Genomic DNA, 57,671 nt, shown 5'->3' on the forward strand with positions numbered 1-57,671 from the left:
CCTCACGGAGGAACTCCGGGTTCCAGGCCAGCTCGACCTGGTCACCGGCCGGTGCGAGATCGCGCAGCACGCCGGCGAGGCGGGCGGCGGTGCCGACCGGGACGGTGGATTTACCCACCACCAGGGCGCGGCGGCGCAGGTGGGCGGCGAGGGCGGTGACGGCGGCGTCGACGTAGGTCAGGTCGGCGGCCTCGGAGCCCGCCTTCTGCGGTGTGCCCACGCAGATGAAGTGGACGTCGCCGAACTCACCGGCCTCCTCGAAGCTGGTGGTGAAGCGCAGCCGGCCGGACTCGAGGGCCTTGGTGAGCAGCTCGGGAAGGCCGGGCTCGAAGAACGGGACCTCGCCGGAGTTCAGCCGGTCGACCTTGACCGGGTCGACGTCGAGGCCGATCACGTCGTAGCCCATCACGGCCATGCAGATGGCGTGGGTGGCACCCAGGTAGCCGGTGCCTATGACGGTGAGTCGTGGCTGAGCGTTCAGGGCGTTCATCAGTAGGCTCCCGAGCTGCGGACAACCGCGCTGACGGTACGGGCGAGGATGGCGACGTCCATGGCGAGCGACCAGTTCTCCACGTAGGTCAGGTCGAGCCGGATCGACTCCTCCCAGGACAGGTCGGAGCGGCCGGACACCTGCCACAGGCCGGTGAGCCCGGGCTTGACCACGAGCCGGCGCAGCATGTCGGCCGGGTATCCGGCGACCTCACGGGCCAGCGGCGGGCGCGGCCCGACCAGCGACATGTCGCCCTTCAGAACGTTGACCAGCTGGGGCAGCTCGTCCAGGGAGAAGCGGCGCAGCCACTGCCCGACCGGGGTGACCCGGGGGTCGTTGCGCATCTTGAACAGTTCGCCGTCGGTGTCGTTGAGGTTGCGCAGCTCCTGGAGCCGGGCCTCGGCGTTGACGACCATGGTGCGGAACTTGTAGAGCATGAACGGCCGGCCGTCCTTGCCGACCCGCTCCTGCTTGAAGATCGCCGGGCCGCGGCCGCCGGGCGCGAACATCACCAGGCCGGCGACGACGGCGAGCAGCGGGGACAGCATGATCAGCAGAAAGAGGGCGCCGAGCCGGTCGAAGATGGTCTTGATGATGCGGGCGCTGCCCTTGAGCCGGGGGTGCTCGACGTGCAGCATCGGCAGGCCGTCGACCGGGCGGATCGTGGTGCGGTCGCCGGCCACGTCGACGAGGGTGCTTGCCACGATGAGGTCGATCTCGTCGCGCTCCAGCTGCCAGGCGAGCCGGCGCAGCGTGGCGCCGTCGATCTCCGGGCAGGCCAGGACGACAACGGTGTCCGCGTCGGAGCGGGTGACGGCCGAGGCGATGCCGTCGAAGGTGCCGTAGACCGGCGGCAGGCCGGCGGTCAGCCGGGTGCGGGACACGCCGGGCGGCAGGCAGGCGCCGATCACACCGAGGCCGTGGAAGCGCTCGCGGCGAAGACGGCGGGTCATGTCGATGACGGCGTGCTCGTGGCCGACCAGGATCACCCGGTGCAGCCGGTCGCCGCGCGCCCAGGAACGGTGCAGCGTCTGGCGGAACACGTAGCGTGCGCCGAGGGTGACGGCGATGGTCAACGGCATCGCTATAAGGACATATCCGCGGGCCAACCGCAAATCGAACACAAAGGAAACAATGGCGACGCCGGCGGTCAGCGCCAATCCTGATCGGAATACCCGGGCGTACTCGTCGGTGCCGACGAACAGGTGACGTGCCTCATAAGCCCGGTTCACCGCCAGGCAGGCGATCCACGCAACCGGAAACATTAACGTCAACAATACGTAGTTACGCATATACGGCTGGCCACTGGCCTGGCCGAAGCGCAGGATCAGGCCGGCCGAGGCCGCCGCGAGCCCGACCACGAAGTCGATGAGGTAGAGGTATCTCGCATATCGGCTCTGCCACCCGGCGCGGGCCTCACTGGCCCTCGTACGCGCCTTGAGCTGCAGTGTCGACACGCTGAGATCCAGGGTTGACACTTGTTCGGTTGTCTGCACGCCTCGCCCCCGTCATCGACCGCGGCCAACCCAGGTCCGTCCATTTCCCGGCATGCCGGACATCCCGGTCGGCCGGACCGAAGAATCTTCCCGGGGCGGTAACCCACGGGACACACAGGACAGACTTCTGCACCGTACCCCCGTCGCGCTACACCTTTCCGTTCGGTCCGAATGGCGATTCGGACGATGCCCAGAACTGAAGGTGCAGTGGATCCAGATCGGACGGCGGCGCAGTGCCGGGTTAACTGCGATCCGTGTTGGACCGCTTACTACATGGAATGGCATTCAGTCAATCGTCCATTGGGGACCATCGATTGTAATGAAGTTGACTCATTGTTGTTTCGCGGTTACGTGGGCCACGCAGGCGTCGTACTGCGGCAGCAAGCCGGAGGCCTTCGCCTCGGCGAGCGTGGGTGCCACCGCGTCCTTACCCGACAACTCCGGCGTTTCGACCGGCCAGCTGATGCCGAGGGCCGGGTCGAGCGGGTGGATGCCGTGCTCGTGGCCGGGCCGATAGGTCGAGGAGCAGAGGTACGCGACTGTCGCACCCTCCGTCAGCGCGCAGAAACCGTGCCCCAAGCCCTCGGCCAGGTAGACGGCGCGGCGGTCCTCGTCGTCGAGCCGGACCGCCTCCCACGCACCGAAGGTCGGCGAGCCCATCCGGATGTCCACGATCACGTCGAGAACCGCACCTTTGACGCAGGTCACGTATTTCGCCTGACCGGGCGGGACGTCGGCGAAATGGATGCCGCGGACCACGCCACGAGCCGACGTGGAGAGGTTGGCCTGAGCCAGGTCGAGCGGATGACCGACGGCCTCGGTGAGTGCGTCGAACCGGTACCACTCGAGGAACCGGCCGCGGGCGTCACCGTGCTGCACGGGGGTGATCTCGAACGCGCCCTCGATCGTCAGGGGCCTGATCTTCATCGGGCGCCCTCGTCCAGCAGCTGCTCGAGGTACTGCCCGTACCCGCTCTTCAGCAGCGGCTGGGCGACCTCGCGCAGCTGTTCGTCGGAGATGAAGCCGAGCCGCCAGGCGGCTTCCTCCACACATCCGATCTTCAAACCCTGACGCTCCTCGATCACCCGCACGTATTCCGACGCCTGCACCATCGACTGGAACGTCCCGGTGTCCAGCCACACCGTTCCCCGGTCCAGGACGGTCACGTCGAGTCGACCTTGACGCCGATACTCCTCGTTCACCGCGGTGATCTCCAGTTCGCCGCGCGCGCTGGGCTCCAGCTTGTCGGCGATCTGCACCACATCGGCGTCATAGAAGTACAGGCCAGGCACGACATAGCGGGATTTAGGGTGATCCGGCTTCTCCTCGATCGACAGGACTTTGCCGGACCTGTCGAACTCGACAACGCCGTAGCGCTCCGGGTCGGCCACCGGGTAGGCGAAGACCCGCCCGCCGTCCGGCGTACCGAACCGGGACAGCTGCCGGCCCAGGCCGACACCGTGGAAGATGTTGTCGCCGAGGATCAGCGCGACCGGCTCGTCACCGATGAAGTCGGCGCCGATGCGGAAGGCCTGGGCGATACCGTCGGGTTTGGGCTGGGCCGCGTACGACAACTCGAGCCCGAACCGGCTTCCGTCACCGAGCAGCCGGTGGAAGTGCGGCTGGTCCTCCGGCGTCGTGATCACCAGGACCTCACGGATCCCGGCGGACACCAGGGTGGTGAGGGGGTAGTAGATCATCGGCTTGTCGAAGATCGGCATGAGCTGTTTGGACATGGCCATGGTGATCGGCCAGAGCCGAGAGCCGGTACCACCGGCCAAAAGAATTCCGCGCACCGGGCGACCCTAATCAGGGGCCGCCAGCATCTACACTCGCCAGTCGTGCAGATTTTAGTGACCGGCGGTGCCGGTTTCATCGGATCCACCTACGTCAGGGCCCTGTTGCAGGACGAGTACGCAGGTGCGGTCGGTGCCTCGGTGACCGTTCTGGATCTGTTGTCCTATTCGGGGAATCGGGCCAATCTCCCGGTGTCAGATCCCCGACTGAATTTCGTTCAGGGCGACATTTCCGATTCCGACCTCTTGAACGAACTGTTGCCCGGACATGACGCCGTGGTGCATTTCGCGGCCGAATCCCACGTGGACCGGTCCATTTCCGGCGCGGTGCCGTTCGTCGCCACCAATGTGCTCGGGACCCAGGTGCTGCTGGACGCCGCCCGGGCCGCCGGTGTGGGCAGGTTCGTCCATGTTTCCACCGATGAGGTGTACGGCTCGATCGACGAGGGCTCGTGGACCGAGACGTGGCCGCTGGCACCGAACTCGCCGTACGCCGCCTCGAAAGCCGGCTCGGACCTGCTCGCGCTCGCCGCGCACCGTACGCACGGTATGGACGTGGTCGTCACCCGCTGTTCCAACAACTACGGTCCGTATCAGTTCCCGGAGAAGATGATTCCGCTCTTCGTGACCAACCTGCTGGACGGGGCGACGGTGCCGCTCTACGGGGACGGCGGGAACGTGCGGGACTGGCTGCACGTGTCCGACCACTGCCGCGGAATCCAGATGGTGCTGGAGAAGGGCAGGTCAGGAGAGGTCTACAACATCGGCGGGGGCACCGAGCTGACCAACAAGGAGCTGACCGGGCGGCTGCTCGACGCGTGCGGCGCCGACTGGGACCGGGTTCGGCAGGTGACCGACCGCAAGGGGCACGATCGACGGTATTCGCTGGACATCACCAAGATTGGGGCGGAGCTTGGTTACGCTCCGTTGATCAGCTTGGAGGAGGGGCTGGCGTCGACGGTCTCCTGGTATCAGGAGAACCGGCCGTGGTGGGAGCCGCTCAAGGCCCGGGCCGGGCTGTGAGCCGGCTCGCGGCTGAGGTCCGCCGGTGAGCCGGTCCTCTTTGCGCTGGTTGATCACCGGGGCCGGCGGGATGCTCGGTCAGGACCTGCGGACGGTCCTGGCCGGTTCGGACGTGGTTGCCGCCCGTCGTGCTGAGCTCGACATCACTGACCCGGCTGCTGTCGCATCGGCGGTGGCCGGGGTGGATATCGTGATCAATGCGGCGGCTTGGACAAATGTAGACGGAGCGGAGTCGGAGGAGGAAGCGGCTACCGCGGTCAATGGGCATGCTGTGGGTCTTCTGGCCGCTGCCGCTGGGAAGCGTCTTATCCACATCTCTACCGATTACGTCTTTGACGGGGGTGCGTCCACTCCGTACGCGGAGGACACGCCGCAGGCGCCGGTCAATGCCTACGGCCGGGGGAAGGCTGCCGGGGAGCAGGCAGTGCTGGCGGCCGGCGGGTATGTGGTGCGGACGGCCTGGCTGTACGGGGAGCACGGGCCCAACTTCGTTCGCACCATGCTGAAGTTGGCCTCCGAACGGGAGACGCTCGACGTGGTCGACGATCAGGAGGGGCCGCCTACCTGGTCGTTCGCCCTTGCGCAGCAGATTGTCGCGCTCGCTCACGCTGCTTCGTCGGGGCGGGCGGCGCCGGGGGCTTATCACGGTACAGCGGCGGGGTCGACCACGTGGTTCGGACTCGCCCGGGCGGTTTTCGCGGAGGCCGGCCTTGACCCCGAACGGGTTCGGCCCACGACGAGTGACCGGTTTCCCCGTCCGGCTCGGCGTCCGGCCTACAGCGTCCTCGGCCACGGGCGGTGGTCCGGTACGGGTGTGGAGCCGCTCCCCCACTGGCGTTCCATGCTGACCGAGGCTCTCCCCACCCTGCTCCCATGATCCGCAAGGAGGGTCAGCGCACACGTTGACGTTGCGTGTGCGCTGACCCACGCCAGGGGCCGTGTAAAAGCGCTCGGATCGCCAATGTGTGCGCCTAGAACCGCTGAATACCACCTCAGCGCCCACGAAGCGATCCCGCTGGGGCGACCGAGCCGACAGCCGCACCCGACGGCCCAGCCGCCGACCGAGCCCGACGGCTGGACGCGGCCCGGCGGCCATCGGAAGCGGGTGGGGTTGCCGTGGCGGATGAGGGGCGTTGACTCGGGAGGGGAGACTGGTGGGCGGTTTGTTCGGCGGGGAGGTCGGTGCGCGTACGAAAAGGAAGCGCAAGAGGCAGCACGGTGCGCGACCATGGTCGGGGTTCGGCGGTGATGGCACCGCCGAGCGACGATGATCATGTAGGCGACAGGGCGCGATGAGGGCACAAATCAGCAGCACAGCAGGGAAAGCCGCGGAAGAGAGCATCTTGACCACCGAAGAGCCGGAGCAGGCAGCCCGGGGCGAGATCGTCCGCCGGCATGGTGGCGCGGCGGCAAAAACCGGCCTCCCCGCGAACAAGAACCTCGCCGCGAACAAAGGCTTCCCGGCGAACAAAGACCTCACCGCGAACAAAAGCCTCACCGCCGCCAACAGCCTGGCGAACAAAGCGGACAACAGCCTGGCGAGCAAAGCGGACAACAGGCTGGCAAACAAGGCGGAGAACCGGCTGGCGGACAACTGGCTCCCCGACAACCGGCTCGCGGCCGCGCTCGGATCGACGCACCACAACCCCGAGATCATCCACGAGATCATGGCCGATCTGAACCAGTTCATGATGGTCTACAAGTTCGGCCTCGCGGAGATCAACACTAAGATCACCATCCTCGCCGAGGAACTGACCCATCGCGGCCGGGGCAACCCCATCGAGCACGTCAGCCCCCGCCTCAAGACACCGGCGAGCCTCACCGCCAAGGCCCGGCGCCTCGACATCCCGCTCACGTTCGACGACTTACGGGCCCGGATCCGGGACATCGCCGGCATCCGGATCGTGTGCAGTTTCGTCTCGGACGTCTACACCGTCGCCGAGATGCTGACCCGGCAGCCGGACGTCAACCTGGTGACGACCAAGGACTACATCGCCAAGCCGAAGCCGAACGGCTACCGCAGCCTGCACCTGATCGTGGAGATCCCGGTCTTCATGTCGGACCGGGTGGTGGCGGTGCCGGTCGAGGTGCAGCTACGGACGGTGGCGATGGATTTCTGGGCGAGCCTGGAACACAAGATCTACTACAAGCACGATCCGGAGGTGTCGGACGCGCTGCGCAACGAGCTGGCGGCAGCGGCGGAGGACGCGGCCCGGCTCGACCAGCGCATGGAACGCCTGCACCGGGAGATCCACGGACCGAGGTGAGAGCCGGCCCGCTGAAACGGACCGAGGTGAGAGCCGGCCCGCTGAAACGGACCGAGGTGAGAGCCGGCCCGCCGAAGCGGACCGGCCCTCACGGACTGAAAACTAGCCCTCGATGCCGTGCACCGGCGGAACGGTCAGCGTGCGCTCCTCCGGCGTACCCCCGAGGATGATCTGGCGCAGCGCCGAGTTGTTCTTGGTGTCCAGCTCGGCAAGCTTCTTGTCCGGGTTGGCGAGAACCTGGATGTAGTAGGTGCCGTTCGGCAGATCGGTGATCTCGAACGACTGACCCGGACGGCTCTGGCTGTAGGTGTCGCCGTTGCCGATGTCCAGCACCTCACGCACCGCGACGACGGTGTCCGCGCCGCACGAGGTGGACAGGTCGGTGTTCTCCGGGCGCCACTTCGCGCCGGGGATGGTGAAGTCGACAGCGTCGGTGTTGGCGAGGCAGAACGCCTCCTTGCCACTGCGCACGGCCAGCTTCTGGTCGGAGGAGAGCAGGTTGTACTGCGCGAAGTCGGTGAAGTGCCAGTGCATGTGGCCCTCCCGCGCGTCCCACTCCATGGTGCCGGCCTGCTTCGAGCCGACCTGGTTGCCCTTGGCGTCGAAGAAGTACTGGTAGGCGTCCATCAGCTCCGAGCCGGCGCCGGTGCGGCGGAAGCCGTCGACGAGCAGCGGGGAGGTTCCGGCGTTCCAGACCGTCGCGCCGAAGTTGACGTACCACTTGCCCTCCTCCTCGGAGAGCGACATGCCCCAGGCGGGCAGCGACTTCAGGTCCGGCTTCGGACCGCTGGCCGGCGCGGCCTTCAGCGTCGCCGGCCGCTTCGCCGGCGCGCGGAACTCGGGCAGGTAGGACGAGACCTGGCGGGTCGCGTCACCCTCGCCGGCGTGCAGCGAGTGCTCGTCGGCGGGCGGCGCGGCGGCCGGCTCCTCGACGGCTTCCGCCTTCATCGCCTTGGCCAGGCCGGCCTTGTTGTCCTCGGCCGCGTCGACAACGGTGACGGCGACGCTGGCCTTCGCCGAGTCCGCCGGGATGCCGAACATCTGCTGGTAGACCGGGTTCACCGTGGCGGTCGCGGTGTACTTGCCGACCGGCAGGTCGAACGACGGCCGGCCCTCACGATAGGCGGGCTGGTCCGGCACTGCCGAGTTCCAGCCGGCCTGGATGCCCCAGACCGCACCGAGCGTGAACGGGTTGTAGCCGCCGCAGTCCGTCGGGTAGGGGTTGGCCGCCGGAGCGTCCGGCCGGGTCCGCGCCGACCCCCACGTGTTTCCGCACAGTGCCGTCGTGTATTCGGTGACGGTCTCACCGGCCTCGTTGGTGATGGTGAACTTCGTGAAGTCCTTGAGACCGCTGAAATCGGTCACCGTCCCCGCGGGCAGCGCCACCTTCGTCTTCTTGCCGTTCTTCACGACGACCCGCTCGGCGGTGATCGGCTTGTCGTACCCGGTGCGCTTGGCCCAGATCTCGAACGGGTCCTTGCCGGCGATCACGTGCAGGCCGAGATCGAACGACAGCCACACCTCGCCGTCGTAGTCGTACCGTTCAGCGGTGACTGCGCTGGTCGCGGCCACGAAGGAGAGCGGCGGCGGCGCGGCGGCGGCCTGGGCGACACCCACTCCGGCCGCGGTGAGAGCCAGCGCGCCCGTCACGGCACCCGCTGTCAGCAGGCGGGAGCGGCGACGATGATTCGTCGGGTCAGTCATGGGTTCCTTCCCGTCGTGCGGCCGGCGATCGGCCGCTGCCGGGCCATCCAATTCGGACACCTATGAAGTTCCTGTGAGATCGACACTCGTTGGCACGAACAAGGGAGAACTTCCCAAGATCAGAATCAAGACCATGCATTCGTACGGTCGACCCCTCCCGCCTCGAGCGGCCCGCGACGACCTGCACCGTCCCAGCCGCAGCGCGCCCGCCGGGCGTGAGCGCGCCGCCGAGCTCACTTCCGGCGTGACAGACCGTCACCGCGCGCCGACCGTCACCGCGGCCCGGCCGGAGCGCGCCGACCGTCACCACGGCCCGGCCGGAGCGCGCCGACTGGGATCGGGGTGAAAGATCAAGGCCGGTGCCGGACATGGGTGAGGGTGGACCTTGTGAACGTTGACGACCGCCGGGCGCGGTTCGAGGCGGCCGCGCCCGCGGTGATCGACGCCGTGCGCCGGTTCCTCGCCCGCCGCACCGACCCGGCGACCGCCGACGACGTGCTCTCCGAAACGCTGCTGACCTGCTGGCGCCGCTTCGACGACATGCCGCGCCGCGACACAGCGCCCGGTCATGGCGAGACGCCCAGCCATGGCGAGACGCCCAGCCATGGCGAGACGCCCGGCCATGGCGAGACGCCCAGCCACGACAGAGCGCCTGGTCACGACGAAGCGACCGGTCGCGGCGCTGCGGCGGAGGATCACTTGCTTTGGGCGTACGGGATCGCTCGTTTCTGCCTGGCCAATGCCGAGCGTGGGCGCCGCCGCCGAGCCCGCCTGGTCGCCCGGATCTGGCAGCTCGACCCACCGCTCGCGGTGACCGACGGTCCCACCCTGCCCGACGACGATCTCGGCGCGGCGCTCGCCGCCCTCCGTCCCGAAGACGCCGAACTGCTGCGTCTCTGGGCCTGGGAGGACCTCGCGCCCGCCCAGATCGCGGTGGTCCTCGGCGTCTCGGCCAACGCCGCGCACATCCGCCTGCACCGGGCCAAGCAGAAGCTGCGCGATCAACTGCGAAAGACCGGCGCCCGGTCCGGACATGAAGAGCCGACAGAGGGGAGACGACCGTGACCGACGACGATCTGCGTGCCCGCCTGCGCCACGCCGACCCGGCGGCGTCACTGCCACCGGTCTCTCCCGACCGGGCGGCGCATCTGACGGAGTTGAGCATGACCACCACTGATCCCCGCACCACCAACCCCACCCGGCGGCTGGTGCCCGCCCTCGCCGCCGTCGCGCTCCTGCTGATCGTCGCCGGCCTCGGCTGGGTGCTGGCCCGGCCGGCGCCGCAGCCGGCCATGACACCCGCCATCGGGACCCTGTCCAGCACGCCGGCCGCCTCGGCCGCCCCGGCGATCGACCTGGCCGGACCCGGCAATACGCAGGGCAAGTGCCGGGAACCGCAGGCCGAACGTCTCGCCGCGGACACTGACTTCGTCTTCGCGGGCACCGTCACGGGTGTCGCCGGCGGCACGGTCTCCCTCGCCGTGACGCGGGTCTACCAGGGTGCTCCCGCCGGGATCGTCCGCGTCACGCAGGAGGGTGAGTCATCCGAGATGATGTTGGGGAGCGGCAGGTTCGAGACCGGAAAGGATTACCTGGTGGCTTCGGCCGGAGGGGCCGTGATGATCTGCGGGTACAGCGGTGAGGCGGACTCCCCCGGGCTTCGCGAGCTCTACGAGGCGGCTTTCTGAGCGCGGCCCGGTGTTGTTACCGTCGCGTACGTGACAAAGGCTCTGGTTCTGGGTGGCGGCGGCGTCACCGGTATCGCGTGGGAGTTGGGCGTGCTCTGCGGCCTGCAGCGGGCCGGTGTGCCGCTCGGCGACGCCGACTACGTCATCGGCACGTCGGCCGGCTCGGTGGTAGGTACGGTGCTGACCTCGGGCATCGATCTGGGGGCCGCGGTGGCTGTCCAGGCTCAGGAGGCACCGCCGCCCCGGCCGGGCGGGCGCAACGGTGGGAACAGCGTGAACGGGGCGATGGCCGCGTTCGCGGTGCTGGGCGACCCGTCTGTTCCGGCTGAGCAGTCGAGGATGAGGGTCGGTGCGTTCGCGCTGTCGGCTGAGGTGGGTGCCGAGGAGGCGTACGTCTCCCGGATCTCCTCGCTGCTCCCGGCCCGCGACTGGCCGGCCCGTGAGCTGCGGATCGTCGCGGTGGACACCGCCGACGGCCGGGAGGTCGTGTTCGACTCGACTTCCGGGGTGCCGGTGGACCTGGCCGTCGCCGCCAGTTGCGCCGTTCCCGGCCTGATGCCGCCGATCACCATCAACAACAAGCGTTACATGGACGGCGGCGTACGCCTGGGTGCGGGAGCCGACCTCGCCGCCGGCGCCGGCCACCTGGTGGTGATCGCGCCGATGGCGGCGCTCGACCGCGACCGGATCCGGCGCGAGATGGCCTCCACGGGCGCCGCCCACACGCTGCTGATCGAGCCGGACGAGGCGGCGGCGGAGGCCATCGGCCTCAACTTCATGGACCCGTCCCGGCGCGCACCGTCGGTGCACGCCGGGCTCCGCCAGGGCGAATCCCTCGCCGAAGCGGTGCGGGCCGTCTGGCGCGGCTGAACAACGCGCGCCGCGGCCTCGGGTGACGCGGGCCGCGACTGATCGACGCGGCCCGGGCCTGAGCGGGCTGGGCCTAAGCGGGCTGGGCCTAAGCGGGCTGGGCCTAGGCGGGCTCGGGGACGGCGTCCGGCGGGGTCGGGTCCTCGACGGGCTCGGCCGGGACCGGCTCGACCGGGATCGGCTCGGTCGGGGGCGGCGGCAGCGGATCCGGGCTGTCCGGCGACAGTTCACCTGGGTCGTCGGGAATCGGGGCGCCGGGGTCGAGTGGCGGGTACCGGTCGGGATCGTTCGGAATTCTCGGCTCCGGCATCAGATCTCCTCTCGCGGCGTTCCCGGCCTCCGCGGGAATCGGCAGAAACGTCACGTACCCCCACCCCGAAGTCCCAAAACGATCAGTGTTCGTCGCGGTTCCGCTCACTCCAGCGCGGCCCGCCGACCGGCCGTCCCGGCCGCGTGGGTGAGCGAGTTGCAGGTCCCGCGTACCCGATCCGTTTGATGTTTGGGCTCTTAGCCGAGGCCTCGGATGACGGCGTCGAAGGTGCGCACGTCGCTGCGGCCGGTCGGTGCGGCCGGCGGGCCGGCGGGCAGTCCCGTGGCCGGCAATTCCCAGATGACGTGCGCGGCGCCGGCGCGCTCCACGGCCCGGTACCACTCGCGCAGCGGTTCGATCAGCCGGATGTGGAGGTCGAAGTTGCGGCGGCTGCGGGCCTGGTCAGCCTCGCGGCGCCGCCGGAGCTCGTCCTCCGGCGGTACGGAAATCAGCACCACATCCGCGAAGCCGAGCCGGCCCGCGGCCACGGCCTGCCGGTGAGCGTCGACCTCGGCCTGCCAGTGGTCGCGGGAGAGCTCGCCGATACGGGCGAGTGACCAGCTGTAATGCAGCTTCATCGGGTCGTCGTCGCAGACGGCGAGTCCACTGTCGCGTTCGTGGCGGACGGCCTGCAGCCAGCGTTGTGAGTTGATCCCGGCCCAGAACGCCGCCTGCTCCGCCGGACCCGGCCCGGGTATCTGGTCGCCGGCCGGGATGTGCTCCGCTACGGTGTTGCGCGGAAAGTGCCGGCGGCACCAGGTCGTCTTTCCCGCTGCGCTCGGTCCGGTCACCACAACGATCACAGCAACTGTTCTACCGCCTATCTGCCTTTCGGCCGATGCGCTGGTCCGCCGGCATCTCACCGCAGGCTGATGCGCCGGTGCCGCGGATGCCGCCATGATCGCCACCATGACCGGTCTGCTCGTCGAAATCCCGCCTCCGGCCGCCGCGGCCGCCGTCGCCGTGCTGCTCATGGCCGGCTCGGTCCTGCTCCTGCGACGGCGGGGCGATTTCACCGTACGGCGGCTTCTGATCTTTTGGGTGACCAGCGTCTACCTGGCCGGCGTCGCCGCGGTGACCATGCCGCTGCAGATTCGCACCGGGGACTACAGCAACCTGGTCCCCTGGCATGACAAGGCGAACTTCATTCCGGTGGTCACCGCCGACGCGAGAACGTTCGTCCTGAACATCGTCATGACCTTCCCGCTCGGTCTCCTGCTGCCCCTGCTCGTCCGGGTGAGCGGCGCCCGGCAGGTCGCGCTGATCGGTCTCGTGCTGAGCGCCACCGTCGAGGTGACGCAGTTCGTGAGCAACGTACTGTTCAGCGGCGGACGGGTGGGCGACGTGAACGACCTGCCCGCGAACACGCTCGGCGCGGTGCTCGGCTATCTCACTTTCCGCCTGCTGACCCGTGTTCCTGTCATCGCCGCGCTCGCGGCTGCTTTGGGCCCGGACGCAAACTCAGGCTCGGTAGCCGTCGAACAGCGGGCCGCCGGCGGAGTCCAGGAGGGCCCTGGCGAACTCCGCCGGGTCGTCGCGGGCGGCCAGCCAGCCGTCGGCGAGGGCCGGGTCGAACTCGCGCAGCTCCCGGAGTAGCCATTTGCCACCGCTGATCCAGCGCCCGGCGAACGCCAGCGCCGCCCGGGCGGTGTCGGTCCACAGCGCCGCGGCGATGACGGCGCGTTCGCCGGGGTCGGCGACGTGCGTGTAGTCGTCGAGCAGGTCGGTGAGGAAATACCGAAAACGATCACGCTCGGCGGCGGTCAGCGGCGGCGGGCCCTGTGCCAGCACGCGTGCGCACCGCGCCGTCAGATCACCCGGGTCGCCGAGCAGAGGTACGCCCCGCGCGATCATGCGGTGCGTGCTGGGCTTGCGGGTGGTCAGCTCGTTCGCCAGGAACCCGGTGAGACGGTCCGGGGTGTGCACGAACAGTTCGACCGGCCAGCCGCGGAAGTGGAGGCTTTCACGGAAGCCGGGGCCGTCCTCCCGCAGCACCACGATGTCCAGGTCCGAGCCCGCGGTGCGGTGGGAGTTCAGGACGCTGCCGGTGAGGATCGCCCAGGTGGCTTCGGGGAAGCGCAGGGCGACGAGATCAGCGGCGGCGGCCGTAGGGTTTGCCTGCATGGAACTCCATTACTGGGATACGGCGGGCGCGGCGAAGACATTCACCCATCCGATCAATGTCGCATGGATGGCGGGGCTCGACCGCTCCGCCCGCATCCTGGACTACGGATGTGGTTACGGCCGGGTGATGGCCGAACTCAGCGACATGGGATTCGCCGACGTCACCGGCGTCGACGTCTCGGCCGCGCTGATCGAACGGGGTCGCCAGGCGCGGCCTGATCTGAGCCTCGCGGTACTCGAGTCACCGCCCGCAATGGCGTTCCCGGCGGGGAGCTTCGACGTTGTTGTGCTGTTTGCTGTGCTCACGTGCATACCGGCCGAGGAGGACCAGCGTGCGCTGGTGAGGGAGTTGGGCCGGGTGCTGGGTCCCGGCGGGATTTTGTACGTGAGCGACCTGCTGCTGCAGCCGGACATCCGTAATCGGGAGCGGTACGCGGCGCACCCCGGTCCGTACGGGGTGTTCACGACCGATGATGGTGCGGTTTGCCGGCATCACGACGTGGAGTATCTGCGGGAGCTGTTCGCGGAGTTCGAGGTGGTGGAGGAACGCCGCATCAGCGTGACGACGATGAATGGGCGCCAAGCCGAGGGCATTCAGATGCTGGCCCGCCGACGATGAGGTTCGGTTCAATCATCAGGCTTGGCATAGGTGCGAACATCAAGTTCGACAGTGCCATCCGAGCGTACGCCTGCAATGCGCACGAACGAATAACGGCCCTCATCCGTGATGGCGCAGAAAATGCGACCTTTCTTACGCGTGATGTGGGCCTGCCCGCTGTATCCACTCGCATCCTGGCAGACTGTCGAACTGTCGCCATCCACTTGAACCAGTGACGCTCCGCCGGTATAGACGTACAGATAATTGTACGCCGTCGCATTACTCAGCTCCGCGCCCACACCTCCCGGCTGGCCCCACTGGCGATCGTCCGGCGGGGCATCGAGATTGGCGAACTGACCCGGCGGCACGACGACTGATCCCTCATGGTAGACGGCCGATGGTGAAATTCCGCCGTTCGCGGCCTCGGTAGCCTGCGTCGTAGCGGCTGTGCCGGCCGTCGCGGGTGCCGCCTCGGTGGTCACGGTGGTGGCTGTCGGCTTCGAGTCGTTGTGAGCCTGTATGCCGAAGTAGACGGTTGCGCCGACTCCGACCATCCCTATCACGGCTCCCGCCCAGCTGGAGGGATCATTGTCGACCGACCGGCCAATGGCGGCGATCAGAAGACCCAGCAAGAATATGACGATTGCCGCTACCAGCAGTGCCGACGACATGATTACTCCGTCCCGTGGCTGGTGGAATCGAAGACAACGCCGAACACGGCGAGTTCATTGGCATGACAAAGCGCACGCTATTGCGTTCACCTGTTCAGGGACAGTGGATATTGTCACGTCGCATCTGAATATGTTTCGCCTTACGGCATGTATCGAAAGGGATTCGGGAGAGTTCAGGCGATAGCGCGTCCCGCACATTCTGACCGAATTGCCCTTTTCCGACATCTTTGTGCCGCTAGCGGTGCACCGTAGGGCAAACAAACCGGTGCGGGGTGCAACCTTTCGGCCCGCCGCGGAGTAGATGGGGTGGCCGATGGAGAGGAGGCGTGGTGGTCCGAGCCGACTGGGAAGACCAGTTCGTCGAGTATTTCCGCGTGAGAGCGCATCCGCTGCGCCGACTCGCCTATTCGCTGTGCGGTGACTGGCACACCGCTGAGGACCTGGTGCAGCTCACCTTCGTGCGGTTGTACCGGCGCTGGCCCAGCATCCGTGACGAATCGGTGGACGCCTATGCCCGGCAGATCGTGGTCAACGCGTTCCTGACGCATCGGCGGGCCCGGCGGCGTGAGTCGCTGATGGCCGATCCACCCGAGCGGCCCGCGGGCGGTGATGACCCGGCCGAAAGCCTGGCGGTGCGCCGTGCGCTCGCCGATCTGGCGCCGCGGCAACGGGCCGCGGTGGTGCTGCGATATCTGGAGGATCTGCCGGTCGCCGAGGTGGCCGCCCTACTCGGAATCAGCGAGGGCACGGTGAAGAGCCAAACCGCGCGAGCCATTCAATCCATGCGCGGGGCGTTCGGCGCCGCCGCGCTCACCGGGGAGTAGGCGATGCAGGAAACAGACGTGCAAAAGGCATTGCAGGCGTACGCGAGTGCCGGCGAACCGGTGATGGGATTGACGGCCGAAGGAATTCTGGCGGCCGGACGGCGCTCGCGACGGGCCCGGCGGCTGGCCGGCTTCGCGGGGGCGGGTCTCGCGGCGGCGCTGGTCGGAGCGGGCGTTGTCGTGGTGGCCGGCGGCGGTTCCCCCGGCACGGAGTTCGCAGCTGCCGGCCCGTGCCCGGTCCGGCCCGGGGCACGCCCGCCGGGGGTGATCGCGGCCGACCAGCCGCTGTCGCCGGAGCTGGTGGAGTGGGCCGCCACCAGCCTCACCTGCCATTTGAGCGAAGAGCTGCCACGAATGCTGCCGGCCGCACGTTATGCCCGGGTGCCGGGCGGGGAGGCCGGGCCGCTGATCGGATTCAGCCACGGTGGTGAACCGCCCTGGGGCAACCGGGTGGACGCGCTGGCCCTGATCCGTGACGCCGAGGGAACCGGTGACCTGATGGTCAGCGTCGGGGTGGTGGAGCGGGCGGAGGCGGCCCGGGCCGAGGAGAGCTGCCGGGAGGAGAAGATCGCGAAATGTACGGTGCAGGAGGGGCCGAACGGGGAGACCGTACTGCTGGGCACCGAGGCCGACAACACGCCGGCCGATTCGCCGCTGAACTTCGTCGTCCGGGTCTACCGGGGGCAGAGCGAGATCTACGTACAGGCGTCGAACACTGATCGCCGGGCGGAGGGCGGCGGGCCGGAGGTGACTCGGCCGGAGCCTGTCCTGTCGGCGGAGCAGGCTGTGCAGTTGGCGCTGACGCGCGAGTTGTATCTCTTCCCGTAGCCCCTTTCAGGCGCACGCCATGCAGCTGCGGGCGAAGGGCCGCGCCGCGAGGCGTTCCGCGGGGATCGGCTTTCCGCAGCGTTCGCAGACGCCGTAGGTCCCCGTGTCCACCCGGCGCAGCGCGTCGTCGACCTCGGCGATCCGCTCCCGGGCGGTGGCCAGCAGCGCCGTCAGCTGGGCCCGCTCGAAGCCGATGGTGGCGCCCTCCGGGTCGTGCTCGTCGTCGGCGTTGGAGTCGCGCGACGCCGCGAACAGCGCCTCCAGATCCCGGGCCATCGTCGCCGCCTCGGCCTCCGTGCTCGCCCGCAGCCGCAGCAGCTCATCCCGAACCATCTCCGCAGCCTAACGGCGCCAGGCGGGGGACGTAGACAGTTGTCACTACTGTGCCGGAATGGTCTTCCCACGGCCCCGGACGTTCACCGGCTGGCTCATCTCGACAATCATCGTCGTCGGAACCACCACGGCGTCCGGCATCGCCCTGATCTGGACCGGCATCGACCCGGCGCGGGCCTACCTGTCCGGGACACCCGGCCAGGTGACGGTGTCGGACTGCCGCTGGGACGACGGCGATCCGAGCGGGTGGGACTGCCGGGGCATCTTCAACGGGCAGGGTGTCGCGATCCCGGGGGTGCGGATCCGCTTCCTGCTGAACACGGAGCCGGTGAACCCGGTGGACGTTGTCGTCAGCGGGCCGGAAGCGGACACGGCCTGGACTCCGGGGGTGACGCTGCTGATGCCGTTGGGCGCGGGAGTGTTCATGGTGGGGATTGCTCCGGCTTTCACCCTGTACTACTGGCTTCGTGAGCGGCGCGAGCGGGCGTCGAGGACTGCGTAGGACGGGCCGCTGTTCACACCTGCATTCGCTTCATCCGGTGGTTCGGCCTGGGCATGTCGCCGGGGCGTCAGGCGAGCCGGAATCGCCGACGGGCCCTGCGAACGCCGGGTGTTCGTGGTGCGGATTCAGGTCGCTGTCGTGACCGGAGGATCGGTGGCACAGTGACCTGGTGACGGGCGACGATGTTCTCGCCCTTTCAGGTACGGGCTGGGGTGGCTCGGTATGGATTCGGCACGCGACGCGTCGGTCCTCGTCGGCCGTGATGACGCCTGCCGGCGAATCGATGCGGTGCTCGCCACGGCACGTGAGGGCCGACGTGCCGCGCTGGTCGTCCGCGGTGAGGCCGGGATGGGTAAGACGTCGCTGCTGGATGCCGCTCGTGACCGGGCCCGCGGCCTGCGATTGCTAGAGGTTGAGCCCGTCGAGGCCGAATCGTCGATTGCCTTCGCCGGGTTGGTGCAACTGCTGCATCCGATCCGGAAGGAATTGCGGCTGGCAGATTCCCGGCACGGGACTTTTTTGTCATCTCTGCTGGACGGTTCGCTGACTGGCGACAGTGGGCGGTTCTCCGTCGGGACGGCGCTACTGCAGGTGCTCGCGATGATGGCGGGCAATCAGCCGGTTCTGCTGCTACTGGATGACGTGCACTGGATGGATGCCGACTCCCGTGATGCGTTGATGTTCGCGGTGCGCCGGATGCGCGAGGACGCCATCGCGGTGATCGCAGCGACCCGGTTGCCCTCGGAAGACGACGCGGGCACGGCGGGACTGCCGGACATGGAGCTTTCCGGCCTGTCCCGCCCGGATCTCGGTGCGGTTCTCAGCCGGCGCGTCGGGGGCGTGATCGATCCTGCGCTCGTCGCCCGGGTGTGGGAGGAGACCGGCGGAAATCCGCTGGCGGCGCTGGAGATCCTCAGAGGGTTGAACAGCGAGCAGCGGGCCGGCGTTGTCGCGCTGCCACCGGTGCTGGCCAGCCGAACCTCAGCGGAGCTCTTCGCTGCCCACGTGCAGTCGTTGTCGGCGCCGGCGGCTCGACTCCTGTGCCTGCTCAGTATGGCGGCCGCGGACACTGCGGAGGTGGCCCGGCGTGCGGCGCGGGACCTGGGGCTCGACCTGGGGGCGGGCGACGAACTGCATGCCGGTGGCCTGGTCCGCTTCAGCGGCGGCCGGGTCGTACTGGGTCATCCGCTGGTGCATGCCGCCGCAACGGCCGCGTTTCCGCCTTCGACACTGCGCGACTTTCACCAGGCCCTGGCCGACGCGATAGGGGCTGACCCCGATATGCGGGCCCGCCGGGTGTGGCACCTGGCCGCGGCTGCCGATGGGCCGTCGGACCCGGCAGCGCAAGCGATGGCCGCAGTCGGATACGAGCAGCGTTCATCCGGCGGGTTCGCCGCCGCCTCGGCCGCCTACGAGCAGGCCGCCGAGCTGGCTCGCAGCACCCAGCTGCGGGCCGATTACCTGGTGGCGGCCGCGGACTGCGCGAGGCTGTGCGCCGATCGGGAACGAGCCCGCGCCCTGGCCGTGCGATCGCGGCCATGGTGTACGTCGGCGTCGCAGCGCGCGTTCCTCGATGGGCTGGGCGGGCTCATGGAGCTTTTCGCCGGCCCGCCGGAACCTGCTGCTCACGCGCTGCTGAACAGCGCGCGGGAAGCCGAGAATGACGCGCCGGCAGAAGCCTGTTTACTGTACGCCTACGCGGCCATCGCGCAGTTCCTCGCCGGTCAGGGAATGAACGCACTCATGACGGCGACGCAGGCGGCATCGCTGGCGAAATCACGGGGAATCCCCGCGCCGCCGGCCGTGCAAATGATTCTCGGAACGGCGAATTTGCGGCTGGGCAACGTATCCGAAGGCCTCGCCCTCCTCACGATGGCGGCCGGCACGATCCAATCCGTGCACGACCAGCCCATCGAGCACCACATGATGGCCACTCTCGCCTTCATCTGGATCGGGGACCATCACACAGCCCGCCGCATTCTCGTACCGCATACGGCCGGGCTTCGCTCCGCGGACGCGCTCGGCAATCTCCCGTTCGCGCTGAGCCTGCTCGCCTACGCCCATTTGAGAGCCGGGAAGCTTGCCTCCGCCTATGCGGACGCCGCCGAGGCAGCCGAGCTCGCCAGGGACACCAGGGATGTCATCTGGCACCATTCGGCGCTGGGCACCCTGGCGCTGGTGGAGTCCTATCAGGGCCGCGAGGCCGCTTGCCGGCGACATGCCCTGGCAGCCCGGCGAGTGCACCGGGAAATGGACATCTCCTACCCCCGCGACGAGCTTGACGCTTTAGGCCTTCTCGAACTCGGTTCGGGCCGTCCAACCGAGGCGCTGCATTACCTTCGGCAGGCCAACCGCGCGAACAACGTCGACTCCGACCAGGTCGTCTTCGGCCGGCTGACCGGTCCTGACCTTGTGGAAGCGTGCATTCGATCCGGACAGCCCGTACCCCCCGATTTCCTTGCCGCGGTCAATGAGCAGGCCGACGAAACCGGCTTCCTCTACTCGACCGCCCAGGCCGCGAGGTGCCTCGGTTTACTCACGCACGTCGACAAGGGCGAAAAGCACTTCCACCGCGCCATTGAACTGTACGGCGAACTGGACCTACCGCTGGATGTGGCACGTACCGAACTCGCACTCGGTGAGCGGTTGCGCCGGGCCGGCCGGCGCGCGGACGCCCGGCAGCATCTTCGGCGTGCCGTTGATCTGTTCGACGAGACCGGGGCTGACCTGTGGGCGCACCGCGCACGCGCGGAGGCACAAGCCACGGGCCAGGACATTCCGGTACGGCCCGCGTCCTCGCTGGAATCGCTGACTCCCCAGGAACATCGAGTGGCCCTGACTGTCGGGCAGGGTGCGACGAATCGGGAAGCCGCCTCAGCTCTGTTCCTCAGCGAGAAGACGATCGAGACCCACCTCTCCCGGGTCTACCGCAAGTTGAGCATCCGCAGCCGGGCTGAGCTGGTCAGGGCACTCACCGGCGCGTCGGTCGCTGACGTGACCCCGCCCAATCCCTGACCCGGAATCAGGGATTCCACGGGCGCCTCCTACCTCCCTCCCAGCGCATTCTCCTCAGTGACCGGCGAACAACAGCGGTTTTGGGAGGCGACGCCGGAACTCACGTCAGGGAGGTGATTCCCGATCAATTCGATAGCCGGCGTTCCTCGATCTGCCCCGTAGATCTCGCCGCTATGAACCCCACCGCGCCATATCCAATGACCAAAAACTACCTGAAATGAGGCCTACCATGGCTTACCTCAACATCACGAAGCTGCGCTGCGTCAAGACCCGCGACGGCGTCGGCAAGGACGAAGTGGACATCTACCTCGCCATCGACGGCGAGCCCGAAGAGTTCGTGTCCGGCGCGCACCTCATGGACAAGTCCAAGAACGACGAGGTCGTCAACCCCAGCGTTCGCAAGCTGTTCCACGAGCGGGCCGAGGTCCGGCTCAAGGAGCGCAACGGCGGTCAGGGCGGCCCCAACGATCTCGACCTCGGGTCCGACACCTTCGGCCCGAGCCCTCAGGAGGCCCGTGACATCGTGTTCAGCGGTAACAACGGACGGGTGGTCTACACCGCGACGATCGGCGTCTCGGCCTGATATCTGGCTCGCCGCCCCGTCTGCCATCTGACGGACGGGGCGGCGAGCCGGCCACGCTGACCGTCAGCCGTTGCGGCTGGATACGTCGTCGACGAGGAAGTTCTCGTCGATCTCGGCGGTGCTGCTCGCCGCGAACTGGTGGCCGGTCAGCGAGGTGGTCGCGCCGTCGAAGCGGGTCGCCGTGCCGATGTTCTGGCCGTTCACGGTGACCGTGGCCGTTGTGGTGGTCGCCCGGACCTCGATGTCCGTCCAGACGCAGCCGCCGGTGCAGGACGCCGACGGGTTGAACGACTGGCCCGTGCCGAGGGTCCGCCAGACACTGCCGTCGTGGTACCGCACGGTTCCCTCTCTGGTGAGCGCGAAGTGGAAGGCCGCCTGGCGGGTGCCGGTGAGGATGTCGAACAGCAGCGCCGAGGAGCCGGCCGCGCCGGTCGTTCGCCACCGGTCGGGGTGGAAGCGGAAGCCGACCGTCTTGGTGGTGGCGGTGGAGTCGAGGCGGCGGGCCGCCGGGAGGTGTACGGAGCTGGAGTCGACGATCCGCAGTACCCGGCTGCTGCCGCTGCCCGCGGTCGTCTGGCTCACCCACACGCCGAGGTGACCGACGCCGGCGTCGTCCACCGTACGGTCGATCGAGTAGCCGCGCGGGATGCCGTTGACCGGGTCGTTCTCGAAGGAGTTCACGTCGTCGGCGTACAGCTCGATCTCGTTGAGCTGGCTGCACGGCGCCGTGACGCCCGGCGGGCAGATCGAGGACTCGCCGGCCAGCACCCGGACGTAGCGGGCCGGCCGGGACGCGGCGGGGGTGGTGTACTTCAGCGCGTACCCACTTTGATTCGTGACGCTGTACCAGTCGGTCCACGCCGCGTCGGTGGTGAGCCGGGTCTGCACGGTGGCGCTCGCGGTGCCGCCGATCGCGAGGCTCAGCCCCACCTTGGACAGGGTGTAGGTGCGGTCGAGAGAGATGTCGAAGACACCCGCGCCGCCGGAACGGATTGCGCTCGACCACATCTCGTTGCTGCCGTCGACCGCGCCGCGGCTGCCGGTCCGCGGGTGGCCCGCGATCGCGGTGTCGTAGTCCCCGCCGAGCTGAACCGTGCCTGCGGCCACCTTGCCACCCAGGTCGATCTTGCCGGCGCCGGGTGTCAGGATGTCGGCCAGGACCCGCTTCATCTGGTACGTGGTGGTGCCGTCGGACATGGTGGCGCCGTGCCAGGTGCACTTGTTCCTGGGCGCGCCCTCGTACGTGATCGCGTGGCACGAGTCGGCCATCAGCACGGCCCGGTTGGCCTCGGTCCACGCGAGGTCGGCGTTGCCGCTGGAGCCCTCGTTCATGTTCTGCGGGTCAGCCACCGAGTGGTTGTCGTAGAACGAGCGCTTCACGTCCCAGGTGCGGCCCGTGCCGTCGTACGACAGCGCCACGAAGTTGTCCGGGCGGCCCGCCACCAGCGCGAGGATGCCGTTGGGCAGCAGCGACAGCCGCGGGTTGATCCGCCCGAAGGGCCGGTTGCCGTTCGCGGCGGCGGCGAACTCGGCGATCGGCGCCGCCGCCCCGGTCCACGAGGTGCCGGCGGTGGTGGACCGGCGTACCCAAAGATTGTCGTAGCTGGATGTGCGCATCACCGCGACCAGATCGCCGTTCGAGGCGAGCACCAGCCCGGTCTCGGAGAATCCCCGGGCGGTGGTGCCCTGCGCGATGGTGGATCGCAGGGCCCAGGTGAGGCCCTGGTCGAAGCTGGACAGCAGCATCGCGGTGGCGGCTGTGCTGTCGGCGGTCACCGCGTAGCCGGCCATCAGCACCGGTCCTCCCGGGACCTGCACCAGGTTGTTGGGGTAGAAGTTCGCGGTGGCGCCGTTGAAGGCTTGCGGCGCGATGCTGATCTGCGCCGAGAGGGCCTCGCCGTACGAGCCGCCGTCGTCGGACGAGTAAGCGATCTTCAGGGTGCGCTGCTGGGGACGCGCCCCGGCGTTCGCCGGCGGCGCCTGCCCGACGAAACCGACGCTGAGCACCCGGCCGTCGTCGAGCCGGGCCGTCGCCTCGCGGCCGTCACCGGTGGGCGCGGTGAAGTTGTTCCCGCCGTTGACCGAGGTGAGCCGGCCCGGCTCCGTGTGACCGCCCGCGTCGTAGTGGCCGTAGTACCCGGCCTGGACCGGCCGGGTGGGGCTCTGCGCCGTGCCCGTGTCGTAGGCGTCCGCCATCGCGTACCAGGCGGGCGGGTCACCCGCCGGGTCGTAGGCCGTGCCGGGTGCGCCGAGCACCAGCGCGGGCGCGGTCGGTGACAGCCCGGCGACTTCGGACTTGGTCACCGCCGCGGCGCTCACCGGCGCTGCCGCCACCGGTGTCACGATCAGCGCCAGCATCCCGGCAGTCACGGAAAAACCCATCGAACGACGCACACTTTCCTCCCCCGTCGGCGTGATCATCCTGCCATGGGGAGGCGGCACGGGGAGCCCCTGGATCGGCCGCGGCCGCTCACAAGACGACGTGGTCCAGCCACTTCAGAATCGCCCGGTTGGTCTCCTCCGGCTTCTCCTGCGGGATCCAATGACCGCAGTCCAGGCTGATCACTTCCACATTGGGCACGAAGTCTGTCAGCTTCTCGGACCTCTGGACCGCGTCCCGGTCGCCGTAGATCATGAGTGCGGGCTGTTGGATGATCGGGTTCACGTCCGCCAGCAAGCGCCAGTTGCGGTCCAGGTTCCGGTACCAGTTGATGCTGCCCGTGAAGCCTGATTTTTCGAAGGCGGAGACGAAGACGGCCAGTTCGCTGTCGCTCATCAGGGGCTCGCCCAGTGGTGTTTCTGCGTTGGCGAGGTTGATCATCACCATTCCGGGCTCCGGCCGGCCGAGTGGGACATTTCTTCGGTACATGTTGCGAAGGAACCGGAGCGTATTCTCCTCCAGTACGGCGTCCGCGACGCCTGGCTGACGGTTGAAGTGGACGAAGTAGAAGTCGCCGCCGAGCACTTCTTCCATGAACTCGATCCAGGGCTTTTCGCCGCGCTCCTGGTAAGGCAGGCTCAGGTTGATCACTGCGTTCACCCGGTGTGGATGCAACAGGGTCAGTCCCCAGACGACCATGGCACCCCAGTCGTGACCGACGAAGGTGGCATCGTCGTATCCGTAGTGATCGAGAAGTGCGACTAAATCACCCGACAAATGGTCGATGTCATAGGCGGTCACTTCGGCCGGGCGGGATGAGTCGCCGTAACCCCGCTGGTTCGGGACGATGACGTGGAAGCCTGCTGCGACAAGGGCGGGCACCTGGTGGCGCCAGGAAAAGGCGTGCTCCGGCCAGCCGTGGCAGAGCACAATGGGTCTTCCCGCATTCTGCCGGCCTGCTTCGAAGACTTCGAGTTCCACGCCGTTGACCGGGATGAGGGTGGGCTCGGGGAAATCGGTGGGATCGAACGGTGAGGTCATGTCGCCATCTTGACGACCGAAACAGGTCACCTCATGACCGGTTTTGTGGGGAGAGTTGCCAGGGTGCGTGCCGACCGGCTGATGGCCATCCTCCTGTTGCTGCAACGGCGCGAGCAGGTGACAGCAGCAGAGGTCGCCCGGGAGTTGGAGGTCTCCGAGCGCACCGCCCGCCGCGACCTCGATGCCCTGGCCATGGCCGGGGTGCCCGTGTACTCCCTGCAGGGCCGGGGCGGCGGCTGGCGCCTCGTGGGCGGCGCCCGTACCGACCTGTCGGGGCTGACCGCGGGTGAGGCCCGCGCCCTGTTCCTGGTTGCCGGCCAGGCCTCGGCTGCGACGCCGGCCGTGAAAGCCGCTCTGCGCAAGCTTGTCCGCGCCCTGCCGGAGCCGTTCCGGGTGCAGGCTGAGGCAGCAGCGTCGTCGCTGGTGATGGACCCGCAACGATGGGGGTCGAGTCGAATCGAGCTCCGACAACCTCGCTTCCTCGACGAGCTTCAGGACGCGGTGATCCGCGGCGTCCAGGTGCGGCTCGGTTACGTCGACGGCACGGGCGCCGAAACCGAGAGAACCGTCCACCCGCTGGGCATCGTCGCCAAAGGCCCGTCGTGGTACCTCGTCGCCGGCACCGAGGCCGGCCGGCGGACCTTCCGGATCGACCGCGTGACGTCCGCCGGCCCGACCAGCGATCCCGTGCACCGGCCCGCGGACTTCGACCTTGCCGAGAGCTGGCGCGAGATCGCCGACGAGGTCGACCGCAGGCGAACGCCCCTCGAGATCCAGGCGGTCTGCGCGCCCCACGGGATGGCCCGGCTCCGGATGATCCTCGGCGACCGGCTCGAGGTCGGAGGTGCTACGACCGACGGCCGCATCGAGGTCGTGATCCGTGGCTACAACGAGTACGCGCTCGCCGGCGAGCTTGCCGGGCTGGTCGAGTGGCTCGAGGTGACTGGCCCTCCGGGCGTCCTGAACTACCTGGTCTCCATCGGTGACGCGCTCGTCGAGCGATACGGCTGAGCCCGGCACTGGCGCAACCTCACTTCGGCTGCGAGCCGGCAGGCCCCGTCGCGGGCAACCGCCGGAACGTTGGTGATCGTGAAAGTCATCGGGCCGGGCGCGGGCGTGTGGCCGAATCAGCCGGTGTCGTTTCAACGAGCCTGGCGCGGGCATGTGGCCGAAAGGCTGGGACGAGGAAGAGGGCTGGGACGAGGGGGACGGCATGCCGTTCGAGCAGCGAGTCGCGGTACGCGGCGACGCGGGTTCCGTGCTGGAAGATTTGGACCAGATCGCCGAGCGTTACGCACGCGAACGAGAGGGCGCCGACAGCGAACGCACCCGCGTGCTGCGTGAGCGGATGATCCATGCGGCAATGCCGATGGCCGGGCGTCTGGCCCGCCGATACCGGGGCGGCGCGGAGCCGCTGGCCGATCTGGAACAGGTTGCCCGCCTGGGGCTGGTGAAGGTCGTCGACCGGTATGCGCCGGAGCGGGGATCGTCCACGGCGTACGCCGTGCACACCATCGTCGGCGAGCTGAAACGTCATCTGCGGGACCGGAGCTGGGCTGTCCATGTGCCCCGTCCCATGCAGGAACGGGCGCGGGCCGTCACCCGGCACGAGGCTGAGTTGACCCGCGATCTGGGTCGCCGGCCCACCGACGCCGAGACCGCGCAGCGGGCCGGGATCACGGTCGGTGACCTCGACCGGGCCCGCATGGCTGCGACCAGCTACCGCTCGATCTCTCTCGACATACCGCTGGGCGACGGTGACGCGCGGTTCGGTGACCTGTTCGGTGACGTGGACGCGTCGCTGGAGGAGGTGGCCGACCGGCTGACGGTCGACGACCTCTTGGAGTGTCTGCCCGACCGGGAACGGCGCGTGCTGATCTCGACCTTCTACGGCGGCCGGACCCAGGCGGACATCGCCGCCGAACTCGGCATCTCACAGATGCAGGTGTCCAGGATCCTGTCCCGCGTGCTGACCTGGATGCGTGAGGGCCTGCTCACCGACCGGGTGCCGCGCCGGCCGAACTCCGGCCAGGCGGACGAATCGTTCGCGATCAGGGCGGATCTCGCCTCGTCCGGCCGGCTGGAGATCCGTGTCAGCGGCGAGGTGGATCGCGACAACGCCGGACGCTTGCGTGGCGCCCTGCTGGAGGCAGTCTGCCGGCAGCCGGCCGGACAGAGGGTCGTCCTGCATCTGGAGGAAGTGCCGCTGCTGGACGCGGCAGGCGTCCGGGTGCTGCTGGCGGTCTACGAGGCGGCGCAGGCCCGCGGTATCACGGTGATCGCAGCCGGGTTGAACCCCTTCGTCCGCAGGATCGCCGCCGTCACGGGGCTCACGCCGATGCTTGCGCCGCAGGACCGGATCTGAGCGGTCGCTGGTGGCGTCGTCCACGGCGGACCCGGAACCTGTGGTGGCATTCAGATCGCGGCGGAGTCGGATTCCGGGGTGACGGCGAGAGTTTCGAGGACACCGCTGATCGTGAGCACGCGATGGACGATGCCTTGCGCCCCGACCACCCGGAAGGAGCAGTTCCGCGAGGATGCGGCTGCAAGACCGTGAAGTAGCGTCCGCACACCGGCGGCGGCCAAGAACGTGACCCGATGCAGGTCCACGACGACCGCGTTCACACCATCTTGATCCACGGCATTCGCGATCAGGTCGACGAATCCCTCGCTGGTGTCCTCGTCCAGTTGTCCCGCGATCTCGAGCCGCGCCACGCCCGCACCGTCGTCGTGCTTGGTCACGGCCAAGGGCGTCACCATGAAAGTCCTCCCGGAGCAGGTGCTTGCTGAGGCGCAACCAACTCTTTATGACCGGCGCCGCCATGATCAAACGTCGATGCGTCGGACGGCTCGCTTTTCAATCCCGAACATCACGTCGCAGCGTCGCCCAGACGACCTTGCCGCCATACGCCGGCAACGTGTCCTTGCTCATCGGCGTCCGTTGCCATGGCTGCGCGGCCGACGGCACCGGTGCTCGACGGATGCTGGACCGCGCGGTTGCTTGATCGGCGCCATGGCGCGCTGCGGATGTGCCAGACATGCATTCTGGCATGGTCGGCTGCTTACACCTCGTGGCGCGGATGGGGAAGAATTATTGCATGGGGCAGACGTCGTTATTCGGTAAGGCAGAAATTGCGGTGATGCGTGACCGGACCGCTTCTCGCAATTATTCTGCCTTCCGGGACGCGTTTCGCCGTGAGCACGAGAGGCATCGGGCTTGGGGTTTACAGCAGCGCCATGCCCAGAAGCTTCGGCGCATCGCGCAGAGCGGATCCGGGTCGGTGACGGCGCCTGCGGGCGCAAGCATTCCCGCGGCGCCCACGGCACCCACGGCACCCGCATCACCTGCGGCACCCACACCACCTGCACCACACGCACCACCCGCACCACCCGCACTACCTGCACCACCTGCGGCGCCCGAGTCGCAGATATCGTCCGCATCACCGACGGCCTCGCCTGCGCGGCGCGCGGCCCGCGCGGCGCAGGCTTCCGGACCGCGGCCATTGACGGTGGCGCGGAAGGCCGCAATCCGGGCCGGGGGCAAGGCTGCCGGAATCAGCCCTGCCACGACTGACTCATTCTGGGCTTTTACTGAATTCAGGTGGTCTGCGCAGGACGGTGGTCCAGATTTTACTCGGCGTTGTCGGATATGGCGGTGTCCGCGTGGGTCACTGTGCTGTGGGAAAGGTATGAACGGCGGAATGAATTTGTTGTTGCTGCGTTTCCGGACGGGTGGAAGATTGGCTGGGATTCCGCGTGATCGCAACGTGGGCGATTTGTTGTGTACTGGGCCGAGATTCGTCGGGGTGACCAGCGCGCTCGGCACCAGGTCCGTTGTGCGGTGGTCAGTGGGGGGTGAGGAGGTTGGCTACCTCGGTGCGGGAGGAGATGCCCAGTTTGCGCAGAATGTTGGAGACGTGGACGGCTGCTGTCTTCGGGGAGATGTAGAGGCGGCGGGCCAGTTCCGTGTTGGTGAGGCCGTCGCTGATCAGCACCGCTACCTCGCGCTCCCGTGGGGTCAGCGCTGCCGGGCCGGTTATCGCGGGTGCCGCGTCTATCGGAGCCATGCCCAGTTGTGCGCGGACCTGGGCCAGCTGTGTCACCCGCCAGCCGCGCCACTGGGCCAGCAGAGCCGCCGCCGCTTCCGCCTGGTCCTTTGCTTCGGCGCGGCGGTTGGTGGTGAGGAGGCAGCGGGCGGCGCCTACGCGGGCGGTGCCGCGGGTCACCGGGTTCAGGATGTGGGCGTCGGTGATCGACAGGTAGCCGGTCAGTGCCTTGGCGTGGTGGCCGTGTGCTTCGGCGAGTTGGGCGTCCACCAGGGTTCGGTAGGCGTCCCAGACGTCGGCATCGAGGAGTTCGGTGGCCATCTGGTCGAGGCGGGGGGTGGGTAGGCCGATCTCCAGGGCGGCGGAGATCAGGTCGTGGGCCTGTTCGCCGCTGCGCCAGGTCTGTTCCGCTATCGCCGTGAGGAGATCGTCGAGGGTGGCTTCGGCCTGGGGCAGGTCGCCGCGGCGGCAGGCCAGGTGGAAGGTGAGGCCGGGGATGGTGGTGGGTGGGTTGTTGGGGAGTGCCGCGAGGTCGGTGATGAGCTGGTCGACGCGGTCGAGTTCGCCGGCTTCCAGGTAGAGGCCGGCGAGGAAGACGTTGTGGTAGTCGGCCCAGCGGCCGCGGCGGCGGTAGCCGCGGTCCTGGTCGCGGCCTTCTTCGAGGGCGGCGATTGCTGCTTGCAGGTCGCCGGCGCGCAGGGCGAGGCGGGCGCGGCCGTTGAAGTAGGTGGCGACGGCGAGCGATTCGAAGCCGGCTCGTTCGGCGTCGATCCGCATTCGTTCCAGGGTTTCGGCGTGCTCGGCCGGGGAGGTGGGTGGTTCGCCGTGCACCAGGGCGTTGAGGGCGCGGGCGGCCAGCACCCACTCTCCTGCTTTCTCCGCCTCGTCGACGAGGCCGAAGAGGATTTTGCGGCCGTCGGCGGCGGTGTGCGGGCGTTCGGTGAGGGTGGAGCCCTTCTCGACCAGGGCGGCGAGGCGGACGGCGGGGAGGTTGAACTCGTCAGCCAGGGCCAGGGCGCGGTCGGACCAGAGCAGGGCGACGTCGAGGTCGTCGAGCAGGTAGGAGGACTGGGCGATCGCGGTCATCGCGCGGGCCTGGTCGGCGCCCGGTGGGAGCTGGGCGATGAGGGTTTCGATGTCGTGGGTGAGTGCGCCCATCTCGTCGAACTCGCGGGATTCCCAGGCGATGCGGACCAGCAGGTACAGCGACTCGGCCCGGTCGGTGGAGGTGCCGGCGAGGTCCCGCCAGCGCCGGCCGTACCGCAGGGCGTCGTCGAGGAGGCCGGCGAGCCAGGCCGCGCGGGCGGCGGAGGCGAGCAATTCGATGTCGTCGGAGACCTCGTCGAGGCCCATCTCGGCGAGTTGCAGTGCCTGGTAGGCGGAGCCGATGGAGAGGTAGAGCGCGGCGCCGCGGCGGGCCGCGGCGACCATGTCGTCGTACCGGCCGGCGCCCCGGGCGTGATGGGCCACCATCGCCGGGTCGGAGGATCCGCCGCTGAGGAGTACGTCCAGTGCGGTTTCGTGCAGGCGGCGGCGCTGCCGGCCGAGCATCTGGTCGGCGATCGCCTCGCGGACCAGCGCGTGCCGGAAGGCGAACTCGTCGTCGCCCGACTCGACGAGCACGCCCCGGCTGACCAGGTCGCGCAGCACCGCGATGAGTTCGTCCTCGCCGGTGCCGGTGACGTCGGCGAGCAGGTCGAACAGGATGCGGTGGCCGAGGACGGTGGCCGCCTCGACGATACGGTGGCTGACCGGGTCGAGGTCGTCGACCTGGCGGCGCAGCACGTCGGCGAGGCTCCACGGCAACGGCTGCTCGACGAGGGCGTCCACGTCGTACCCGGGAAGCGCGCGCAGCAGCTCCTCCAGGAAGAACGCGCGCAGCAGCTCCTCCAGGAAGAAAGGGTTGCCGCCGGTGCGGTGGTGCAGGGCCGTCGCGGCGCGCAGGGGCGCCGGCGCGCCGGTTGCCGCCGCCAGCAACGCCGCGGTCTGCGAGGGGGTCAGGCGATCGAGGCGTACGTGGGTGACGGCGTGCCGCCGTTCCATCTGGGCCAGCAGGCTCGCCACGGGCTGGCGGCGGGTCACCTCGTCGGGGCGGTAGGTGCCGATGAGCAGCCGCGGCCCGCGCTGGTCGGCGATCCGCTCGAACAGGGCGGCGCTCTCCGAGTCGGCCCAGTGCAGGTCGTCGAAGACGATGACCGCTGGGGAGTCGCCGATCAGGTCGGACACGATGGCGAGGCCGGTGTGCAGGCGCTCGACCGGGCTGCGCCGCGGGTCGGCGAGGGCGGCGAGCTGTTCCTCGTCGACTTCCGGGCGGCCGTCGATGGCGTCGAGGAGCACCTCGTACGGCCGGGAGAGAGACCCCGGTTCGGCCTGGCCGACGAGCACCACGGTCTCCGCCGGCAGGACGGTCAGCAGCTCGTGCACCAGCCGGGTCTTCCCGATGCCCGGCTCCCCCGCGATGATCGCGACGGCCGGCTCACGCGACGAAGCGAGCTGCGTCAACCGGCGCAGCTCGCTCTCCCGCCCGATCATCACCGGGCCGGCACCGCCGCGGAGGGTTCGCACGACGCCAGGCTACCGGTGGGCTGTCCGCGGACCGCTGTGCCTTTCGCCGCCCTGCGGAAGCGGAACCGGCGTGCGGCCGCGAGCAGGCGTCCCCGGTCCGCTTCGGCGATCAACTGCCGGCGACGGTCGTTCTCCAGTGCCAGCAACATGTCCGGGTGCATCAACATGATCTGTCCCCTTGTCCTCCGCCGATGAGCCATCGGCGATTTCGTCATCCGGTGATGTATCCATCCTCGGTTGACGCCGGACCTGCCACATCGGAAGCACTGACCTATCTTCGCTGGTCAGGGAGCCTTAGACAGGGTGCTGTGACGGCCTAGGTATACCTAGTCCACCCGTACCGATGCCTTCGATCGCAAGGGTGACCAGCCGCGCGGCCTCCTGGCCGTCCTCGGTGGCCAGCGACACCGCGTTGGCCATCATGAGCAGGTCGTCGATGGCGGCCTCAGGCCGCACGGCGCCGGCGTCCTGCGCCAGGCCCAGCAGCTTGCCGCCGGCGTCGCGCAGCATCGCCTCGCACGTGCTCGACGCGGCCGGCACCGGCCCGCGGCCCGACGCGAGCAGCGACGCGGCGAGGCCCCGCGTGGTGGCGCCGTAGGTCGCGACGGCCCGGAGCCAGTCGGCGAACGCCCGCCCCGGATCGGCGGATCCGGCAAGCTCGCGCGCCTGCGCGCAGAGACCCTCGACCCGGTCGTGGAAGACCGCCTCCAGCAGGGCCTGACGGGTCGGGAAATGGCGGTGCAGGGTGGCCGAGCCGACCACGGCGTCGCGGGCGATCTTCTCCAGCGAGGCGTCCGCGCCGGAGCGGGCCACCTCGGCGACGGCGGCGGCCAGGATCCGTTCGTAGTTGCGTCGCGCGTCCGACCGCATGCCCCGAATCGTAGACGGTTGACAAATGGGGGGCCACCCCAGATAGCCTCGGAACGGAAAATGGGGGGTCACCCCGTTTAGTTGAGGAGGCTCCAGATGAGCGACATCCGTGTGGTGCTGGTGACCGGGGCGAGCACCGGTTTCGGCCGGCTGACGGCCGAGTCCCTGGCCAGGCGGGGCCACCGGGTCTTCGCCGGCCTGCGCGACGTGACCGGCCGCAACAGGAAGGCTGCCGCCGAACTGACCGCACTCGCCTCGGCCGAGGGTGTCGACCTGCGGGTCGTCGAGCTCGACATCACCGACCAGGCGTCCGCGGACCGGGCGGTCGGTGCGGCGGTGGAAGCGGCCGGACGCATCGACGTGATCGTCAACAACGCCGGCGGGATCTTCGTCGGCCCGGTCGAGCCGTTCACCGCGGAGGAGGTGCGGCGGCAGTTCGACGTGAACGTGCTCGGCGCGCTGCGGGTGAACCGGGCGGCCCTGCCGCAGCTGCGCGAGCAGGGCAGCGGCGCGCTCATCCAGATCGGCTCGGTCGCGGCGCGGGTGACGGTGCCGTTCAGCGGCCTCTATGCGGCGAGCAAGGCCGCGCTGGCGGCGCTGACCGAGGCCTGGCACGACGAACTGGCCCCGTTCGGGGTGGAGTCGGTCATTCTGGACGCGGCCTCCTACCCCACCAACATCGGCGTCAACGCCACCATGCCGGCTGATCAGGACCGGCTGGCGCCCTACGGCAGCGCATTCGGCGGTTATGTCGCGGCCATTTCCGGCCGCGCGGAGGAGACCATCGGGGATCCGCGCGAGGTCTCCGACGCGGTGGTCAGGCTGGTCGAGACGCCTGAGGGCAAACGACCCAGGCGTACGGTGATCGCGCCGCCCGCTCAGCACCGAGCAGTCGAGGCGCTCAACCGGGCAGCGGACGACGCCGCCGTGGCCGTGGCCGCCGACATGGGTGTCACCGCCTTCACCGCGCCGAGATAAGCCGAGATAATCCGCCGTTCGGAGGGCCGCCTCGTGCCCGGCCGACCGGTACCGTCGGTGAGGCGACCAGCGCCACCTGCAGAAAGAGCACCGTGTTCCTCTCCGTTCTCGGTCCCCTGCGCGTCACCGTGCAGGGCGCCCCCGCCGACCTGGGCGGGCCCCGGCAGCGGGCGGTGCTCGCCCGGCTCGCTGTCGCCGGCGGTGCCGTCGTCTCGACCGACCGGATCGTCGACGACCTGTGGGGCGGCGCCGACGTGCCGGCCCGGGCCCTCGCCACACTCCAGGTCCACGTCTCACACCTGCGCCGCGCGCTCGAGCCCGGCCGGCTCCGCCGCACCCCCGCGTCGGTGCTGATCAGCGCCCCTCCCGGATACGCCCTCCGGCTCCCCGCGTCCGAGGTCGACGCGTGGCACTTCGACGACCTGGTCCGCCGCGCGGCAGGAACCGAAGACGGCTCGGTTCACCGCGCGGCGGGAACCGAAGACGGCTCGGTTCGCCGCGCGGCGGGAACCGGACCAGCCGAGCAGTTGCGCCTGCTGGACGAGGCTCTGGGCTGCTGGCAGGGCGATGCGTACGCCGAGGTAGCCGACGAGCCGTGGGCCGTACCCGAAATCGCCCGCCTAGCCGAACTGCGCCTGCTGGCCGTCGAATCCCGGGCCGAGGCGCAGCTAGCGCTCGGCCGCCCCGCCGCCGTCGTCGCCGAACTGGAGCGGCACCTGCACGACAACCCGGGCCGCGAGGGCGCCGTACGGCTGCTGGCCCTCGCCCTGTACCGCTGTGGCCGCCAGGGTGACGCCCTGGCCGCGCTGCGCCGCACCCGCGATCACCTCGCCGACGAGCTCGGCGTCGACCCCGGTCCGGTGCTGCGCGCCATGGAGGCCGACATCCTGGCCCAGGCACCGGACCTGGACGCACCCGCCGCACGCCCGGAGCCGATCCTGCTCCGCCGCGAGTCACCGGCCACCCTGGGCCGCGAGACCGAACTGGCCGCCATCACCGCGGCGGCCGGCGAGGTCACCCGGCACGGCGCCCGGATCGTGCTGATCGGCGGTGACGCCGGCGCCGGCAAGACCACCCTCGCCGAGGCCGCCGTGGCAGCGCTGACCGGCGACGGCTGGCACGGCCGCCGCGGGCGCTGCCCCGAGGTGGCCGGCGCCCCTCCCGGCTGGGCCTGGTCCGAAGCCCTCGGGTCGCAGGTGCGGACGACCGGCTCGCCGAACCCGTTCGAACTCGGCCGCACCATCGCCGCCTCGCTCGGCACCGGCCGTACGGTCGTCCTGCTCGACGACGTCCACCGCGCTGACGACCTCACCCTGCAACTGCTGCGGCAGGTCGTCGCGCTGCTCGCCGAGTACCCGGTCCTGATCCTGGTCACCTACCGCACCGGCGAGAGCGGCGACGACAGCGGCGACGAACTCGAGGCGACGGTCGGCGCGCTGCTCGGCTCGACAGCCGCCCACCTCGTGCTGCGCGGCCTCGACTCCCCCGCCGTGGCGGCCCTGGCCCGGCAGCACGGGCTCGACGAGGCCGGCCCGGAGCTGCTCGCCATGGTCGCGGAGCGCACCGGCGGGAACCCACTGTTCGTCCGGGAACTGGCCCGTCTGATCGCCGCCGAGGGCACCGGCGCGGCGGACAGCGCTGTGCCCGCAGGCGTACGCGAAGTCCTGCGCCGCAGAGTCGCCCGGCTGCCCGACCCGGTGGCCATGACCCTTCGTCAGGTGGCGGTGCTCGGCCGTGAGGCCGACCTCGACGTGCTGGCCGGCATCGCCGGGCGCGACCCCGACGACCTGCTCGACTACCTCGAGGCCGCCGTGCTGGCCGGTCTGCTCGACGAGCCCGCGCCCGGCCGGGTCCGTTTCACCCACGCGCTGGTCCGCGACACCCTCTACGACGACACCCCGCTGCTGCGCCGGGCCCGGCTGCACTCCCGGGCGCTGGCCGTGCTCGCCGATCACGCGGACGCGCCGACGCTCGCCCGGCATGCCTGCGCCGCCGCCGGCCCGGCAACCGCGCAGGAGGCGATCCGCTATCCGGTGGCCGCCGCCCACGCCGCGGAGCAGGCCGGATCGTGGCGGGAGGCCGCCGCCCAATGGCGGGAGGCGTTACGTCTGCACGCGCTGGCGGGCACCCGGGCGACCGGCTCCGCGGCCGAGCTGCTGGCGTCGGCGGTGACCGCGCACGCCCGGGCCGGCGACGTGATCCGGGCCCGGGCCATCTACCTGGACGCGCTGGCCGGGCACGACGACATCGCCGTGCTCACCGCCTGGGACGCGCCGCTGATCTGGACCACCCGCGACGGCCGCGAACCGTCACACCCGGCGATCACCGCGATCCGCCGGCACCTTGCCGGTGACCTTGCGGACGACACCCGGGTACGGCTCCTGCTGGCGCTCTTCCGTGAGCTGGAGGGCTACGACGAGGCCGAGGGGCAGCAGGTCAGCGCCGAGGCCCTGGCGCTGGCCCGCGGCGTGGACGACGCCCGCCTGCTGTGTGCGGCGCTCAACGTGCGGGCCTATGCGGCTCTCGGCCCCGACCTGCGCGAGGAGCGCCGCAACGTCGCCGAGGAGTATCTGACCGTCGCCGCAGCAGCGGGCCAGATCGACCACGAGGCCGTCGCGCACTGGCTGTTGTTCCTCGACTCGGCGGCGCGTACCGACCTGGCCGGTGCGCGCGCCGAGATGGGGTTGGCCGTGGCCCGCTCGACAACCGGGCAGCTCAGCGGCCTGCTCGCCGTCGTGGGCATCTTCACGGCGCTGCTCGAACTGCTGGCCGGCCGCGTCGGCGAGGCCCTGGACCGCTACGCCGAGGTCAGCCGCCGGCTGGCCGAGCACGGCGCGCTCAACGGCGCCGCGATGGCCACCGTCGGCCGGATCGGTGCGGCGATGAGCAATTTTCAACCTGACATCGGGCCCGAAGCCGCCGGGCCGTTGTCCGGCGCCGGCAGCCCAGGCCCTCGCCACGTTGAAAACGGCTCAATGGTCCGGGGCGACCTCGCCCACCTGCGCGAGGAGCTGGTCGCGGTCGAGGCCGCGTACCCGGGCCGGGTCACCGATCCGCTGGTCCTGGCCCTGCTCGACGCGGGCCTGCCCGACCAGGCGCGGCAGGTCTGGGCCGGCCGTCTGCCGATCGACCGCAACTACTACTGGCTCGGCTTCACCACGCTGCGCGGGCACGCGGCGGCCCGGCTCGGCGACCGGGAGACCGGCGAACAGGTCTTCGCCGAACTCCTGCCGTTCGCCGGCCGGATCGCCGGGCTCGACTCGGGCACGCTCTACGCCGGGCCGGTCGACGCGGCCCTGCACGCCCTGTCCGGCGACCCGGCCTACGCCCGATCCGCGGCCGAGCTCACCGCGCGACTCCGAACACCCGAGCCTCCCGGCGGCGGAACGGCAGCGGCATCAGTTTGATCATCAGGGCGATCGGGATGCCGCCCTCCCTGCGCGCCTCGGCCAGCTCGTCCGGGGTGCTCACGGCGAGGATCCGGGGCACCTCGAAGCTCATCTTCGCGCCCCGCCCGCGGATCTCGGCCTCGACCCGGTTCCACTCCTCGTCCGACACGTACTGCTTGATCAGCGGCACGATCGTGCGTTCCTCGTCGGCGATGTGCTCGTGCAGGGTGTCCCGCAGATCGGCCAGGTCGGCGGCCAACTCGGGCGACACCGTGTGCACCGACTTCAGGGCTGCCGCGCCGGCCCGGATTCTGGCCAGCTTGGGGTCGAGAACGGCGTGGTCGTCGGTGAGTTCGGTCAGGTCGACGTGCGCACCTGCCGCGCGCTCCAGCACCGGCCACAGCACCTTGTCCTCGGCCTCGTGATGGTGGTGGATGCTCTCGCAGAAATCGGTGAGGTAATCGGCGATGGCCGCGGCGCGCTTGCGGTCCAGCTTGTGGCTGTTCACCGCGAAACCGGCGGCGAGACTGGCGGCGAGGGCGGCGCAGCGGTCGAGGTCGCGCAGCATGGCGCGGTGGGCCAGGAGAAGGCCGGTGGGCTCGTTGTTCATGCCGACACCGTGCGCCGGTGCGCCTTCAGCTCACCTAAAGATCACTTAAAACCTTATTTCTGTACGCCTACGTGCTCGCTTCCTCCGGACAGCGACCGACCCCCGCCGGGGGCCGGCCGCCGATCAGATCGGGACTACCGCCGGTACCGGGCGACCGCGAAGTCCGTGTCGGTCATCTCCAGCGACGGCCCGTAGGCGACACCGCCGGCCAGCAGCGTGCCGTCGGACTGCACCACCACGTCGTTGATCTCGTCAACGTTGCCCGCGAAGTCGGTGACGGCCTTGCCACCGTCGCCGAGCGAGGTGTCCAGCGAACCGTTCAGCCGGTAGACGGCCACCGCGAAGTCGTACGACCCGCTCCCGGTCGCGGATCCGCCAACGATGAGCCGGTTACCTCGTACCGTCACCGCTCGCGCCTGGTCGGCGCCGCCGTTGATGTCGGTGACCACCCGCCCGCCCGCGCCGAAGCCGGTGTCCAGCGTGCCGTTGGTGTTGTACCGGGCCAGCGCGAAGTCGGTCGTCTCCTCGGTGATGACCTCGCCGACCGCGACCAGCTTGCCGTCGGCCTGGATCGCCAGATCGAGGGCCCGGTCGGTGGTGTCACCGAAGTCGGTGGTCACCTGGCCACCGTCGCCGAAGCTGGTGTCGAGGGTGCCGTCGGTGTTGTACCGGGCCAGCCAGAAGTCGTAGCCGACGCCCGAGCTGTCGCCGGCGACCACCAGCTTGCCGTCGGCCTGGAGCACGGCCGACATGGCCTCGGCTCCCCCGCCGAACTCCGTGACGACCTTGCCACCGTCACCGAAGCTCTCGTCGAGGGTGCCGTCAGCCAGGAACCGGGCCACCGCGACGCTGGTCACGTACGTGTCCACCGCGATCGTGTACCCCACGGCGAGCAGCTTGCCGTCGGGCTGCCGGACCAGATCCTCCGCCACGTCGTGCCCGCCGAACCCGGTGGTCACCTTCCCGCCCGTACCGAAGCCGGCGTCCAGCGTGCCGTTCGCGTTGTACCGGGCGAGCGCGAACTCCGGGTCGTCGCCGCTGGGCTGGAACGCCTCACCCCCGGCGACGAGCTTGCCGCCGGGCAGGGCGACGAGCGCGTTGACCCGGTCCGTACCGTCGAAGAAGTCAGTGGTGACCTTGCCGCCGGTCCCGAACCCGGCGACCAGCCGTCCCCGGCTGTCGTAGCGGGCCAGCCCGAAGTCGGTGACGGTTCCCCCGTTGTCAGTGCTCCTCCCAGCCGCACCGGCGGCAACGAACCCGCCGGTCTGCGTCACCAGCGCGTTGATCTGGTCAGCCGAGTCCGCGAAGTCAGTAGTGATCTTCCCGTCGGTACCGAACCCACCGGGCGCCGCATACGCCGCCGCCGGCAGCCCGATCAGCACTGCACCCGCCATCGCACCCGCAGTCAACAACCTGGTCCGCATGCATTTCCTTCGCTCGAGGGACATGAGGCACGGCCATCGGCCACCGAACATCCACAGCAGACCAGCGGCCGAACCGGCCCCGATACAATCACGCCCCTCGACGTGCTGCCACCCCGTGCGTGTGAGCAGGCCTCGCTTTCGGCACCGGCGGCCGCCGGACTGGTTCTCCCCGAACGGGTGACCGGATCGCCCGGATTTGCCGCCTGATTCCTAGACTGGCCCTGCCATCCGCGCAGGAAGGTCTGGCGCCGGGAGGGAGATGGTGATGCCGCGGCACAACGAGCGGTGGATCTGGGCGGGCCGGGCGGTATTTCTCGCCGTACTGGCAGGGCTGGTGCTCTACCTCGTCGCAGCCGGGCTGGAGGAGGCCGACAAGACGGCGAGCGCGATCGGTGCGGTCGTCGCTCTGGCCGCCTTGGGCGCTCCCTATCTGTTGCCCCGGGCAGGTCCCGAGCCGTTCCGGCTGACACCGTCCGCCGCAACGTCCTCCTCGGGCTCCTCGGGCTCTTCGGGCTCTTCGGGCTCCTCGGTGGATGCCGCGGGTGCCGGCTCGGTCGCGGTCGGCGGTGAGAGCACCGCTGAGATCAGCACAAGCGTCCACCGCATCCAGGATGAGAACACCGGACGGCGCGCACCGTCCGGTGAAGTGATCGCCGGCGGGGCCGGCTCGGTGGCGCTCGGCGGCAGCAACCACGCGCCGATCCGTACATCCGTGACTCGCGAGGATTCGGATGGCGTTGCGCCCCGATAGGCTCCCGAGCAATCAGCCCTCCGGCGCGACTCCGAGCGTGCGGGCCTCAGGAACCGCCGCGGTCGCGGTCGGCGGGGACGTCAACGCGCCGATCACCACGCACTACACGACGACGGCCCCGCCGATCCCGGTGCGCTGGCCGGTCCGGGTCGGTTCGGTACCGGAACTGGCCTCGGCGTTCCAGCCGCGCACCGGAGTACGCGATCAAATTCGGACGGCCCGCGAGCACGGCGTCGCTGTGGTGCTGGTCCAGCCCGAACCCGCGTCGCGGGTCCGGGTCCTGTCCGGAGGCGGCGGGGTGGGTAAGTCGCAGGTCGCTGCCTGGTTCGCTCACGAGGCGGCTGACGGCGGAGCCGCCGGCCCGGCCGCTGACGGCGGAGCCGCCGGCCCGGCCGCTGATCTGGTCATCTGGGCCGGCGCGCGATCGCAGGAGGAGATCGTCTCGGCGTACGCCCAGGCGGCGCACCGTGTGCAGGCACCCGGGTTCACCGGTACCGATGTGTTCGCCGACGCCCGTTGTCTGCTGGAATGGCTGTCCGTCACCGAGCGTCGCTGGCTGATCGTTCTCGACGACATCACCGACCCGGCGCACCTGACGCGCTGGTGGCCGCCGCACCGCACCGCCACCGGCTGGACCCTGGCCACGACCCGGCTGCGGGACGCGACCCTGGCCGGCTCCGGCCGCGTCACCGTCGACATCGACGTCTACCGGCCCGCCGAGTCCTGCGCCTACCTGACCGAACGGCTCGGCATCGCGGGCAAGTCACGTCTGCTCGACGGGACGACGGCCCAGCTGGCAGCGACCCTCGGTCATCTCCCGCTCGCGTTGTCCCATGCGGCGGCGTACCTGATCAACGAGGACGAGACGGGCAGCAGCTACCTGACCCGGTTCGACTCCGGCCTGCACCGGCTGCACGACCTGATGCCGTTCGACGCCGACGACTACGGCCGCCCGGTCGCGGTGGCGCTGCTGCTCGCGCTGGACGCGGCAGCGGCCGCGGATCCGGCCGGGCTGGCCCGCCCCGCCCTCGCCCTGGCCGCGGTGCTCGACCCGCACGGTCACCCCGAGAGCCTGTGGTCCACCGATGCCGTCCTCGCATATTTGACCGCCCACCGGGACCGTGCGCCCTTAGAGCCGGTCACCGCCGATCAGGCCCGCAAAGCTCTCCGGCTGCTGCACCGCTACGGCCTGCTGAACCATGCGGCACAGTCCGGGCCGCGCGGCGTACGCATGCATGCCCTGACCGCACGGGCGGCCCGTGAGTTGACCGACCCGTTCCTCGCGGCGAATGCCGCGGCGGACGCACTCCTCGCTGCCTGGCCGGAGGACAACCGCTTGCCCACCGCCACGACCGAGGCGTTGCGGGCGAGCGTCGCGGTTGTCCGGGGAATCGCCGGTGACACGCTGTGGAACCCGGAGTATCACCCAGTGCTCAACAAGGCCGGCGACAGCCTGCTCACCGAGGGTCTGTACGAGGCGTCGGCAAGCTATTGGCAGACGCTGACCGAGCAGGCAGAGCGCCTTCTCGGCCCCGACCATACCGACACCCTCACCGCTCAGATGCGCCTGGCGGTCTCTCTGTGCCGGTGCGGGCGTACGGGCGAAGCCACTGTGATCGGCGAGCGGGCTGCCGCCGGCTGGGACCGGGTGTCGGACCCGGAGCATGTTCCCGCCATCACCGCCCGGCTCCACCTCGCCGTGACCTACCGGAATGCGGGCCGTACCGCGGAGGCCATCACGCTGCTGGAACAGGTGGTTGCCGCATTCGGGCGGACGGAAGGGCCCACCGCCTGGATGACGCTCACGTCGCGGACCGACCTCGCGATCGCCTACCGGGACGCCGGCCGTGTCCACGAGGCAATCGCCATCGAGGAACAGGCGGTGACCGATTTCGAACAGCAGTTGGGCCCCGCCGACCTGGAGACGCTCAAAGCGCGCAGCATGCTCGCGTCGCTCTATCTACTGGCCGGGCGATGGGACGAAGCCATCAGGATGCAGACGGAAGCGGCCGCCGGGCTGAGCGAGCTGCTAGGCCGGCACCACCCGACCACGCTGATCGCCCGCAGTTACGTGGCCGTCTCGCACATGTACACCGGCCAGGTGGCCGAAGCCGTGACCCTCAGCCAAGAGGTCGCCACCGACACCGAACGAGCTCTCGGCCCGGAACACCCGGAGACTCTGACCGCGCGCGGCAATCTCGCTGCCGCCTATCTGAACGCGGGGCAGGCCGAGGCCGCCGTCACGCTGACCGAGCGCGTGAGCCTCGACGCGAAACGGCTGCTCGGTCCCCGTCATCCGCTCACCCTCACGGCCGGCAGCCTCTTCGCCAGGGCCTATCTGCAATGCGGCGACCCGGAACGCGCGATCGCCGTAGGGCAACAGGTCGCCGACGACGTAGAAACCCTGTTCGGGCCGGATCACCCGAACCTGATCCAGACACGTGCCGTTATTGCGGTCGCCTACCTGATGACCGGCCGCACTGCTGACGGCGTCGCCCTGGCGGAGCGGACCGCCGCCGACAGCGAACGGCTGCTCGGCGCGGATCACCCCGACACCGCCTCTTTGCGCCTCCTGCTGACCACCGTCCGCGAGCGGACCTCCCGCTGAGATCCTTCACGCAAGATCGTCGGCCGCCATGAACCACCATCTCACAGCTGCTCAGGACACCTCCCCCACGGCGGGACCGGAATGTCGCGGTGCGAGATCAAGCACACGCTCGCACGCCCCGTGAGTCGCGGCGTCCGGGACTTCTCATATGGTTGTCACCATGGAAAACGATCCGTTCGAGCCCGACGCGGGGTTCGCCGGGCTGGGGTTGCGGGCGGAACTGCTCCGTGCTTTGACCAACCTCGGCTACGAGGAGCCCACGCCGATCCAGCAGGAGGCGATCCCGCCGCTGATTGCCGGCAACGACCTGGTCGGGCAGGCGGCCACCGGCACCGGTAAGACGGCCGCGTTCGCGTTGCCGCTGCTCCAGGGGCTGGTCCCCGCGGCGAAGGACGCCGGGCCGATGGCGCTCGTTCTCGTGCCCACCCGCGAACTCGCCGAGCAGGTGTCCCAGGCCGTCCACCGGTACGGCCGTGACCTCGGTGTGCGGGTGCTTCCGGTCTACGGCGGACAGCCGATCGGGCGGCAGTTGCAGGCGCTGCATCGTGGTGTGGACGTCGTCGTCGGGACACCGGGACGGGTGCTGGACCACATCGAGCGGGCCACGCTGCGGCTCAGCGATGTGCGCACTGTCGTGCTCGACGAGGCCGATGAGATGCTGGACATGGGCTTCGCCGAGGACATCGAGGCGATCCTGGCCGAGACGCCGGACACCCGGCAGACGGTCCTGTTCTCCGCGACCATGCCGCCCCGCATCGACAGCATCGCCCGCCGCCACCTGCGCGAACCGGTGCGGATCACGATGGGCCGCAAGGGTGTCGAGCCGGGCGAGATCCCGCTGGTCAGGCAGAGCGCCTACATCGTCGCCCGGGCGCACCGGTCGGCCGCCCTCGGGCGGATCCTCGACGTGGAAGCGCCGACGGCGGCGATCGTCTTCTGCCGCACCCGAGAAGAGGTCGACCAGGTCACCGAGACCCTCAACGGGCGCGGGTACCGGGCGGAGGCCCTGCACGGCGGGATGAGCCAGGACCAGCGCGACCGGGTGATGGGGCGGCTGCGCGCCGGGAGCACCGAACTGCTGGTCGCCACCGACGTGGCGGCCCGTGGCCTCGACGTGGAGCAGTTGACGCACGTCATCAACTTCAACGTGCCGGTGGCGCCCGAGGCGTACGTGCACCGCATCGGCCGGGTCGGACGGGCCGGTCGTGAGGGCTCGGCCATCACCCTCGCGGAGCCGCGCGAGCAGCGCATGCTCAAGGCGATCGAGCGGCTCACCGGCCAGCGGATCACCCTGGAGAAGCTTCCGACGGTCACCGACCTGCGGGCCCGGCGGCTGGAGGTCACCCGTACGTCGTTGCAGGCCAGCCTCGAAACCGACGACCTCGAGCGGTTCCGGGTGGTCATCGACTCCCTGACCGACGAGTTCGACGTCGAGAACATCGCCCTCGCCGCCGTGAAGCTGCTGCACGAGGCGGCCGGCGGCGACCGCGAGGAGGACGAGATCCCCTCGCCGGCGCCCCCGAGCCGCAACTCCCGGGACCGTGACCCCCGCGACCGGGACCCCCGGGACCGTGACAACCGCCCGGGCGGCGGCAAGCGCGACCAGGCCGGGGTGGCCCGCCTGTTCTTCGGCATCGGCAGGCGCGCCGGAATCCGCCCGCAGGACCTGGTGGGCGCCATCGCCGGCGAATCCGGCATCAGCGCCCGCGAGATCGGGGCGATCCAGATCACCGACCGGTTCTCCCTGGTGGAAGTCCCCGAACCAGCCGCCGAGATGGTCATCGAGGCCATGCAGCGCAGCACCATCCGGGGCCGCCGCCCAACAGTCCGCCGGGAACGCTTCGTCCGCTAGAAATCCCGCCGCGGGACACCTCTCACGCCCAGCCCGCCCAACCAGCTGGCCGTGAGAGGTGTCCCGAAGGCCGCCAGACCCCCCTGACAGCCAGCCCGACCAACCAGCTGGCCGTAAGAGGTGCCTCGGAGGGCGCCAGACACCCCTGACAGCCAGCCGGGCCGGGCTACGGGACGAACGGGCGAACGGGCGAACGGGCGCGGAACATTCGCCGCCTCGGATGTAGGAGATCATCTTCTGCGGCTACCGTTCTCTGCCATGCGACTGTTGAAGGTCATTCTCGTGGCGCTGTTCGCCGTGGTGGCCGCGGCCGGCTGCATCCCGTTCCAGGATTCTCCCGAGGAGAAGGTCGAGAAGGCCCTCGACGAGAACGCCGGCTTCTCGGTTTTCCTGGACAGCGAGGCGACCGTGCAGCAGAGGTCCGGCGTGCGTGCCTGGCTCGAGGCGCAGCCCGGCGTCACCGAGATCAGCTTCCAGGACAAAGCGGCGGCCTACGAGAAGGCCAAGGAGATCTGGGCCGACGACGAGGAGTTCGTCGAGTCCATCAACGAGGACTCCCTGCCGGAGTCGTTCAAGCTCAAGGTGAAGGACGCGGCCACCGCCCGCGAGATCCGCGACGGCGCGGCCGGTGAGGAGCTGGAGGCGCTGCCGGGCGTTCAGGAGGTCGTCTACCTGTGCACCACCGTTGCGGAGTGCCAGAAGATCCACTCCAGCCCGAGCCCCACAAACTGACCACCGCCCCGAGACACCTCTGAGAGCCAGCCGAACCAACCAGCTGGACGTGAGCGGTGCCTCGAACGCCCGGAACACCCCTGAGCGCCAGCTGGACGTGAGCAGTGCCTCCAACGCCGCAACACACCCCTGAGCGCCAGCTGGACGTGAGCGGTGCCTCGAACGCCGCAAGACCCCGCTGAGAGCCAGCTACGTTCGATCACTCAGCGGGCGGCGAGGGCGCGGGGGCGAATGCGGTTGAGGAGGACGGCGACGGCGATCGAGGCGAGGAGCAGGGCCGCGCTTCCGGCGATGTCGAGTACATAGTGGTTGGCCGTGATCAGTACGTCCGCCACCATGCCGAGCGGGAACAGCCACGGGACCAGCGCCAGCCGCGGGTGGGAGGTCCGGAGGGCGGCCCACAACGCGTACGCGCACCACGCCGAGAACCCCACGTGCAGGCTGGGCATGGCGGAATAGACGTTCTGGTCGCTCGGGGGCCTCACGATGTCGTGTTCGGCGATGATGTCGACCATGCCGGGCAGGGCGGTGCGCGGGGGTGACATCGGCACCGCCAAGAAGATCGGCAAAGCGAGGGCCGTCATCGCCAGCAGCACCCGGCGGACGTGGGCGTAGACATCAGCACGCCGGAGGTAGATCCAGACCAGCGCGCCGATGATCGGGATGTAGTACAGGCGGTAGTAGTACACCGACGGCGGGATCAGGAACGGGTGCGCGACGAGCCACGAGTTCGCGGCAAGCTCGATGTCCAGGTGCAGAGCTCGTTCCACGGACTGCAAGGTCAGCGCGTTGGCATCGGCACGAGCACCGACGCCCCGGCCGACTGCCACATGGGCGCGGGTGAAGAGGAAGAACCACAGCAGCAGCCCGATCACTTCGAGAACAGGCCCCCGCAGTCGGCTCACCAGGTCACCATAGCGCCACCCCGCTGATGGGCGTCGATGTCACACCGGCGAGGGCGCGCTGACACGCGCGCGCACCGAGATCGTCAGTGCCAGCAGCGCGCCGGCGACCAGGACGGCCATCGCCGGGCCGTACCCGCCGGTGCGGGAGAACGACGTCGCCAGCATCAGCGGGGTGAGGAATCCGGTGACGCCGCCCGCCGCGCTGATCACCCCGGTGATCAGGCCGACCAGTTCGGCCGGGGCCACGGCACCGATCTGGGCCACTACCGCGGTACCGGACACACCGATGCCGACCGCGACAACCGGGAGCACGCCGGCCAGCAGCACCGGCAGCGGTGGCGTCGTGGCCTGGATGGTGACGGCGACGGCCATGGCGGCGAACGCGACGGCGAGCGGGCGTGTGTGGCCGAGCCGGTCGGCGAGCCAGCCGCCGACCGGGCGCATCAGCACGGTGGTGACGACGAAGGCGGCCATCACGTCGCCGGCGCGGGCGGGTGCCAGGTCGTAGGCGTTGCCCAGGTAGACCGGCAGGACGGTGGAGAACGTCACGAAGATCGCGAAGCCCACGGCGTACCAGAGAATTGCCTGTCTGGTGATGGTGAGCCGCAGCGCGGCAGCAAGCCGGTGCCCCACCTTGGTCGCGGCCCGGGTTCCGTGCGGGGCGTCGCGCATCACGACGATGACGACCAGGCCGAGGAGGGCGAGCGCGAGCGCGGTGGTCAGGAAGGGAGCGGTCATTCCGTACGCGGAAGCGAGCCGCACAGCGGTGAGCCCCCCGATCGCGCTGCCGCAGAGGCCCAGTCCCAGGATGCCGATGGCGAGGCCGCGACGGCTGGGGAACCAGGCGCTGACGAACGGTACGGCTGCCGCGAACGTGCCGCCGGCGACGCCCAGCAGACCGGCGGCGGCGAGCAGAGCGGCCGGGGATCGCCGACCCGCCGTCGCCAGGATCAGCAGAGCGGCTATCGTCACCGCGATGATCAGCAGGAACACCGTGCGGGCGCCGAACCGGTCGCTCAGCGCACCCGCCGGGATCCTGCTGAGCGTGCCGACGATCACCGGCAGGGCCACCAGCAGGGCCTGCCGTAACGGGGTCAGCCCGGCAGCGTCGCTCAGCAACGGTGCGAGCGGTGCGAGCAGGGACCAGGCCCACGTGGTGAGCAGGTACGCGGAGAGCGCGAGGACGAGCATTCGGCGCGGCACCGTCTTATTGACGGCGACGGCGCGGCAAGTTACAACACCGGCGCCAAGATCGGACGAAGGAGAGCGATGACCACGCAGCTGTCGCTGCCGGAGCCACCTCCCAAGGCGGCCGAGTTCGGCCGGGATTCGCTGATCGTCTGCGAGAACCTGGTGCGGATCTATCAGACCGGGTCGATCGAGGTGCAGGCGCTGCAGGGCCTGGACCTGACGGTGGAGAGCGGTGAGATGGTCGCCGTGGTCGGCGCCTCCGGGTCGGGCAAGTCGACGCTGCTGTCGATCCTCGCCGGGATCGACGCGCCCACCGCGGGACGGGCGCGGGTCGCCGACGCGGACCTGCTGGGGATGTCGCGCACCGACCGGGTGCGGTACCGGCGCAGCACCGTGGGGTTCGTGCGGCAGCAGACGGCGAGCAACCTGGTGCCGTACCTGACCGCCCGCCAGGTGGTGGATCTGCCGATGGCGGCGGCCGGCACCCCGGCCCGTAAGCGCGGGGCGCGCAGCGGCGAGCTGCTGGAGGCGCTCGGCGTCGCGGACTGCGCCGACCGGCGGCCGACCCAGATGTCCGGTGGGCAGCAGCAGCGGGTCGCGATCGCTGTGGCGCTGGCCAACCAGCCGCGGGTGCTGCTGGCCGACGAGCCGACGGGTGAGCTGGACACCACCACCTCGGCGCAGGTCTTCGAGGCGTTGCGGCACGTGAACCGGGAGTTCGGGGTGACCGTCGTGGTGGTGACCCACGACGCGGAGGTGAGCGGGCAGGTGGAGCGGACCGTGGCGATCCGGGACGGGCGTACGAGCAGTGAGGTGCTGCGCCGCACCGCGACCGCGGAGGACGGTGGCACCCACGTGATCGCTGAGGAGTACGCGGTGATGGACCGGGCCGGGCGGGTGCAGATCCCCCGTGAGTACCGGGAGACGCTCGAGCTGACCCGGCGGGTGCGGCTGGCCCTGGAGTCCGACCACGTGACGATCAGGCCGGACGCATGATCCTCCAGGTTCGTGGTGTCAGCCGCAGCTTCGGCGACGTGCAAGCGGTCCGTGACGTGTCGTTCGACGTGGAGCCCGGCAGCATGGTGGCGCTGGTCGGCCGGTCCGGTTCCGGCAAGACCACGCTGCTCAACGTGATCGGCGGGCTGGACCGCCCGGACACCGGCACGGTGCTGGTCGACGGTGCGGACGTCACCGCGCTGGACGAGGACGGCCTGTCCCGGCTGCGGCGGGAGAAGGTGTCGTACGTCTTCCAGACCTTCGGCCTGATCCCGGTGCTGTCGGCGGCGGAGAACGTCGGCGCACCGCTGCGGCTGGCCCGGATGCCGGCCGCCGAGCGGGAGCGCCGGGTGGAGTTGCTGCTCGCCCTGGTCGGGCTCGGTGAGCACGCCCGGCAGCGGCCGGGTGAGATGTCCGGCGGCCAGCAGCAGCGGGTGGCGATCGCCCGCGCGCTGGCGGCCTCGCCGCGGCTGCTGATCGCCGACGAGCCGACCGGGCAGCTGGACGCGGAGACCGGCCGGTCGGTGATGGCACTGCTGCGCGGCGTGGTGGAGTCGGAGGGGGTCACCGCGCTGGTGGCCACCCACGATCCGGTGATGATGGCGCTGGCCGACCGGGTGATCCGGATCAGTGACGGGCGGCTCGAGGGGTGCTGACGCTGCTGGGCGGCCGGGCGCGGGCGCAGTGGCAGCTCCTGGCGTCGCTGCTGGCGGTGGTCACCGTCGGTGCGACGCTGCTGGGTGTCTGCGCGCTTCTGGTGACGCGTACGGCCGAACAGGCACTCGAGGTCGCCGCCTCCCGAGCGGTTCCGGAGGACATGGAGGTCACCGCCTACACGGTCACGATGACCGCCGAGGACGCCCGCTCGGTCGCCGACGACACCCGTACCGTGCTGACCGAGACGCTCGCTCCGTTCACCGCGCAGACCGCCGGCCGCGCGTCGTCGATGATCCGGCGGCTGCCCGGCTCCGCGAACTCCGTCGGATACCTGTCGGGCGTGGAGAACCTGCCCGAGCGGTCCGAACTGGCGGCCGGGCGCTGGCCCGAGGCCGCCGGGGAGACCGTCGTGCTGGAGTCGACAGCCCAGCTCCTCGGCCTGAAACCGGGCAGCCCGGTACGCCTGGGTCCGGAACTGACCCGCGAACCCGCCGGGCCGATCGGGCTGCGGGTGGTCGGAGTCGTCCGCCCGCTGGCCGGCACCGGCTGGGACCGTGACCCGCTCGGCGGCGCCGGCTACGACCTGGCGTACCGCGACGGCAGCTCGGTGAAGCCGTCCCGCGCGTACGGTCCGTTCCTGCTCCGCTTCGACGACCTGCTGGCCTCCGGTTCGGAGATCAGCCGCCTGGAGATCACCGCCCGTCCCGACCTGTCCGCGCCGGACCGCGCCGACCTGAACGCCGTGACCCGGTCGGTCCGCGAGGCCGACGGCCACCTGACCCGCATACTCGGCGAGCGGGTGCAGATCGAGCGGATCGCCTCCCGCTGGCCGGCCACCATGGCCGCCGCCCGCGACCAGCAGGACGTCACCAACGGCGCGGTGCTCGCCGTGGCGGTGCTCGGCCTGGTGCTGACCGGAACCGCGCTGGCCCTGGCCGGCCGGCTCACCGCCGACGTCCGCGCGAGCGAGACCGCCCTGCTGTCGGCCATGGGCACCGGTACCGGACGGCTCGCGCTGGTCGCGACCGCCGAGGCCGGTGCGCTGGCCGTGCTCGCCGCGGCCCTCGCGATCCCCGGTTCGGCGCTGCTGCACGCGGGGCTCAGCCGCCTGCAGCCGATGTCCGGCGCCGGGCTGACCACCGACCCCGGTGTCACAGCAACCCAGGTCGTCGCGGTCCTGGCCGGCGCGGTCGTGCTCGCCGTGCTGCTGGTGGTCCGCGCGATCCGCCCGGCCCCCGCCGCCGGGGAACGCACCCGCCGGGATCTGCTGGCCCGCTCCGGCACCGACCTGCTGCTGGTCGCGCTCGCCGTGGGCGGGTGGTGGCAGCTGCGGTCCCAGCCGGGCGGCTCGGCACCGCAGGTCGACGCCGTACGCGTCCTGGCTCCCGCCCTGCTCCTGACCGCCGGTGCCGCCCTCGCCCTGCGCCTGGTCCCGCCCGCGCTGGCCGCCGCCGACCGGCTCGCCCGCCGCGCCGGTGGCCTGTCGGTGCCGCTCGCCGTCGCCGAGGCGGCCCGCCGCCCGCAGGCCACCGCCGCCGGGCTGCTGATCACCCTGGCCTGCGCCGCCGGCACGTTCGGGGTCGCGTTCGACGCCACCTGGAGCCGTTCGCAGCACGACCAGGCGAGCCTGTCGGTCGGCACCGACCTGACGATCGCGCTGGCCTCCGCGCCGGTCGCCGGGCAGGGCGCCGCTGTCCAGGCCGCGCTCGGCGGCACGGTCAGCCCGGCCACCGACCGCGGTATGTCGGTCGGGCAGTGGCTCGGCGGCAGCGGTGACCCGCCCCGGCTGGTCGCTGTCGACGCCGACCGCGCCGGGGAGCTGCTACGGGGCAGTCTCGACGGCGGGCGCGGCTGGGCCGAGGTGGGTGCGGCGCTCGCCCCCGCGCAGAAGGTGCAGGGCGTCGCCGTGCCGTCCGGTGCGGCGCTCACGCTGACCGGCACGGCGAGCGGCACCGCCGGGCTCCTGGTGACACCGCGGCTGCTGCTGGAGGACGCCACCGGGCTGCGGACGACCTGCCCCGGTACGCCGATCCCGCTCGACGGCAAGGCCCACCGGCTCACGCACTGCACCGCCGCGGACGGGCTCAAGCTGGTCGCGGTGTCGCTGCCGATCACCGGCGACGCCATCGGCTGGGAGGCCGTCGGCACCAGCGAGGTCGCCGTCACCCTGAGCGTCCCGGGCGCCGGATCGGCGGGAACCTGGACGGCCACCTCCGCCCAGCCGATGGCCGAACAACTCCACGATCCGGCGGTGAGCGTCACCCCCGGCGCCACCGCCACGAAGGTGCGGATGACCACGTCAGTCGAGCTCGGCGGCCCGATGGAGGCGGCCCGGCATCTCATCGCCACCGCGTGGGCCGCACCGGAGGCGGTGCCGGTGGCCGTTTCGCAGCGGTTCGCCGACGAGATCGGTGCCGGCCCCGGTGACCGGGTCGACGTCGCCGTCGACACGACGGCGGTGCCGCTCGTGGTCACCGCCGTGGTGCCCGCGGTGCCGTCGGCACCCGGTACGGTCGCCGCCCTCGCCGACCTGGACACCCTGTCGCGGGTACTCGCCGTCCGCGGCGAGCTGGAGTCGCCGGTGGACGCGTGGTGGGCCGGGCACCCGTCGGCCCAGGACGCCGCCGCGGGCCTGCACCTCGGGCCGGTCACCACCCGCGACGCCGAGATCGCCCGGCTCAGCTCCGGTCCGGTGCCGTCGGTGCTCCCGGCGGTGCTGCGGATCCTCGTACCGGCCGCGTTCCTGCTGCTGCTCGCCGGGATCATCCTGCACGTGACGTGCGATCTGCGGGCGCGGGCCGTCGAGGTGGCCCGGCTGCGCGGTCTGGGGATGACCCGCCGGGAGGTACGGCACACCCTGCTCGGCCAGCACGCCGTGGTGCTGCTGCCGATGGTCCTGGCCGGCGCCCTGGTCGGCGCGTTCGGCACCCGGCTCATCGCGCCGCTGCTGGTCCGCTCGGCCACCGGCGCCGCACCGATGCCCGGCGTGGTGCCGCTGTGGCCGTGGGCCGCCGAGGCCCTGGTGGTCGCCGTGTTCCTGGCGGCCTGCACCCTGGCGGTGAGCCTGGTGGTCGTCATCCAGTCCCGGCGTGCCGACGCCGCACACCTGCGGGTGGCCTCATGATCACGCACCGGCTGCACTGGGCGAGCATCCGTGGCCGGGCGCGCGCCGACGCCTGGCCGCTGCTGCTCTGCGCGGCGGTGGTCGCGCTGGTCAGCATGCTGGGTGCGGCGGTGCCGGGCCTGCTGCGGGCCACCGCCGACCAGGCCGTGCGGGAGGCGATCCGCAACGCCGGTGACAATGCCGACGTCACGGTGCGGGCGAACTGGCCGCCCGACTGGGGCCAGACCGGCCGCGAGCGGGCGCCGTTCCTCTCCGAGGACCTCGACTCGTTCCGGGACCGGGCACTCACCGACCTCGGCAGTGATCTGCGCACGGTGCTGAACCCGCCGGTCACCACGGCGGTCAGCACGACGCTCAACGTCACCGACGGCAGTGTTCTGCGGACCTTCCAGGTCGCCTACCTCGACCGGGGCTCCGGTCCCGCGGTGACCTGGACGTCGGGGAAGGCGCCCGGTCCCACGAACCAGCAGGACCGGTTCCTCACCGTCCCTTACGAGGGCCCGCCCTGGCCGGTCCAGGTGGGTCTCTCCGAGACGGTGGCCGAGGTCATGGGTGCGAAGCCCGGGGACCGCCTGTCGCTCAAGGACGAGCAGAAGAACCCCAAAGATGTACGGGTGAGCGGCATCTTCCGCCCGGACGACCCCGCCGACCCGGCCTGGCGGCTCGCTCCCTGGCTGTTGGAGCCGATCAACCGGGCGGGCGCGGCCGGCTACACCCGGTTCGGTGGGCTGCTCTCCGCCGAGTCGCTGCCCGACGCGCGCCTGGCCTTCGACGACGACAACTTCCATCGCGCCGTCTCGTTCACCCCCGACCCGGAGGTGGTGACCTGGGAGGCCGCGCGGGAGCTCGCCGCGAGTGCTGTCGCGTTGAAGGCCGCCTCCGCCACCTCGGGCGAGATGGACGCCGAACCGGCCTGGAACACCCAGCTGGACGCGGTGCTGCGTGACGTCGCCCGGCAGGTCGACGCGGCCTCCGCGCAGGCGTCGGTGTTGCTCACCGCCGTGCTGACCGGTGCGGTGCTGGTGCTGCTGCTGGCCGCGGACCTGCTGGTGCGGCGGCGCACCGCGGCCCTGGCGATCGCTCGCCAGCGGGGCACCGGTCTGCCCACCCTCAGTGCTGAGCTGCTGCTCGAGTCCACCGTGGTGGCGGTCGGCGGTGCTCTCGTGGGTGTGGCGTTCGCCCGTACCGTCGTCTCTGCCGTGACCTGGACCTGGGTCCTGCCGGTGGTGATCGCCGCTGCTCTCGCCGCACCTGCCCTGGGTGTGCTCGCCGCCGCCCGCGCCACGCGCGACCGCCGCGCACCCGCCAACCGGGCGGCACGCCGTTGGGCCCGGCACACCGAGTTGCTGCGCCGCGCCGCCGCCGAGATCGCCGTCGTGGCCGCGGCTGCCGCCGCTTTCGTCACCCTGCACCAGCGCGGGGTCGTTCCGGCGATCCCCGGCCAGATCGACAGCGGCGCCGGCCTGCCGGCGAGCGCACCCACCCTGGGCGTCCTGGTGGGTGCGCTGGTCCTGCTGCGACTTCTTCCCTGGGGTACGCAGATCGCGTTGCGGGCCGCGCTGCGCTCCACGCGCCCGCTGGCGGTGTTCGGTGCCGCCCAGGCCGCCGCGACGTCCCGGCGTGCCCTGCCGGTGCTCGCGCTGGTCACCTCCGCCGCGCTGGCCTCGTTCGCGCTGACCGTGCACTCCACGGTCGAGAGCGGCCTCGCCGACGGCGCGTGGCACACGGTCGGCGCCGACGCCCGCCTGGACGCCGCCCTCAACGGATCCTCGGCCGGCACCTCCGACGCCGACGAGGCCTTCGCCGGGCTGGCCCAGCAGCTGGCCGCCGCGCCCGGAGTCCGCCACGCGGTCGCCGGCCTGGTGACGAGCACCGAGCGGATCGTCACCGACGACACCACTGTCTCGCCGATCCTGGTCGTGGTCGACACCGCCGCCTTCCGGCAACTGCTCGCCGACACCCCGCTGCCGGCTCTCGCACCGCTCGGGGCGTCCGGCGACGGCGCCGTTCCCGCGCTGGTGCGCTCCGGCGACGGCACGCTGCGGCCCGGCATCGGTCTGGACCTGCTGCGGGAGGCCAACAAGTCGATCCGCCTGACCGCGGTCGGCACCGCCCCGCCGGTCGGCGGAGCCACCGACGTCGTGCTGGTGGATGCCGCGGCGCTCACCGCCGCCGGTGTCGAGACCACGCCGAACACGGTATGGGTGACCGGTCCCGGCGCCGAGCGTGCCGTCACCGGCGTCAAGGTCCCGTCGAACGCGGTGGTCCGCGCCGACGTCCTCCAGGCTCGCCGCGACTCACCGCTGGTCGCCGGCCTGCTCACGCTGGCCTGGGCCGCGGCGGCGACGCTGCTGGCGCTGGGCCTGCTCGGGCTGGCCCTGGGCGCGGCCGCCGGTGCGCCCGGCCGGTGGGAGACCCTGACCCGGCTGCGGACCCTGGGCCTGCGCCCGCGCGACGCCCGCCGTGTCGCCGCGGGCGAGGTGGTGCCGGTCGTGGCGGTGGCCGCGGTGGCCGGGCCACTCTTCGGGCTGCTGCTGGCGCACCTGACCTTCGGCCCGCTGGTGCTCCGGATGCTCACCGGTCAGGCCGGTGAGCCTGATCTGACACCGCCGTGGCTGCCGCTCGCCGCGGTGACGGCGTCTTTCCTGGTGGCGGTGGCCGTGGTGGTGCCTGTCGAGTCGGCCCTGCGGCGCCGTAGCCGGCTCAGCGAGACACTGCGCGTCGGCGGATAGGCGGTCGTCACTCGATCCGGGGTGGCGGCCGCCATCTTCTTGCCTCTATTGTACTAGGCAACTAGTGAAATGAGGTGACGACGTGATCGAGTTCCACCTGGACTCGCGCTCCGGTGTCGCGCCCTACATGCAGCTCATCCAGCAGGTGCGGCACGCGCTGCGGCTCGGTGTCCTGCACGAGGGCGACAAGCTGCCCACTGTCAAAGAGGTGGTGGCCCGGGTCGCGATCAACCCGAACACGGTGTCGAAGGCCTACCGCGAGCTGGAATACGAGGGCCTGGTCACGGCCCGTCCCGGCCTCGGCACCTTCGTCACGAGGACGCTCGGCGCCGCCTCGCTGAGCAAGCACGAACCGCTGCGGCGCGACCTGGAGCGCTGGCTGTCCGAGGCCCGCGAGGCGGGCCTCGACGACGAGAGCATCGAGGCGTTGTTCCTCAGTGCGTTCCGGACGTTTTCGGAGGCCCGAGCATGACTAGCGCACTCACGGCGGTGGGTCTGACCAAACGGTACGGCCGGCGCACCGCCCTGTCCGACTGCACCCTCGACATCCCGGCCGGCCACGTCGTCGGCCTGGTCGGCCCGAACGGCGCCGGCAAGTCCACGCTGCTCCAGCTGGCGTGCGGGCTGCTCGATCCGACCACGGGGCGGATCGAAGTGCTCGGCACCAAGCCGGTCAGCGGCTCACCGCGGGTCGGCTTCGTCGCACAGGACACCCCGGTCTACGCCGGCCTCACCGTCGCCGAGCACCTGAGGATGGGCGCACACCTCAACCCCTCCTGGGACGCCGGGCTGGCCGACAACCGCATCGCCCAGGTCGGCCTCGACCCCCAGCAGAAGGCCGGCAAGCTCTCCGGCGGCCAGCGCGCCCAGCTCGCCCTGACCATCGCCGCCGCCAAACGGCCCGACCTGCTGCTGCTCGACGAACCGGTCGCCGCCCTCGACCCGCTCGCCCGCCGAACGTTCCTGCAGGGCCTGATGGAGCTCACCGCGGAGCAGGGCATGAGCGTCGTCATGTCCTCCCACCTGGTCGCCGACCTGGAACGGGTCTGCGACCACCTGATCGTGCTGGTCAGCTCCCGCGTCCGGGTCGCCGGCGACGTCGACGAGCTGCTGGCCGGCCACCACCGCCTGGTCGGCCCCCGGCGCGACCCGGCCGGCCTGGGCGCCGGGCGCACCGTGATCGAGCAGAGCCACACCGACGTGCAGTCGACCCTGGTGGTCCGCAGCACCGCGCCGATCGACGACCCGACATGGCAGGTGGACCGGCTCGACCTGGAGGACATCGTGCTGGCGTACATGAGCGGGGACACCGGCAACGGGCCCGGCCGGGTGCTGGAGGGACAGCGATGATCTGGATGACCTGGCGCCAGTTCCGCAACCCGGCAGCCGTCACCGGCGGCCTGCTGCTCGCGCTGCTCACGGCTCTGGCGCTGACCTGGCCGCAGGTGTCGGACCTGGCCGGCCAGTCCGGGCTCACCGGCTGCCAGGGCGCCGCGTGCGGCCCCGCCGGCCGGACCTTCCTCCAGTCGCTGCACCAGGAGCTGGCGAACGACATCCACCTCGCCGCCATCGCGGCGCTGATCCTGCTACCCGTCCTGCTGGGCATGTTCTGGGGCGCGCCGATGGTGGCCCGCGAGCTGGAGACCGGCACGTACCGGATGGTCTTCAGCCAGACCGTCAGCCGGGGCCGCTGGCTGCTCGTCAAGCTGGTGATCGGCGGGGTGGCGGCGGCGCTCGGCGCCGGGCTGCTCAGCCTGACCCTGAGCCGCTGGGCGCAACCGATCGACGTGGCATCGGCCGACCGGCTCAACCCCCTGGTGTTCGGCGCCCGGGGGCTGGTGCCGGTCGGGTATGCGGCGCTGGCGTTCGTGGTGGGGGTGACCGCGGGGCTGCTCCTGCGTCGAACGCTCACCGCGATGGTGGTGACGCTGGTCGTGGTGGTGGGGCTGCAACTCGCCGGGTCGCTGGTGCTGCGGCCGCTGCTGGCGGACCCGGCCACCACCACGCTGCCGCTTCCGGTCGACGGGCAGTTCGGAATCTCGATGAACGTCGACTCCAAGGAGATGCACATCCACGTCGAACCCGAGCTGAGAGGCGTGTGGATCCTGTCGAACACCACGATCACCCCGTCGGGCGCGGAGTTCAAGGGGCCCGCGGACACCACCCGGTGCGGTCCGGAGGCGCCGCGCGATCACGAGACGTGCCCGGACTGGCTGGCGTCGCAGAACCTTCGGCAGGAGCTGACCTACGTACCGAACTCGCAGTTCTGGAGCCTGCAATGGCGTGAGTTCGGCGTGCTGGCGGGGGTCACGCTCGTACTCTCCTGGTTCTCGCTCTGGTGGATCCGCCGCCGCCTGCTCTGACCCAGCCGCCGTGGCGTGGGTGGGCGCGCACACAACGCGACCGTGCGCGCCCACCCACGCCGGGGCAGCAACCAGCTCGCACGCGACCTCAACGTGTGCGCCTACCCGCGCAGCGTTTCTCAATGTAGGGCTGCCGGATTGGCGTCAGGAGTCCTGAGACTGGAGGACTGGTTCGCGGGCCGGGCGGCTCGTGGCGGGGACGGGAGCGAGGGCGGGTGCGGGCGCCCGGATCGCGTTCCTGACGTCTGCCCAGGAGCGGAACGGCAGCTCGAAGACCTTGGCGAAGAACCACGCGCCGATCAGCGAGATGCCACCGGCGAGGACGGTCGTGACCGCGAACGCGGTGGTTCCGTGACCCAGTCGCGGTGCCACCAGTTTCAGGCTGATCGCGACCACGATCGGCAGGTGGATCAGGTAGAGGCTGTAGGAGAACGAGCCCAGCCGCCGCAACGGCGCCGAGTCGAGCAGCCGGACCAGCACGGCGGGCCGGCCGCTCGCGACCGCCAGCAGGAACAGGGTCATCGCCGGGACGACCGCCAGATCGACCCAGTAGTAGTGGTTGACCATCCAGCGCGAGCCCTGAACCAGGATGAGGGCTCCGGCGGGGATCGCGGCCAGCAGCGACAGCACGGCCCACGGCAGGCGGCGCAGACGGTCGCCGGCCGCGACCACGCCCGCCGCCACGACGCCGGCCGCGAAGGCCGGCACGAGATGCGGGGCCAGCCAGTTGTCGCCCTGCGGCGGTGACCCGTCGAAGACCACGAAACCGACCACGATCACCGGCAGGGTGACGGCGGCCAGCATCACGGCCGGCCCGAAGCGGCGGGACAGAAGCACCAGCAGCGGGAGTACGCCGTACAGAAGCGCCTCCACCCCGATCGACCAGAACGCGCCGTTCGGGGTGGGTACCGCGAACAGGTCCTGAAGCAGCAGCGTGTAGACCACCACCGACTCGGCGGTCGGCTCGGCGGAGTGTGGCTGGCGCACCACGGTCCATGCGATGACCAGGCTGAACGCCAGGGCGGCCCAGTAGGCGGGGAGGATCCGCCAGGCTCGCCGCCGGGCGTACCGGGTCAGGCTGCCCAGCTGCCAGTCGTTGCGGGCGGCCGCCAGTGCCAGCGAGAAGCCCGACAGGACCAGGAACAGCACCACGGACAGCCGGCCGAACCCGAGCCAGCTCAGCCAGTCGGGGCCGCGATAGCGGGGGAAACCGCGGAACGTGTACGCCCAGCAGTGGAACAACAGCACGTAGAGGGCGCAGAGGCCGCGCAGACCGTCAAGACCGGCCACCCGTTTCCGGTTCACCCCACAGTTCACGCACAGCTGGCTCAAATG

Annotated in this window: 48 protein-coding genes and 1 pseudogene (2 of these 49 cut by a window edge); 28 read left to right on the plus strand and 21 right to left on the minus strand. The window is 70.5% G+C overall.

Annotated features, from left to right (window positions below):
• The 4 genes from ACFQV6_RS33245 to rfbA form a co-directional block, all read right to left on the minus strand.
• A protein-coding gene (locus ACFQV6_RS33245) for a UDP-glucose dehydrogenase family protein (RefSeq protein WP_378031611.1) crosses the window boundary here: on the minus strand, positions 1-490 show its start. 845 nt of this gene lie to the left of the window's left edge; the window shows 490 of its 1,335 coding nt (coding positions 1-490); the start codon lies at positions 488-490; its stop codon lies off the left edge, out of view.
• The gene (locus ACFQV6_RS33250) at positions 490-1,947 is read right to left on the minus strand and encodes a sugar transferase (protein ID WP_378031612.1); all 1,458 of its coding nucleotides are present in this window, start codon (positions 1,945-1,947) and stop codon (positions 490-492) included. The genes ACFQV6_RS33245 and ACFQV6_RS33250 overlap by 1 nt, the downstream gene beginning before the upstream one ends.
• A 369-nt stretch (positions 1,948-2,316) precedes the next feature.
• On the minus strand, positions 2,317-2,913 hold the full coding sequence (gene rfbC, locus ACFQV6_RS33255; RefSeq protein ID WP_378031613.1) for a dTDP-4-dehydrorhamnose 3,5-epimerase: 597 nt from the start codon (positions 2,911-2,913) through the stop codon (positions 2,317-2,319).
• On the minus strand, positions 2,910-3,782 hold the full coding sequence (gene rfbA, locus ACFQV6_RS33260) for a glucose-1-phosphate thymidylyltransferase RfbA (RefSeq protein ID WP_378031614.1): 873 nt from the start codon (positions 3,780-3,782) through the stop codon (positions 2,910-2,912). Before rfbA ends, rfbC begins: the two co-directional genes overlap by 4 nt.
• 45 nt (positions 3,783-3,827) lie before the next feature.
• Here rfbA and rfbB point away from each other — a divergent pair, with 45 nt between their 5' ends.
• The 3 genes from rfbB (at position 3,828) to ACFQV6_RS33275 (ending at position 7,072) form a co-directional block, all read left to right on the plus strand.
• A complete protein-coding gene (rfbB, locus tag ACFQV6_RS33265; protein WP_378031615.1) occupies positions 3,828-4,805 on the plus strand; it encodes a dTDP-glucose 4,6-dehydratase in 978 nt (325 codons plus the stop codon).
• A gap of 40 nt (positions 4,806-4,845) precedes the next feature.
• Entirely contained in the window at positions 4,846-5,682 is an 837-nt protein-coding gene (rfbD, locus tag ACFQV6_RS33270; protein ID WP_378031660.1) for a dTDP-4-dehydrorhamnose reductase, read from the plus strand.
• Between the two features lie 466 nt (positions 5,683-6,148).
• Positions 6,149-7,072, plus strand: a complete 924-nt coding sequence (locus ACFQV6_RS33275) for a GTP pyrophosphokinase family protein (protein ID WP_378031616.1) — start codon at positions 6,149-6,151, stop codon at positions 7,070-7,072.
• Positions 7,073-7,174: 102 nt separating this feature from the next.
• Here ACFQV6_RS33275 and ACFQV6_RS33280 read toward each other — a convergent pair whose 3' ends face one another.
• The gene (locus tag ACFQV6_RS33280) at positions 7,175-8,776 is read right to left on the minus strand and encodes a lysyl oxidase family protein (protein ID WP_378031617.1); all 1,602 of its coding nucleotides are present in this window, start codon (positions 8,774-8,776) and stop codon (positions 7,175-7,177) included.
• A 387-nt stretch (positions 8,777-9,163) separates the two neighbouring features.
• On the opposite strand from ACFQV6_RS33280, the gene ACFQV6_RS33285 reads away from it, so the two are divergent.
• From ACFQV6_RS33285 to ACFQV6_RS33295, 3 genes are read left to right on the plus strand one after another with little or no spacing between them, the layout of a single operon-like run.
• Positions 9,164-9,841 (plus strand): RNA polymerase sigma factor, encoded by a 678-nt coding sequence (locus tag ACFQV6_RS33285; RefSeq protein ID WP_378031618.1) that lies wholly within the window; start codon positions 9,164-9,166, stop codon positions 9,839-9,841.
• Entirely contained in the window at positions 9,838-10,464 is a 627-nt protein-coding gene (locus ACFQV6_RS33290; RefSeq protein ID WP_378031619.1) for a hypothetical protein, read from the plus strand. The genes ACFQV6_RS33285 and ACFQV6_RS33290 overlap by 4 nt, the downstream gene beginning before the upstream one ends.
• A 30-nt stretch (positions 10,465-10,494) precedes the next feature.
• A complete protein-coding gene (locus tag ACFQV6_RS33295) occupies positions 10,495-11,334 on the plus strand; it encodes a patatin-like phospholipase family protein (protein ID WP_378031620.1) in 840 nt (279 codons plus the stop codon).
• A gap of 103 nt (positions 11,335-11,437) precedes the next feature.
• Here ACFQV6_RS33295 and ACFQV6_RS33300 read toward each other — a convergent pair whose 3' ends face one another.
• Entirely contained in the window at positions 11,438-11,644 is a 207-nt protein-coding gene (locus tag ACFQV6_RS33300) for a hypothetical protein (RefSeq protein ID WP_378031621.1), read from the minus strand.
• Between the two features lie 197 nt (positions 11,645-11,841).
• Complete coding sequence (locus tag ACFQV6_RS33305; protein ID WP_378031622.1) at positions 11,842-12,447, minus strand: hypothetical protein; 606 nt, start codon at positions 12,445-12,447, stop codon at positions 11,842-11,844.
• Positions 12,448-12,616: 169 nt separating this feature from the next.
• On the opposite strand from ACFQV6_RS33305, the pseudogene ACFQV6_RS33310 reads away from it, so the two are divergent.
• A pseudogene (locus ACFQV6_RS33310) lies at positions 12,617-13,039 on the plus strand (VanZ family protein); the annotation flags it as partial.
• A gap of 66 nt (positions 13,040-13,105) precedes the next feature.
• Here ACFQV6_RS33310 and ACFQV6_RS33315 read toward each other — a convergent pair.
• Positions 13,106-13,768, minus strand: a complete 663-nt coding sequence (locus ACFQV6_RS33315) for a nucleotidyltransferase domain-containing protein (protein ID WP_378031623.1) — start codon at positions 13,766-13,768, stop codon at positions 13,106-13,108.
• Here ACFQV6_RS33315 and ACFQV6_RS33320 point away from each other — a divergent pair.
• A complete protein-coding gene (locus tag ACFQV6_RS33320) occupies positions 13,767-14,387 on the plus strand; it encodes a class I SAM-dependent methyltransferase (protein ID WP_378031624.1) in 621 nt (206 codons plus the stop codon). The genes ACFQV6_RS33315 and ACFQV6_RS33320 overlap by 2 nt on opposite strands.
• 8 nt (positions 14,388-14,395) lie before the next feature.
• Here ACFQV6_RS33320 and ACFQV6_RS33325 read toward each other — a convergent pair whose 3' ends face one another.
• Positions 14,396-15,037 carry a hypothetical protein gene (locus ACFQV6_RS33325; protein ID WP_378031625.1) on the minus strand — a complete coding sequence of 214 codons (642 nt, stop codon included), beginning with the start codon at positions 15,035-15,037 and terminating at the stop codon, positions 14,396-14,398.
• Between the two features lie 326 nt (positions 15,038-15,363).
• Here ACFQV6_RS33325 and ACFQV6_RS33330 point away from each other — a divergent pair, with 326 nt between their 5' ends.
• Together ACFQV6_RS33330 and ACFQV6_RS33335 are read left to right on the plus strand one after the other, a co-directional pair.
• A complete protein-coding gene (locus tag ACFQV6_RS33330) occupies positions 15,364-15,861 on the plus strand; it encodes a SigE family RNA polymerase sigma factor (protein WP_378031626.1) in 498 nt (165 codons plus the stop codon).
• Positions 15,862-15,864: 3 nt separating this feature from the next.
• Positions 15,865-16,689, plus strand: a complete 825-nt coding sequence (locus ACFQV6_RS33335; protein WP_378031627.1) for a hypothetical protein — start codon at positions 15,865-15,867, stop codon at positions 16,687-16,689.
• 6 nt (positions 16,690-16,695) lie between these two features.
• Here the strand turns inward: ACFQV6_RS33335 and ACFQV6_RS33340 are convergent, their stop codons facing one another.
• A complete protein-coding gene (locus tag ACFQV6_RS33340; protein ID WP_378031628.1) occupies positions 16,696-17,022 on the minus strand; it encodes a TraR/DksA family transcriptional regulator in 327 nt (108 codons plus the stop codon).
• A gap of 58 nt (positions 17,023-17,080) precedes the next feature.
• On the opposite strand from ACFQV6_RS33340, the gene ACFQV6_RS33345 reads away from it, so the two are divergent.
• The 3 genes from ACFQV6_RS33345 to ACFQV6_RS33355 all read left to right on the plus strand — a co-directional run bounded on the left by ACFQV6_RS33345 (position 17,081) and on the right by ACFQV6_RS33355 (position 21,122).
• The gene (locus ACFQV6_RS33345) at positions 17,081-17,524 is read left to right on the plus strand and encodes a hypothetical protein (RefSeq protein ID WP_378031629.1); all 444 of its coding nucleotides are present in this window, start codon (positions 17,081-17,083) and stop codon (positions 17,522-17,524) included.
• 222 nt (positions 17,525-17,746) lie between these two features.
• Positions 17,747-20,539 (plus strand): AAA family ATPase, encoded by a 2,793-nt coding sequence (locus ACFQV6_RS33350; protein ID WP_378031630.1) that lies wholly within the window; start codon positions 17,747-17,749, stop codon positions 20,537-20,539.
• A gap of 229 nt (positions 20,540-20,768) precedes the next feature.
• Positions 20,769-21,122, plus strand: a complete 354-nt coding sequence (locus tag ACFQV6_RS33355) for a hypothetical protein (protein ID WP_378031631.1) — start codon at positions 20,769-20,771, stop codon at positions 21,120-21,122.
• 63 nt (positions 21,123-21,185) lie between these two features.
• On the opposite strand, the gene ACFQV6_RS33360 is transcribed toward ACFQV6_RS33355, so the two are convergent.
• Together ACFQV6_RS33360 and ACFQV6_RS33365 are read right to left on the minus strand one after the other, a co-directional pair.
• A complete protein-coding gene (locus ACFQV6_RS33360; protein ID WP_378031632.1) occupies positions 21,186-23,492 on the minus strand; it encodes a sialidase family protein in 2,307 nt (768 codons plus the stop codon).
• Positions 23,493-23,592: 100 nt separating this feature from the next.
• On the minus strand, positions 23,593-24,543 hold the full coding sequence (locus ACFQV6_RS33365; RefSeq protein WP_378031633.1) for an alpha/beta fold hydrolase: 951 nt from the start codon (positions 24,541-24,543) through the stop codon (positions 23,593-23,595).
• Between the two features lie 63 nt (positions 24,544-24,606).
• Between ACFQV6_RS33365 and ACFQV6_RS33370 the strand changes: the two genes are divergently transcribed.
• Together ACFQV6_RS33370 and ACFQV6_RS33375 are read left to right on the plus strand one after the other, a co-directional pair.
• Positions 24,607-25,554 carry a helix-turn-helix transcriptional regulator gene (locus ACFQV6_RS33370; protein WP_378031634.1) on the plus strand — a complete coding sequence of 316 codons (948 nt, stop codon included), beginning with the start codon at positions 24,607-24,609 and terminating at the stop codon, positions 25,552-25,554.
• Positions 25,555-25,705: 151 nt separating this feature from the next.
• The gene (locus ACFQV6_RS33375) at positions 25,706-26,908 is read left to right on the plus strand and encodes a sigma-70 family RNA polymerase sigma factor (protein WP_378031635.1); all 1,203 of its coding nucleotides are present in this window, start codon (positions 25,706-25,708) and stop codon (positions 26,906-26,908) included.
• A 50-nt stretch (positions 26,909-26,958) separates the two neighbouring features.
• Here the strand turns inward: ACFQV6_RS33375 and ACFQV6_RS33380 are convergent, their stop codons facing one another.
• The 4 genes from ACFQV6_RS33380 to ACFQV6_RS33395 all read right to left on the minus strand — a co-directional run bounded on the left by ACFQV6_RS33380 (position 26,959) and on the right by ACFQV6_RS33395 (position 32,024).
• On the minus strand, positions 26,959-27,303 hold the full coding sequence (locus tag ACFQV6_RS33380) for an STAS domain-containing protein (protein WP_378031636.1): 345 nt from the start codon (positions 27,301-27,303) through the stop codon (positions 26,959-26,961).
• Between the two features lie 1,085 nt (positions 27,304-28,388).
• Positions 28,389-31,154, minus strand: coding sequence for an ATP-binding protein (locus ACFQV6_RS33385; RefSeq protein ID WP_378031637.1), 2,766 nt, complete (start codon positions 31,152-31,154; stop codon positions 28,389-28,391).
• The gene (locus ACFQV6_RS33390; protein WP_378031638.1) at positions 31,121-31,321 is read right to left on the minus strand and encodes a hypothetical protein; all 201 of its coding nucleotides are present in this window, start codon (positions 31,319-31,321) and stop codon (positions 31,121-31,123) included. Before ACFQV6_RS33390 ends, ACFQV6_RS33385 begins: the two co-directional genes overlap by 34 nt.
• A 127-nt stretch (positions 31,322-31,448) precedes the next feature.
• Positions 31,449-32,024, minus strand: a complete 576-nt coding sequence (locus ACFQV6_RS33395; protein ID WP_378031639.1) for a TetR/AcrR family transcriptional regulator — start codon at positions 32,022-32,024, stop codon at positions 31,449-31,451.
• Between the two features lie 96 nt (positions 32,025-32,120).
• Here ACFQV6_RS33395 and ACFQV6_RS33400 point away from each other — a divergent pair, with 96 nt between their 5' ends.
• Positions 32,121-33,002: an SDR family NAD(P)-dependent oxidoreductase gene (locus ACFQV6_RS33400; RefSeq protein ID WP_378031640.1), complete on the plus strand. Its 882-nt coding sequence runs from the start codon at positions 32,121-32,123 to the stop codon at positions 33,000-33,002.
• Positions 33,003-33,094: 92 nt separating this feature from the next.
• Positions 33,095-36,409 (plus strand): BTAD domain-containing putative transcriptional regulator, encoded by a 3,315-nt coding sequence (locus ACFQV6_RS33405; protein WP_378031641.1) that lies wholly within the window; start codon positions 33,095-33,097, stop codon positions 36,407-36,409.
• Here ACFQV6_RS33405 and ACFQV6_RS33410 read toward each other — a convergent pair.
• Both ACFQV6_RS33410 and ACFQV6_RS33415 read right to left on the minus strand, forming a co-directional pair.
• Positions 36,348-37,001 (minus strand): hemerythrin domain-containing protein, encoded by a 654-nt coding sequence (locus tag ACFQV6_RS33410; protein ID WP_378031642.1) that lies wholly within the window; start codon positions 36,999-37,001, stop codon positions 36,348-36,350. The genes ACFQV6_RS33405 and ACFQV6_RS33410 overlap by 62 nt on opposite strands.
• 134 nt (positions 37,002-37,135) lie before the next feature.
• Positions 37,136-38,425: a delta-60 repeat domain-containing protein gene (locus ACFQV6_RS33415; RefSeq protein ID WP_378031643.1), complete on the minus strand. Its 1,290-nt coding sequence runs from the start codon at positions 38,423-38,425 to the stop codon at positions 37,136-37,138.
• A gap of 265 nt (positions 38,426-38,690) precedes the next feature.
• Between ACFQV6_RS33415 and ACFQV6_RS33420 the strand changes: the two genes are divergently transcribed.
• The 4 genes from ACFQV6_RS33420 (at position 38,691) to ACFQV6_RS33435 (ending at position 44,368) form a co-directional block, all read left to right on the plus strand.
• Entirely contained in the window at positions 38,691-39,176 is a 486-nt protein-coding gene (locus ACFQV6_RS33420; RefSeq protein ID WP_378031644.1) for a hypothetical protein, read from the plus strand.
• 37 nt (positions 39,177-39,213) lie between these two features.
• Positions 39,214-41,784 carry a tetratricopeptide repeat protein gene (locus ACFQV6_RS33425; protein ID WP_378031645.1) on the plus strand — a complete coding sequence of 857 codons (2,571 nt, stop codon included), beginning with the start codon at positions 39,214-39,216 and terminating at the stop codon, positions 41,782-41,784.
• Between the two features lie 160 nt (positions 41,785-41,944).
• Complete coding sequence (locus ACFQV6_RS33430; RefSeq protein WP_378031646.1) at positions 41,945-43,636, plus strand: DEAD/DEAH box helicase; 1,692 nt, start codon at positions 41,945-41,947, stop codon at positions 43,634-43,636.
• A 258-nt stretch (positions 43,637-43,894) separates the two neighbouring features.
• A complete protein-coding gene (locus tag ACFQV6_RS33435; protein ID WP_378031647.1) occupies positions 43,895-44,368 on the plus strand; it encodes a cell division protein FtsX in 474 nt (157 codons plus the stop codon).
• A gap of 203 nt (positions 44,369-44,571) precedes the next feature.
• On the opposite strand, the gene ACFQV6_RS33440 is transcribed toward ACFQV6_RS33435, so the two are convergent.
• Complete coding sequence (locus ACFQV6_RS33440) at positions 44,572-45,273, minus strand: phosphatase PAP2 family protein (protein ID WP_378031648.1); 702 nt, start codon at positions 45,271-45,273, stop codon at positions 44,572-44,574.
• A 39-nt stretch (positions 45,274-45,312) separates the two neighbouring features.
• A complete protein-coding gene (locus ACFQV6_RS33445; protein WP_378031649.1) occupies positions 45,313-46,476 on the minus strand; it encodes a nitrate/nitrite transporter in 1,164 nt (387 codons plus the stop codon).
• Between the two features lie 66 nt (positions 46,477-46,542).
• Here ACFQV6_RS33445 and ACFQV6_RS33450 point away from each other — a divergent pair, with 66 nt between their 5' ends.
• The 7 genes from ACFQV6_RS33450 (at position 46,543) to ACFQV6_RS33480 (ending at position 56,336) form a co-directional block, all read left to right on the plus strand.
• Positions 46,543-47,460: an ABC transporter ATP-binding protein gene (locus ACFQV6_RS33450; RefSeq protein WP_378031650.1), complete on the plus strand. Its 918-nt coding sequence runs from the start codon at positions 46,543-46,545 to the stop codon at positions 47,458-47,460.
• On the plus strand, positions 47,457-48,116 hold the full coding sequence (locus tag ACFQV6_RS33455; RefSeq protein ID WP_378031651.1) for an ABC transporter ATP-binding protein: 660 nt from the start codon (positions 47,457-47,459) through the stop codon (positions 48,114-48,116). The genes ACFQV6_RS33450 and ACFQV6_RS33455 overlap by 4 nt, the downstream gene beginning before the upstream one ends.
• Positions 48,110-51,241, plus strand: a complete 3,132-nt coding sequence (locus ACFQV6_RS33460) for an ABC transporter permease (RefSeq protein ID WP_378031652.1) — start codon at positions 48,110-48,112, stop codon at positions 51,239-51,241. Before ACFQV6_RS33455 ends, ACFQV6_RS33460 begins: the two co-directional genes overlap by 7 nt.
• The gene (locus tag ACFQV6_RS33465) at positions 51,238-53,973 is read left to right on the plus strand and encodes an FtsX-like permease family protein (protein WP_378031653.1); all 2,736 of its coding nucleotides are present in this window, start codon (positions 51,238-51,240) and stop codon (positions 53,971-53,973) included. The genes ACFQV6_RS33460 and ACFQV6_RS33465 overlap by 4 nt, the downstream gene beginning before the upstream one ends.
• Before the next feature lie 82 nt (positions 53,974-54,055).
• Positions 54,056-54,445: a GntR family transcriptional regulator gene (locus ACFQV6_RS33470; protein ID WP_378031654.1), complete on the plus strand. Its 390-nt coding sequence runs from the start codon at positions 54,056-54,058 to the stop codon at positions 54,443-54,445.
• Positions 54,442-55,323 carry an ABC transporter ATP-binding protein gene (locus tag ACFQV6_RS33475; RefSeq protein WP_378031655.1) on the plus strand — a complete coding sequence of 294 codons (882 nt, stop codon included), beginning with the start codon at positions 54,442-54,444 and terminating at the stop codon, positions 55,321-55,323. Before ACFQV6_RS33470 ends, ACFQV6_RS33475 begins: the two co-directional genes overlap by 4 nt.
• On the plus strand, positions 55,320-56,336 hold the full coding sequence (locus ACFQV6_RS33480) for an ABC transporter permease subunit (protein ID WP_378031656.1): 1,017 nt from the start codon (positions 55,320-55,322) through the stop codon (positions 56,334-56,336). The genes ACFQV6_RS33475 and ACFQV6_RS33480 overlap by 4 nt, the downstream gene beginning before the upstream one ends.
• A 144-nt stretch (positions 56,337-56,480) precedes the next feature.
• Here the strand turns inward: ACFQV6_RS33480 and ACFQV6_RS33485 are convergent, their stop codons facing one another.
• Positions 56,481-57,671, minus strand: the 3' portion of a protein-coding gene (locus tag ACFQV6_RS33485) for an acyltransferase family protein (RefSeq protein ID WP_378031657.1). It continues 30 nt past the right edge of the window; the window shows 1,191 of its 1,221 coding nt (coding positions 31-1,221); the start codon falls outside the window, past its right edge; it ends in the stop codon at positions 56,481-56,483.

It is taken from the genome of Actinoplanes sp. GCM10030250 (assembly GCF_042666575.1).
Classification (GTDB): Bacteria; Actinomycetota; Actinomycetes; order Mycobacteriales; family Micromonosporaceae; genus Actinoplanes.

Excerpts from the sequence above, each read along its gene's own strand:
- rfbC (WP_378031613.1), bottom strand. The coding sequence starts at position 2,913 with ATGAAGATCAGGCCCCTGACGATCGAGGGCGCGTTCGAGATCACCCCC.
- ACFQV6_RS33280 (WP_378031617.1), bottom strand. The coding sequence starts at position 8,776 with ATGACTGACCCGACGAATCATCGTCGCCGCTCCCGCCTGCTGACAGCG.
- ACFQV6_RS33300 (WP_378031621.1), bottom strand. The coding sequence starts at position 11,644 with ATGCCGGAGCCGAGAATTCCGAACGATCCCGACCGGTACCCGCCACTC.
- ACFQV6_RS33320 (WP_378031624.1), top strand. The coding sequence starts at position 13,767 with ATGGAACTCCATTACTGGGATACGGCGGGCGCGGCGAAGACATTCACC.
- ACFQV6_RS33315 (WP_378031623.1), bottom strand. The coding sequence starts at position 13,768 with ATGCAGGCAAACCCTACGGCCGCCGCCGCTGATCTCGTCGCCCTGCGC.
- ACFQV6_RS33325 (WP_378031625.1), bottom strand. The coding sequence starts at position 15,037 with ATGTCGTCGGCACTGCTGGTAGCGGCAATCGTCATATTCTTGCTGGGT.
- ACFQV6_RS33335 (WP_378031627.1), top strand. The coding sequence starts at position 15,865 with ATGCAGGAAACAGACGTGCAAAAGGCATTGCAGGCGTACGCGAGTGCC.
- ACFQV6_RS33340 (WP_378031628.1), bottom strand. The coding sequence starts at position 17,022 with ATGGTTCGGGATGAGCTGCTGCGGCTGCGGGCGAGCACGGAGGCCGAG.
- ACFQV6_RS33345 (WP_378031629.1), top strand. The coding sequence starts at position 17,081 with ATGGTCTTCCCACGGCCCCGGACGTTCACCGGCTGGCTCATCTCGACA.
- ACFQV6_RS33350 (WP_378031630.1), top strand. The coding sequence starts at position 17,747 with ATGGATTCGGCACGCGACGCGTCGGTCCTCGTCGGCCGTGATGACGCC.
- ACFQV6_RS33355 (WP_378031631.1), top strand. The coding sequence starts at position 20,769 with ATGGCTTACCTCAACATCACGAAGCTGCGCTGCGTCAAGACCCGCGAC.
- ACFQV6_RS33365 (WP_378031633.1), bottom strand. The coding sequence starts at position 24,543 with ATGACCTCACCGTTCGATCCCACCGATTTCCCCGAGCCCACCCTCATC.
- ACFQV6_RS33375 (WP_378031635.1), top strand. The coding sequence starts at position 25,706 with ATGTGGCCGAAAGGCTGGGACGAGGAAGAGGGCTGGGACGAGGGGGAC.
- ACFQV6_RS33380 (WP_378031636.1), bottom strand. The coding sequence starts at position 27,303 with ATGGTGACGCCCTTGGCCGTGACCAAGCACGACGACGGTGCGGGCGTG.
- ACFQV6_RS33390 (WP_378031638.1), bottom strand. The coding sequence starts at position 31,321 with ATGTTGATGCACCCGGACATGTTGCTGGCACTGGAGAACGACCGTCGC.
- ACFQV6_RS33395 (WP_378031639.1), bottom strand. The coding sequence starts at position 32,024 with ATGCGGTCGGACGCGCGACGCAACTACGAACGGATCCTGGCCGCCGCC.
- ACFQV6_RS33400 (WP_378031640.1), top strand. The coding sequence starts at position 32,121 with ATGAGCGACATCCGTGTGGTGCTGGTGACCGGGGCGAGCACCGGTTTC.
- ACFQV6_RS33410 (WP_378031642.1), bottom strand. The coding sequence starts at position 37,001 with ATGAACAACGAGCCCACCGGCCTTCTCCTGGCCCACCGCGCCATGCTG.
- ACFQV6_RS33415 (WP_378031643.1), bottom strand. The coding sequence starts at position 38,425 with ATGCGGACCAGGTTGTTGACTGCGGGTGCGATGGCGGGTGCAGTGCTG.
- ACFQV6_RS33420 (WP_378031644.1), top strand. The coding sequence starts at position 38,691 with ATGCCGCGGCACAACGAGCGGTGGATCTGGGCGGGCCGGGCGGTATTT.
- ACFQV6_RS33430 (WP_378031646.1), top strand. The coding sequence starts at position 41,945 with ATGGAAAACGATCCGTTCGAGCCCGACGCGGGGTTCGCCGGGCTGGGG.
- ACFQV6_RS33435 (WP_378031647.1), top strand. The coding sequence starts at position 43,895 with ATGCGACTGTTGAAGGTCATTCTCGTGGCGCTGTTCGCCGTGGTGGCC.
- ACFQV6_RS33450 (WP_378031650.1), top strand. The coding sequence starts at position 46,543 with ATGACCACGCAGCTGTCGCTGCCGGAGCCACCTCCCAAGGCGGCCGAG.
- ACFQV6_RS33455 (WP_378031651.1), top strand. The coding sequence starts at position 47,457 with ATGATCCTCCAGGTTCGTGGTGTCAGCCGCAGCTTCGGCGACGTGCAA.
- ACFQV6_RS33465 (WP_378031653.1), top strand. The coding sequence starts at position 51,238 with ATGATCACGCACCGGCTGCACTGGGCGAGCATCCGTGGCCGGGCGCGC.
- ACFQV6_RS33475 (WP_378031655.1), top strand. The coding sequence starts at position 54,442 with ATGACTAGCGCACTCACGGCGGTGGGTCTGACCAAACGGTACGGCCGG.
- ACFQV6_RS33480 (WP_378031656.1), top strand. The coding sequence starts at position 55,320 with ATGATCTGGATGACCTGGCGCCAGTTCCGCAACCCGGCAGCCGTCACC.